This is a genomic window from Sorangium sp. So ce281, assembly GCF_051527395.1.
In the GTDB taxonomy this organism is placed as follows: Bacteria; Myxococcota_A; Polyangia; order Polyangiales; family Polyangiaceae; genus Sorangium; species Sorangium cellulosum_B.
Genome location: NZ_CP150322.1, coordinates 2,877,802 through 2,925,000, shown reverse-complemented (window position 1 = coordinate 2,925,000; position 47,199 = coordinate 2,877,802). Strand labels below are relative to the sequence as shown.

Here is a 47,199-nt window from a genome sequence, read left to right as displayed (position 1 = left end):
ACCGTCGAGCACCGGAGCCCGGTGCGGCCCGAGGCCGGGAGGCGGCGGCCAGCGCTGGTGTGCGCGTTCCCGCGGCCCATGGCGTTCGCGCTGCCCGACTCCGGGACCGTCATCGGCCGCGCCTGGCTCGCCGAGCGCGGCCTCGCCGACGAGGAGGTGTCAGGCAAGCACCTGCGGATCGATCGCGCCGGCGGCGCGCTGCGCGTCGCGGACGTCGGGTCGCGCAACGGCACGTGGGTGAACGGGTCGAGGCTCGCGCCGCGCGACCTCACGCCGCTCGATGACGGGGCGGTGCTGAGGCTAGGGCGGGTGCTGTTCGTCTTCCGCGAGGAGCTCCTCGGCCCGCTCGATCCGGCGCCGCCCGTGGGCGGGCTCGTCGGGCCGTACGGCCTGCGCACCGTGGCGCAGCCCCTCGAGGGCCTGCCGCGGAGCCGCCCCGGCAACGTGCTCATCGAAGGAGAGACGGGCGTGGGCAAGGAGCTCGTCGCGCGCGCCACGGCGGCGGCGCTCGGGCGCGCGGCGCCGTTCGCGGCGGTGAACGTGGCCGGCGTCGCCCGCGGCGTGTTCGAGTCCCAGATGTTCGGTCACGTGGCGGGGGCGTTCTCGGACGCGCGCAGCGCCGCGCCCGGGATCGTCGTGGCCCACGACGGCGGGACGCTGTTCCTCGACGAGATCGGCGAGCTCGATCCCGATCTCCAGGCAAAGCTGCTGCGGCTCCTGGAGAACCGCGAGGTGCTGCCGGTCGGGGCGCAGCGGCCGGTCCACGTGAACGTGCTGGTCGTCGCCGCGACCCACAGGGACCTCGAGGAGATGGTGGAGCGCGGGGCGTTCCGGCGCGACCTGTTCGCGCGGCTCGCGATGGCGCGCATCCACGTGCCGGCGCTCCGCGAGCGGCGCGAGGACCTCTTCAGCGTGGCGTGCGAGCTCGCGCGGCGCGCGGGCGTCGCGCTCCCGGTTGAAGCGGTGGAGGTCGAGGCGATGGAGCGGCTGCTGCTCGATCCCTGGCCGAGCAACGTGCGCGGGCTCGACGCGGCCCTCGCGGAGGTGCGCCGCCTCGATCACGAGCCCGGGCTGCGGCTGTGGGCGGTCGAGGAGGTGCTGGGGAAGGCGCCGGACGACCAGAAGACCGCGCTCACGCAGGAGCGCGTCGAGTCCGCCCTTGCGGCCGCCGGGGGCAACGTGACGTCGGCCGCGGAGCGGCTCGGCGTCTCGCGCGGCAAGCTGCTGCGCTTCCGCAAGCGCACGCAGCAAGGGGAGTGAGCGCGCCTGGCTCCGTGCGTCGGAAATCCCGCCAGAAACACCGGTCGATGACGAGCGGCGGCCGGAAACAGTGGCGATTTCCATAGCTTCCGCCTGTCTTGCCGCCGAGGGCGGCTCCGGTGTGGCCCCGACGGGGCGCCCTCCGCCGCCGCCGTCTCTCGTGGTCCACGCGCCCGACCAGGTCGAAGCGCTCGGCGTCGCCGGCATCGGCGAGCAGCTCGTCGGTGACGGCCGCGATCCGCGGCGCGAGCCCCGCCACCACGCGCGGCGTGAACGCCTGACTGACCAGATCGCGGAGCTTTGATACCGCTCACGGTCGGCGTCGAGCGCATTCGTGCGCTTCGCTGCCGGGGCATTCTACGCCGTGGCGCTCCGCTGGGTGGGCGGTCCGAACCAGGTGGTGAGGGCGTCGCGAAGGCCGTGGTCCGTCCCTTCTCCGACCCACGCGACGTGTCCGTCGGGTCGAATCAAGACAGCAGTCGGCGCAGGTACCGCGCCGAGCACCGGGAGCTCCCACACACCAGCGGGGCGAGCTTCGAGCAGCCGAACACGAGCGTCCCAGGGAGTGATGTCGAAGGCCCCCGGCTCGCCGAGGTTGAGCAAGACCGGTCTTGCCTCGTGCAGCAGCGTGAATACTCGCAGCGGTCCGCTCTCGGTGACCAGGTCGAGATCGGGCATGCGACGTCCGAGCAGGGGGTGTCCTTCACCGAGGTCGTAGCGAATGTCGAGACCAGACATCATTGCGGCGTAGCGCTGGCGAGGCTCGTCCATCTTGAGCAGCTCGGTCACGGTCTCGCGCAGGGCCTCCGTTCGATCGTCGCCGCGACCGAGCGCGGTTTGTGCCATGGTCAGGCGCAGTACGCGGGCAGCGATGGGGTGCCGCTCGGCGTGATAGGTATCGAGCAGGCTGTCGGGCGATGTGCCGCTCACCACCTGGGCGAGCTTCCATCCCAGGTTCACGGCGTCCTGGACGCCGATGTTGAGTCCCTGTCCACCTGCCGGCGCGTGCACGTGCGCCGCGTCGCCCGCCAGGAGAACACGCCGGTCTCGGTAGGACGCCGCTTGCCGAGCCATGTCGCTGAATCGGGATAGCCAGGTCGGGTTGCGAACACCGAAGTCGGTGCCGTAGACCGCGACGAGCGCGTCGCGAAGGTCCTGGAGCGTCGGCTTGTCAGCTTTGCCGACGTGCGGCTCCACGAGCACGACGCCAACACGCTTTCCGTCCTCCAGCTTACCCAGCGCATTGACGCCCTTTTCGCCGCGGCGGACGCCCCACGCGGGCTCATCCACCATGTCCACCTCCGCGATCAGGTAGCTCGTCGACGCGTCCCATCCGGCGAAGTCGATGCCCGCCTTCTTGCGGACCAGGCTGCGACCGCCGTCGCACCCGACGAGATACTTCGCTCGTAGCGTCGCGCCGTCAGACAGCTCGACGCCGACGCCCGTGTCGTCCTGCGCAAACCCCGTCACGTCACGCCCGCGATAGAACTTCACCGGCAGCTCGGAGACCCAGTCGGCCAGGATGCGCTCGATCCGGTTTTGGCGGAGCGCGAGCCCGTAGTTGTGGCGAACGGGGAAGTCGCTGATGTCGAGAGGGATGAACGAGAAGCCAGCGACCTGCATCACCTGCCCCTGTGAGAGAAAGCGCTCCGCGACGCCACGCTGATCGAAGACCTCGATCGTGCGTGCGTGCAGACCGCCCGCGCGCGAGCCGGCGAGGTCCTGGTTTTCGCGCCGCTCGACGACGGCGACGTCGATTCGCGCCAGCGCTAGCTCGGCCGCCAACATGAGTCCCGTCGGACCTCCACCCGCGATCACCACGGCGTGCTTCGGCATCTTCATGGTGCAGCATGGTGCGGCATGCCCGGGGGCTTCCGGCAAGCCCCCATATCTGGTATACGCTGGGGCTGGAGGATGGACGGGAGGCGCGCTCGTTTCCTCGCAGCACGCGCGGCACGCGGCGGCGCGCCGAATTTTGCGATCGTCCGACGTTCGTAGGTGATCTCTGAAGACCCCCGGATGGAGGCCGGCCTGCCATGACCCGCAGCGAGGACGAGCGCGCCATCGACGCCGTCGTGCACGCGTTCTTTCAGGCCTCTGGAAACAAGGGTGGAGTCCGACCGGACCTCGACGCGTTGCGCGCGCTCTTCCTCGCGGAGGGCGTGATCATCAAGACCTGCGGAGAACCACCGACGATCTACGACCTGCGCTCGTTCATCGAGCCCAGGGAGAAGCTCTTGCGAAGCCATGCCCTTGCGCCAGCAGACGCCGCCCGGCGGAGACCGGCGCGCCGCCGTCCCCGGCGCGCCCGGTCGGCTCACCTGCCCGAGGTCCCCGTGATCCGGGCCGCTCGCCCCGAGGAGGCTGAGCAGCCGCTCGATCGGCTCACTCTTGCGCCGGATGGCGCCGCGCGCGTCGAGCCCGGGCGAGCGCGGCGCCATCGCAGCGCGCGCAGGGCGGCGACGCAAGAGGCGTCGAACCGCAGGCCGGGATCCTCGTCGGTGATCACAGCCTGCCCGAGCACCGGCAGCGGCCCTGTCCCGCGGCGAGCCTCGCTGTGATTGGCTGGCTACAGATCTCAACGCGCTGGGTCCGATCACTCCTTGAACGGCGCCGCCAGGATAACGTCGTAGAAATTGGGGGCATGGAAGCCCGGGATCAGGCGCTCGGCGATATCGGCCGTGAAGTTGTAGAAGGCAGTCTCAGGCTTGCTGGCGAGCATGTCGGCGATCGCCTGTGGGAATGCGTGCTTGAAATCGAGACGCGGGTACGCCTGGAGCACCTCGTCCACCTCGTCCGCAGAGAGCTCCTTCAAGTCCTTGCCAGTGATGTCCATGACAGTTCCGACGTGGAGCAGCGCCACCTCGGGCCGCTTGTAGAGCGGGACCCCCCTCACGGTGTGCAGCGCGATTGCGTCCCACACGACGCCGATCGCCTCCTCGGGCGCGCCGTGCTGCTTCAGGAACTCGCTCGCCGCGTTTGCGCCTTCGACCTCGTACCGCTCCGAGCCCCGGAACCTCTCGGCCAGGCCGAGGTCATGGAGCGCCGCCCCGAGGTAGAACAGCTCGAGGTCGAGCTCGAGCCCGCGCCGCTTCGCGAGCAACGCGCCGAAGATGTACGTGCGCATGACGTGGTTGAAGAGGAAGGGCGCCGACATTTCCCGCGCGAGCTCGGTCGCTTCCGCGGCCAGGTGGCTGTCAGGGATGCGGATGCCAGCGATCTCGTTCTTCACGGTCCTCTCTCCTTCGTGCGGCGCCGAGCCCGGAGGGAATCGTCGGCCTCGCGCCCGGCCAGGCACAGGACCTGGGCCCCTCGGGCTGATGTTCTTCAGGCCGGCTAGATTCTACCCGTCGGCGAGTCAGGATCGGCGATTCAGCTCCGCGGCATTCGGCCGCCCTTCTTGCCGAAGAACCTGCATGCGACCAGGCGTGACCACCATCAGAAGGATCCGCCAGCTTCGGTCAACTACACACCCGATGTGCTGTTCGCCAGGTCCGCCTGTGCCTTGCCGGGAAGAATGGGAATACAGAGGAGGAAAAGTAAAACAATCCCTCGCCCTGAGCGGGGGTGCTACGGCAGCGTGTCCACGAGGATCGGCGCGTGCTCGAGAGGGCCGCCGCGTCGCGCGTGATCACCGAGCGCGGCGCGACCGGGGAGCGGCGCGCCCCGCCGCGTCGTCGAGCGCGAGGCGACGACGCATCGCCGCGGCGACCCGCTCGCGTGCCCAGCGGTGCGCGGGATCGGCCTGGAAGCGCTCGTGCCACAGCAGCGCGAAGGGGACCGGCGGCAGGGCGATCGGCGCCTCGCGGACGACCAGCCCCAGGACCCCGGCCACCGCGTGCACGAGGGGCATCGGCGCGTTCATCAGGAGATCCGAGCTGGCGACGATGATCAGGCCGGCGAGGAACGACGGCACCTCGACGCTCACCCGGCGGACCAGCCCACGCCCCGCGAGCTCGTCGCTGATGACATTCGGGCGCTCGTTGCCGATCCGCACGACCACGTGGGCGTGCGCCAGCCAGCGCGCGACCGTGAGCGGGCGGTCGAGCGCCGGGTGTCCGCGCCGGGCCGCCACGCCGAAGCGCAGATCGCCGAGCGGGCGGGCGATGGCGCTGTCGTCGACGAACCCCGCCGGGGCGAGCGCGAGCGGCGGATCACCCGCCGCGAGCGCCCGCCCTAGATCGGGTGTGACGCTGGAGATCCGTAGGTCGACGCCGGGTGCGTCGGCGGCGAGATCGGCGAGCAGCCCCGGCACGAGCGGGATGAGCAGGTCCGGCATCGCCAGCGCCAACGTGTGGCGGCTCGTGGCCGGGTCGAAGCACGACGGCGGCGCGACCGCGGCGTGCAGCGCCCGCAGCGCCGCCGCGAGCGGCCCGGCGATCGCCTCGGCGCGCGGCGTGGGCACCAGCCCTTCGTCGCCGCGCACCAGCAGCGGGTCGGAAAGCGCCTCGCGCAGCCGCCGGAGCCGGTGGCTCATCGACGACTGCGTGAGGCCCATGCGCTGAGCGGCCCGGGTCACGTGACGCTCCTCCAGGAGAACGTGCAGCGCGTGCAGATGGCTTGGGTCGAGCCCGTCGAACATCCTATCGAGTACTACCATGACCAAGATGAAAATCATCGATGAGCACCATGACGCCGGCCCGCTAGAGTCGAGTCCATGGCCGAAAACGTTCGCTCTCATCGCCTGCGCCCCGGAGACCACCTCGCCCCGTTGACCCTCGAGACGCTGTGCCACGGGCCGCTCCGGATCCCGTCGGGGGGCCTCCTCCACCTCCAGTTCCGCCGCTTCGCCGGCTGCCCGGTGTGTAACCTCCATCTCCGCTCGTTCGCCCGGGGGCGCGAGCAGCTCGCGGCGGCGGCGGTGCAGACCGTCGCCTTCTTTCACTCCTCCGCGGAGACGATGCGGCCCTACCACGCCGATCTGCCGTTCCCCGTCGTCCCCGATCCGGAGCGCCGCTGGTACCGGCAATTTGGCGTCGAGCGCTCCGCGCTGGCGGCGGCGCATCCGAAGGTCGCGTGGTCGGCGATCCGCGGCTTGGTGAGCGCGCGGTCCAACCCGTTCCACGGGGAAGGGGGCAAGGATGGGCTGCCCGCCGACTTCCTCGTCGGCCCCGACGGCGCGCTCCTCGACGTGCACTACGGAGCGCACGCCGCCGATCACTGGGAGCTCGAGCAGGTGATCGCCCTCGCGCGCTGAAGTTGCGGAACCGCCCGTTCAGCGCGCCGAGCGAGGGTGAGCTCACAGGAGCTCTTTGGGGAGCTCGCTCCCGCTCATCACCTGCCGCACCTCGATGGCCATGTTGAGCGGCTCGCCGCCGAGCCCGGGCGCGGCGGACGCCCGCGCGGCGAGCTCGTAGGCGCGCTCGGGGCTCACGACGTCCACCACCCAGAAGCCGGCGAGGAACTCCTTGGCCTCGGGGAACACGCCGTCGGTGACGGGCTTGCCGTCCTCGCCGGCGCGCACGAGCCTGGCCTGGTCGGGCGCGGTCAGCGCTTCGATCCCCACGAGCTCGCCCGACTCGCGGAGCTCCTGGTTGAAGCGGGTCAGGAACGCGAGGTGCGCCTGCAGGTCCTTCGGCGGCCAGCTCATCAACTTGTAGGGCTCTCGGGTCGGCACGTGCATCATCAGGAGGTATTTCATCGTCAGCTCCCTTTCAGCGCGCGCGCCCCGCGTCGGGCGCGCGTTCACAGAGCAGTCGGAGCCCAGGCGGCGTTCTCGACATCGCGGAGGACGATACTCGAAGAATTTCTTGGCGGCCGGTAGACGACGTATGGGGAAGAGGAAGGCCTGCCCCCACATGAGAACAGCCCTCCACGCCGAAGGCTCCGTAGCGTGCTCATCGTGTCGCTCCACGGCGCACCTCGAGCGGCGAGCCGGCCAGCTGCGGGCTCCCGCTCCGCCCAGGCGGAGCGCTCACGCCGCCGCGCGGACCGGCGGCAGGCCGAACGCGGCCCCCTCGGAGCGGCTGCGCCGGCGGAACGCGCCCGGCGCCTCGCCCGTGTGCCGCTTGAACGCGCGGCTGAACGCGAACTCCGAGTCGTACCCGACCTCGGCCGCCACGGCGGCCAGCGAGCCGTCGCCCTCGGCGAGCAGCTCGGCCGCCCGCTGCATGCGCAGCTCGGCGAGGTAGCGGAGCGGCGGGACCCCCAGCTCGGCGAGAAACCGCCGCGCCAGCGCGGCCCGGGAGAGGCCCGCCGCCTTCGCGAGCGCCTCGACGCTCCAGCGCTCGGCCGGCTTCTCCTGCATGAGCCGCAGCACGCGCGCGACGCGACGGTCGAAGGCGCGCGCGCCGCGCCGGTCGAGCGCGCGCGACGCGCGCCCTTCGCGCGCATGCTCGTGGCAGTGCAGCGCGTAGGCGAGCAGCGGCTCGAGGAGCGAGCGCGCCAGCTGCGCCTGCCCCGGGGAAGCCTCCGCGAGCGCGGCGCGCAGCAGGCCCACGACCGCAGAGAGCCCCGGCGCGCGCCGCACCTCGCCGGCAGGCAGGTGGACCACGGGCGCGAGCGAGGCGAGCGCCTCGCCGGGCGCGGCGTCGTAGGTCGCCGAGATCAGCTCCGGCTCGGCGGGAGCGCGCCCGGGCGGCGGCGCGACGCAGCGGAGGCTCTGCTCGCGGGGCCCCGCGCCGCGCGGGCCGAACCCGAGGAGCACGACGTCGCCGGCGTCGAGCTCCAGGGCGCACACGCCGTCCTGCGAGAGGCGAAAGGCGCCCTGCACGACGACGTGGAGGCTCGGCGGATCGCCCGCGCCCGCGCGCCAGGGCGCGCCGGGATGGCCGTGGTGCCGGGAGACCACCACGCCGCGGGGAAGCAGCCGCTCCATCTTGTCCGCCATGCCCCATGGTTGCCCGCGCCGAGGCCGCTCGTCCAGCGCTCGCTCGCGGATCGAGACGCGCGAGCATGACTCCGCGCCTCGCGGTCATGGCGCGCGGGCGAGGGCCGCCGGAAGCTCGGGGCCATGACACGCCTCGATTCCACGCCGGATTCCACGCCGAACGAAGAGCCGCACCCCCGCGCGCTGTCCGAGAGGGTCCAGAGCAGCCTGCTGAGGAGCCGGACCGTCCTGATCTTCGGGGAGATCACCAGCGAGCTGGCGCAGGTGACCACCGCGCAGCTCCTCGCCCTCGCGAGCGATGATGGCGAAAGGCCGATCCGGATCCTGATCCACTCGCCGGGCGGGCACGTGGAGTCGGGGGACACGATCCACGACGTGATTCGCTTCATCCGGCCCGAGGTCAAGGTGATCGGCACCGGCTGGGTCGCCAGCGCGGGCGCGCTGATCTTCGTCGCCGCGCGGCGGGAGAACCGGTTCGCGCTCCCGAACACGCGCTTCCTCCTGCACCAGCCGCTCGGCGGCGTGCGCGGCCCCGCGTCGGACATCGAGATCGAGGCGGCCCAGATCATGGCCGCGCGCGAGCGGCTCAACCGCATCTTCGCGGAGGCGACGGGGCAGGCGCCCGCGAAGATCGCGCAGGAGACCGAGCGCAACCTGTGGATGACGGCGCGCGAGGCCAAGGAGTACGGCCTCGTTCATCGCATCGTCGAGAGCGCGCTGGAGGTCTGAGCGCGCCGCGGCGGCCCGCGCCGGCGCGGTGACGCCGGGGCGCGCGACGTCGCCTACAGAGGGGCGAGCGTGCACGCACCGCCGGCGCAGACGGGCCTGGACGCGAGGCACGCAGGCGTGCCGTAGGGGCAACCCATCCTCCGATGCTCGCGACATACGGTCGCGTCGAGGTGGACGATGAGGCGCCTCATCTGCTGGACGCCCGCCCGGTTGACCACCTCACCACAGGTGCCGCCGCAGTCGGTGCTCGTATCGACGATGGCGCAATCGTTGTCGGTACGGCATGCCTGGTAAGCGGCCCGGACACGCTCCACCTGGCCGGAGGCGCGGGCATGCAGCTGCTGACAGGCCCTCCAGTCCACCTCTCTCTCGTCCTCCGTGTGTTCCATGGTGTCGGTGAAGCCCGCGATCGCGAGCCCGAATGAAGCCATGGCAAAGAGCGCAGATATCCCCAGACGAGTCCGGTTCGTTTTCATGCTGCCTCCATCGCGCGCGTGCTCGTGGTCGCCGGCGACGCGGGCGCATCGCGCGGCGACTCGCCTGTCATGAGGCTCCCCCCGCGGGAACGGAAGGCGCTCGACGGCGTGTGCCCCGGCGCAACCTGGGCGGGCAGGAAGTCCAAGCGCTTTTGTGGATGTCAGGAAACGTCCGTCTTTCCAGCCCACGAGCTCGTACTCGTCGATCCATCCCAGCTCCGCCGAGGCGAGCCAGCAGCGGCGCTCGGTGGGCGTCGGCGTCCGGCGGATCACACGAGGCCGGAGAGGGGGCCTGAATCGCGCTTGCGGTTCCCGATGCTGCTCGTCTCGAGGCCCATGAGCTGGGCGATCGAGACCAGGAGCCTGGCGTGGTCCTCGCCGTCGTGATCGAGGTAACGCCCTGTCTTCAATGCCCCGCGGGCGCCTCCCGCCATCACGAAAGGAACACGCTCCATCCGGTGCGCCGTGCTGCCGAGCTCCCTGCCCACCACGACGAGCGTGTTGTCGAGCAGCGTGCCGTCGCCCTCGCTCACGGAGTCGAGCCTCCCGAGCAGGTACGCGATCTGCTCGGAGTACCAGGCGTCGATCTGCTGGAGCTCCTGGCGTCGATCCCGCCCGTCGTGGGACATGGTGTGGTGATCGCTGGTGTGTCCGAGCCACGAGTGCAGGATATGGCTGAAGGCGTAGCTGAGCTGGAGGCTCATGACGCGCGTGACGTCGCAGGAGAACGCGGCCACCGCGATGTCCATCATGCTCCTGATCTCCGCCGGATAGTCCGAGCCGCGGCCGCCGGTCTCCGCCGGCGCCTCCGGGACCTTGCAGCTCAGCGCCGGGTCGGCAGGCCCCGCCGACTGGTTCAGCCTGCGCTCCATGGCCAGCAGCCCCTCGAGGTGCGCGTCGAGCTTGTGGTAGTCCTCCTTGCCCACCCGCCTGCGGATCCTTGTGAGATCGTTCTTGAGCAGGTCGACGATCGCCCTGCGCTCCGTCCGCTCCTGCTCCGCCCCCTGATCGATCGCGGGCGCCTCGCCGCTCGACGTCACCCCGGCGAACAGCCGATTGAACGCGGCCCTCGGCTTCGTCTCGGGGTGAATCGGAGAGTTCTCACCCGCGTAGATCATCCGGTTCAGGCTGTTCGGATTCAGGCACTGGACACCGAGCTCGACGGTGCGGTACGGCGTCTCCTGCATGGGGTCGTCCGGAGCGCGCTCGTACGGCATGCCGCTGCCGTGGGCGCCGGCGATGATCTGGTCGATGGACGCGCCGCTCCCCCAGCCCGTGCGGTTGCCGTTGCCGCCGTCGAAGTTCGCTCCGGAGGACGGAGCGTTCAGCGTCGATGCCGTCCAGAGCCCCGCCATGCCATAGGCGTGCGCCTCGCCGGCCCCGCCGGCCGTCATCGTGAGCCCCCACGGGATCACAAGCTTCGACTTCCACGGTTCGAGCGGCGCGTGAATGGCGTGCAGCGAGAAGCTGCTCTCCGAACCCTGCGGCCTCCAGTCGATCACGCTGTTCCAGTCCCGCGCCGGCGCGCCGTCGGGCTGGAAGATGAGCAGGAGACGCTTGGGGCGCACCTTCTCCTGCCCGGAGGCGTTCATCAGCGGAAGCAGCGATCCCATCGCCGCCGCCCCGGCGCCGAGGCCGAGGGCCTGAAGCATGCTGCGGCGTGACGTTCCGAGTTGCGTTCGACGATTCATCACTGTCGCTCCTCGCTGGCGGTGAGCCGCACGTGGCGGAAGGCGTCGCTCAGCGCCACCTGAGACAACAGGGTCCGAATGTTCCCGCCCGACGCCTTGAATGCGTCGTGGAGGGTCTGGATCGAGCAAGCGTCGTCCAGGCTCTCGATCCGGCCGAGGGCGAAGCGGAACCACTGGTTCGCGACGCATTCGGCCACCTCCGAGCTCCCCGCGAGCTTCTTCGCGAGCTCCACGCCGCCGTAGTACGGACCCGCGAGGTCCTCGCGCGCGCCCGTGATCTCGCCCGCCGCGTTCACCTCGCCGAGGCCGTCCGTGGCGCGGTAGTTGCCGATGGCGTCGTAATGCTCGAAGCCGAGGCCGATCGGATCGATGAACCGGTGGCAGCCCGCGCAGCCGGGGTCCGCCACGTGCTGGGCGAAGCGCTCGCGGGTGGAGGTCACGTCGTCCACCGGCGGGGGGACGTTGGCGACGTTCGCCGGCGGCGGGCTGAGCGGCTGGCACATGAGATTCTCACGGACGACGATGCCGCGGTGGATGGGGGAGGTCTGGTCATGGTGAGACCAGCGCGCGAGGAACGCCGCCTGCGTCAGGATCCCGGCGCGGCGGCTCGGATCGAGCGACACCTGGTCTCCCGGCGTGAACCCGTCCGGCGGCTCGACATCGTACACGTCGAACAGCGGGCCCTCCGGGAACGTGTAGTCCGCGGTGAGCAGCGTGCTGAGCAGGCCGTCGCCCTGCCGCACGACGTGATCCGTGAAGCGGGCGGTCTCGTTCAGCATGGCGTTCGCCATCTCCTCGTCGAACGCCGGGAACAACGCGTGATCCTTCTGCGCCTTGGGCAGCTCCGAGAGCCCGAGCCACTGGCTGTGGAACAGCGCGATCGTGGCGCCCGCCCTCGGGTCCTGCAGCATGCGGCCGACCTGACCGGCGAGCACGTCGCGCTCGATCAGGCTGCTGTCGGCGGCGAGATCGACGAGCTCGGTGTCGGGGATCGAGTTCCACAAGAAGAACGAGAGCCGCGAGGCGAGGCCATAGCCATCCATCGGCTCGGGGGTCGCGGAGGGGACGCCGGACTCGCCGACATCGGCGTGGTACAGGAACGACGGCGACTGCAGCATCCCCTCGAGCACCAGGCGAAAGCCGCGCGACGCCCCGCCCGAGTGCCGGCCGAGCTCGTACAGCGAAACGAGCCCCTGGATCTCGTTCGCTTCCAGCGGGCGGCGGTACGCGCGCTGCCCGAGCCGCTCGACGAGCTCGGTCGCGCACGTGGTCCCCTCGTCGTCCGGGAGGCTGCACGGCGCGATCTGGTCCATGCGCCCCTCGGCCTCCGAGGCCACCCGCGCCGCGAGCTCCGCCGCCTGCTGGACGAGGAGCTCCGTGACCGGAGCGATGGCGTTGCTGTGAAACGGCCCCATGCGCTCGTCCGGCGCGAGCGCATCGGCGGGGCGCCCCTCGACGCCGACCAGATCGCGAACGGCGTTGTTCAGCTGGTCGCGCGTGAGGCGGCGAAGCCTGGTCACGCCCACGTGAAGAACACCGTCGTTCGTCTCGCAGGCCTCGGCGATCGCTGTGGGGTCGTTCGGGAGCGGCCGGACATGGGACTCCTGGCCGAGGTCCCAGCCACCGATGCGTCCCTCACACCCAGGAAGCAGCATGGCACCGCATAGGCTCGCGATCTCGGCCCATGGTCTCTGTCTCGGTCGGGTTATCTCCAAGCTCATATGGACTCCTTGTGCGGCATAAGACATTGACGCAAAGCGCAAGCCCGCGCTGTCCATCACGACGTGCGGGCGGAGGCGACGTCGGGATGGCTGCGGTTTGCCGCGCGACCGCTGCAAACAAGAGCTTAAATGAACCGGTTCAGTTGATCAACCAAATTGGGACACCAGTCCAGCAATACAAATACATAAACAACGAAATAGAAGCCACCATATGTTAGATTGAATAGAATTAACCGGTTCAGTTAGTTAGACGTCTTTAATATCAGGCAATGGTATAAATACAGGAACAGTACACTCGGGCTCCCGAGGCTCGCCAGGTCACAAAGTTGCACTCCTGCGGCTCTTCCGGGATGCGCCACAAAAAAATCGAAGGGACGCCTCGGAGTGGTGACGGAAAGCCTGCACCTCATCCCACATACCCGTCGAGTTCTGGAAACGGTGATCTCGGACGTTCCGTGGCGGCGGCTCAGCGGCCGCTCGGTCGCGGGGTGATCCGCGACCAGCTCACGCGCGCCACGTCGGGCAGCGCCGGCGTCGGCGTTCGGCTTATTTTCCATTGGCTTGAAAGGCGAGCACTACAATGAGAGCCATTGCGTATGGGACCATGGCCCTGGTCGTGGCGGGAGCCCTGGGTGCGTGCGGCGGGTCCGAGTCGAGCGATGACGGCTCTGGCGGCGCTCCGAATGCAGGCACCGCGTCGGGGCAGACTTCCAGCGGCGCTTCCGGGCAGACTTCCAGCGGCGCTTCCGGGCAGACTTCCAGCGGCGCTTCCGGGCAGACTTCCAGCGGCGCTTCGGGCGGTGGAGCTGCCGGCACGGGCGGCAGCGACAATCCAGGCGAGTCGATCTGCGGAGTGACGCCGGCCGCCGCGACTGGTCACGTCACGCTCGAGAACCTGTGCCGCGGCGTGGTGGCCGTGCGCTCGGGCGAAGGCAACTTCATCAGCTGGCGGTTGATGGGCTACGAGGATCCCGAGATCGGGTTCAACGTCTACCGCGACGGCGCCAAGGTGAACGACACCCCCATCACCGACTCGACCAACTACTTCGACCCGGGGGCCCCCGGAGACGCGAAGTACACCGTCCGCGCCGTGATCGATGGCGCCGAGCAGGGCGACTCGGCCAACACGCGCGAAGGGGACGCGGGCACACCCACGTGGGAGCGAAACTACCTGACCATCCCGCTCAAAACGCCCAACGATTACGAAGCCGGTGACGCCTCTCCCGGCGATCTCGACGGCGACGGCGACTACGAGCTCGTGGTCAAAGAGCAGAACAGCCCGCGCGATCCGTCGCAAGACGGCCGCACCGGCCAGCCCAAGCTCGCGGCCTACGACACCGACGGCACCTTCTTGTGGCGCATCGACCTGGGCATCAACATCCGCGAGAGCGAGCACACGACGCCCTTCGTCGTGTACGACCTCGACGGCGATGGCCGCGCTGAGATCGCCGTCAAGACCGCGCCCGGCACACGCGATGGGAAGGGAGCGTTCCTGCACACCGGTCCCGCCGCCGACGATGACGACTCCCGAGACTACCGCAACGGCGCGGGCAAGATCTTGAGCGGACCGGAATATCTCACGATCTTCAGCGGCGTCGACGGCTCGGAGCTCGCGACCATCGCGTACCACGCCCCCATCACGAGCGGCAGCTTCGGCGACAACAACGGCAACCGCTCGGATCGCTACAACGCCACGCTGGCGTTCCTCGACGACTCCGGCCAGCCGAGCGTCGTCATGCAGCGGGGCTACTACGCCCGAACGACGTTCGGAGCGTACAACTACCGCGACGGCAAGCTGAGCCTGATGTGGAGCTTCGATTCGTCCGCGAACGGCAACGGTGCCTACGCCAGCAAGGGCACTCACAGCGTCATGGCAGCGGATACGGACGGCGACTTGAGACAGGAGATCATCCCTGGTGGCGCGACGATCGGCCCAGACGGCAAGGGCAAGTGCGCCGTCAACTTCGGCGCGCACGGCGACGCGCTTCACATCACCGACCTGGTCCCCTCGCGCCCCGGGCTCGAGGTGTTCCAGCCGACCGAATCGAACGGCGTGCCCTCCTACTTCCTCCGAGATGCGGAGACCTGCGAGATCCTGTGGCGCGGCCCCAACAGCGACGGCGAGGGACCGGGCCGCGGCGCCGCCGACGACATCTCTCCCGACAACCCCGGAGGTGAGGCCTGGACCAACACCGCCGGCCTGTTCAACGCGGCCGACGGTCGCAATATCGGCTCCCGTCCCCGCCAGGTGAATTTCCTGATCTGGTGGGACGGCGACGAGAGCCGCGAGCTGCTCGACGGCAACACCGTCACGAACTTCGACGGCGAAGGTCGGGGCTTCACCGCGAACGGTTGCACCTCGATCAACGGCACCAAATCGGTGCCGACGCTCAGCGCGGATCTGTTCGGCGACTGGCGCGAGGAGGTCGTGTTCCTGTGTGGCGACAGCCTGCGCATCTACACCACCGATCAGATCACCGGACGCCGCATCTACACGCTGATGCACGATCCGCAGTACCGCGCGAACGTGTCGGCGCAAAACGCGACCTACAACCAGCCGCCGCACACCAGCTTCCACATCGGCGACGGCATGAGGGAGCCCCCCAGACCCGACATCACGGTGCGGTGATGCCAGAGCGCCGTCGTGCGGCCGGAGCGCTGCCGTCCGCGGCGTCGCTCCGCCGCATGGACGGGCTGAGGCTGCGATGCGCGGCGGTAGAGGGGCTATACCGTCCTCGCGGCGAGACACCGCGCGCCCCGTAGCCGCCGGGTCCACCACCAGAGATCCGGAGAGAGATTTCAACGCAAAGTCGCGAAGGCGCAAAGTCGCAAGAAAGAACAGAGTCGTGCCGTGACGCGTGGGAGCTTCAGCGCCGGGAAGGCTATGCTGCCTCCGCGGGTTGAGCCGCCGGAAACCACAGCCGGAAGGTCGAGCCCTGGCCCGGCGGGCTCTCCACGGCGATGCTGCCGCCGTGCGCCTCCATCAGCCCCTTGACGATGTAGAGGCCCAGGCCGAGCCCCGTGTTCTTCTCCCGCGCCCGCGGGGCCTGGAAGAAGCGATCGAACAGCCTGCCCAGATCCGCCGCCGCGATCCCCGGGCCGCGATCCTCGACCGTCAGCGCCGCGCCTCCCGACTCCGGACGGAGGGTCACGCGGATCGGCGAGCCGGCGCCGGAGTACTTGGCGGCGTTGTCGAGCAGGTTCGTGAGGATCTGCGACAGCCGGGCCGGATCGACGAAGACCTCCGGCACACGCCCCTCCACGTCGAGGGTCACCGGGTGCTGCCCGAGGGTCGGCTCGATCTCGGTGAGCAGCGCGCGCGTCGCCTCCTCCAGCGACACGGACTGGCGCTCGAGCGAGAGCCGCCCGAGCTCGATGCGAGAGACGTCGAGAAGGTCCTGGCTCATGCGCGAGATCCGGCTGCCTATCCGGCGCAAACATTGGAGTTGCTGGACCGACACGAGGACCGAACCGTCCTCGCGTTTCGCGAGCAGCGCGTCCAGGAGCAGCGTCATGGCCGCGACGGGGTTGCGGAGATCGTGAGCGATCACGGCCGCGAACTCGCTTCGCAGGCGGTCCGTCTCGCGATGGGCCTCCTGCGTGCGCTCGACTTGCTGGGCGTAGGCGATGGCCAGCGCCGACTGCGCGGCGAAGAGCCGGACCAACCGCTCGTCCTCCTCCGCGAACTCGGCGCCACCGTCCTTGTCGCACAGATAGAAATTTCCGAACACCTTCTGCCCGATGAGCAGCGGGACGCCGAGGAAGGACGTCATCGCGGGGTGATGCGCGGGGAAGCCGCCCGACCGCGGATCGGCGTGGATATTCGCCACCCGGCAGGGCCGCGGGTCGTGGATGAGCGCGCCCAGGAGCCCCCGGCCCTCGGGTAAGCGGCCGATGTCGCCGGCGACCTTCTCGGCGACACCCACATAGATGAAGTCGGAGAGCCCGGTTCCCTCGGCGTCGAGCACCCCCAGGGCGCCGTAACGGGCGCGGGTCAGCTCGCAGGCCTGCTCCACCAGGCGGCGCAGCAGCGCGTGCAGGGGCATGGCGGCCTCGATGTCCATGGCCACGTCGCGGAGCAATCGCAGCCGGCGGGCCTCGCGGCGCTCGGCGTCGCGCAGCCGCGCTTGCCGCAGCCCGAGCGCGCAGGCGCCCGCCACGCCCCGGAGCAAGCGGCGCTCGATCCGGCTGAGTTTCCCCGGCTTGCGCCGCGCGAGCCCCAGCACCCCGACACGCTCGCCCCCCGCGCTCAGGGGGAACGCAAACACCGCGCGGAGCCCGAGGTCGAGCAGGCGCAGGGTGCCGCGGAAGGCGCCCTCCGGCAGATCCTCGATGCGCGCGACCTCCTGGATGTCGCCGGTCTCGACGGCCAGCGCCATGACGCTGGCAGCCAGGTTCAGGTTGCAATCTCGTGCGAATGCCTCGGGAAGGCCGACCGAGGCGACCAGCCTGAGGCGTTCGCATCCCTCGGTGACGACGAGAAACACGGCGTCGGCGCGAACGGCGACGGCCACCTCGTCGAGCAGCCCATGGGCCAGGGCCGAGGGCTCGTCCGCGCTGGGCAGCGCTGTGCCGACGCTGGCCACGAGATCGGCGAGCCGGATCGCGAAGGGCTGATCGGCGACGTTCTCGAACGCGAGCAGCGCCTCGCCGGCCGACGCGCGGCAGCGCACGAGCAACAGCAGGCTGCGGCCGGTCGGTCGATCGTACCAGACCTCCTCGTCGTTGAAGGACTCGCCGCGGAGCGCGCGCCGCCACGGCAACTCTCTCTCGGCGAGGACCGCCTGGCTCCCGAGCCGTGATAACTCGAATCGCTCCGACAGGCGTTCCGGGGTCGGTGACTCCATCTCCAGGAGCTCGCTCAAGGACGCGCTCGCCTGGACTCCACCCGTGCTGGTCAGCCTCATCACTGGCCAGGGGAGCAACGACTCCACGATCATACGGGAGCTCTTGGTGCGCCCGCAGGCGACCGTCGAGGTCACGCCGGCCGCGAGCGCTGGGCGCATCGAGATCGAGGACGTGAGGTCGAGCGGCGGCTCGCCAGGTCGCGCTCGGCAGGAGCTCCGACCCGCGGACCTACGGTGCCTTGGCGCAGCGGAAGCCGATGCTCCAGCCGCGCGCCGTGGAGGCGCTCGGGCGGCGGTGCGCGGAGCGCACATACTGGCTCTCGACCGTATCCCACCCGCCGCCGCGGAGCACACGGCGGGAGTCGTCGCAATCGTCCCTGTCGTAGGGGCAATAATGGCTCTCGGTCCACTCCCAGACGTTGCCGGCCAGGTCCAGGGCGCCGACGGGCGATTTCCCGGCCGGCGATCGTCCGACGGGGGCGGTCGCCGGGGCCGCGTCGCCGTCGTTGTACATGCGAGGCCACGGCCCCTTCCCCACCTTCTCGAGCCGCTCCGTCAGCATCCGGCTGCACTCGGGCCCGCAGGCGTTGAGGCGCTCGCCCGAGGGAGGCGCGTGGCCCCAGGGGTAGGTCCATGCGTCCTTGCCGCGCGCCGCGAGCTCCCACTCCGCCTCGGTGGGCAGCCGCTTGCCGGAGGCGGCGCAATACGCCTTCGCCTGGTACCAGTCGACGCAGTTGACGGGGTGGTCCGGCGCCTCGGGGCCGTTGCAGAACTGGCTCCAGAAGGAGCGGCCGCTGGGCGTCAGCCCCTCCGACTCGACGGTTCGCTGCGGGCGATCGCAGGCCTTGCAGTCCGAGTAGGCCTTCACCGTCACCTCGGTGACGTCGAGGCAAAACCGACTCACGGTCACGCCATGTCGCGGCGTCTCGTCGCTGGGCGTCTCCGCGTCCGCGTCGGAGCCCATCTGGAACTCGGTGCCTTCGACGAGCACCATGCCGGCCGGGCAGCTGCCCGATCCGGCCGACGGCGCGCGCAGGAAGAGGTACACCCCCGCGCCCGCGGCGCACGCGGCGGCGGCGAGCGGCGCGGCGCGGCGGAGGCGCCTTTCGCGCGCGCGCTCGCCGCCCCCGCGGCCCCGCGCCGCGGGCCGCTCCGCGGCGCGCTGGTGGAGCACGGTATGGCCGGCCGCGGTGTCGGGGACAGGGGCTGCCGTCACAGGGCCGCCCGCGAGCGTGCCTGAGCTCGCGAGCGCGCCTGATGGGACAGCCTCTCTCGCGCGCTCGTCGGCGCCGTGGGGCGCGCCCAGAAGGGCGACCGGCGCGGCCACGGTCGTGGCGAACGCGGCCGGGTGATGGCGGCCCGCGGGCGCGTCGACCTCCGTCCGGGCCTCCAGGCTCAGAAAGGCATCGACCATCTCGCGCGCCGACTGGAATCGGCAGGTCGGATCGACGGAGAGCGCCTTGGAGAACCAGTCGTCGATCGACGCTGGCAGTCCTTTCCTCTGCTCGCTGGCGGGGCGGAACCTCCCCTTCAGGACCGCCGCGCCGACGGCGACGAACGAGCTGCCCTGGAACGGCAGCGCGCCGGTCAACGCCTCGTAGAGGATCACGCCGAGCGACCAGAGATCGGAGCGGAGATCGACGTCCTTGCTCCCCTCGAGCTGCTCGGGGCTCATGTACGGCGCCGATCCGATCACCATCCCGGTCTCGGTGAGCGCGGGGTTCGCCGCCGGCACCGCCGCGTCGCCCGCCACCTTCGCGACGCCGAAGTCGAGCACCTTGACGAAGAGCGGGTATCCCTGGCCCCCCTCCGTGATGAAGACGTTGTGGGGCTTGATGTCGCGGTGCACGATGCCGAGCTCGTGGGCGCTCTCGAGCGCGCTCCCCACCTGCCGTACGAGCGACCTCGCGGTGGCGAAGCTGAGGCGGCCGCCGCGCTCGAGGAGCTCCGCCAGCGAGAACCCGCGCAGGAGCTCCATCACGAGGTACGGCACGGCGCCGTCGACGACGCCGTAGTCCATGACCTGCACCACGTGGGGGTGCGCGATCCGCGCCGTGGCCCTCGCCTCGCGCTGGAAACGCGCGACGAGGGCAGGACGCTCCGCCGCCCGCTCGGGGCGGATGAACTTCACCGCGACGTCGGTGTCGAGGGCGAGGTGCCGCGCCGCCCACACGACGCCCATCCCGCCCTGCCCGAGAGGCCTCAGCAGGTGCAGCTTGTCCGCGATGACGGCGTCGGGTCGAAGCTCCACGAGGACCGGGCGATGGTACCACCAGCGCGCCGGCGGCTGCACCGCGGCCGGCGGGAGCCTGCCGTCAGGTGGTGGGGGAGCGCCCCCACCCTGCGGGAAGGATGAAACCGCCAAGACGCCACAAGACGCCAAGATTTTTGTATTTCACTTGGCGTCCTTGGCGCGCTTGGCGGTTCAGACGACCCCGCCTTCGGCCAGCGCGGCTACAGCTTCGCCTTCTCGTCGAGGAAGCCGGTCACCCACGCGAACGGCGCGTTCCAGTTGATCGTGATCTCGTTCACGCTCCAGGCCTCGATGTGGTCCACGAAGCACCGCTGCGCGAGGCACCCCTTGAGGCCGGCGCTCTGGGCGTGAGGATCCTGGAGCGAGGAGTTCGGGCCGCCGGAGACGGCGCCGGGCGGCGCCTTCGGGTACTTGCTGTTCGCCTGGTGCGACCAGAACCGGTGGTGCGGGTTCTCGAGCGGCTTGTCGCCGTAGCCGGTCACGTACGACTGCCCGAGCGGGTTGCGCCCGAGGAGGTAGTCCATGCCCAGCACCACGCCGTCGAGGTACTTCGGCTGCTTGGTGAAGTCGTGGGCGAGCGCCACCACGACCATGTTGTTCAGCACGCCCGAGTTCGAGCCCCAGTCGTACTTGCCTTCAGCCGTCCGAGCGATGAGCGTCCGGTACCCCTCCTTGTCGGCGATGGCGAGGTACTGGTCCGCCGCCTTCGCGATGCGGCCGCGGATCTCCTTCTGCCACGCCGCGTCCACGTGGCCGGGCACGATCGCCATCGAGATCTGGCCGAGCCCGTCGGTGACCCGCCAGTTCATCGACGCCGCGCCCCCCTCGATCTCCGTCGGGAAACGCGCGTTGAGCGGCGAGGCCTGCAGGAACTTCTTGTACTCCGGCTTCCCCGTCGTGACGAAGAGCTCCGCCGCGGCCCAGTAGAACTCGTCCTTGGCGTCCGTGTCGTCGTAGGGCCCGCCGCCCTTGTCGCCGCCGGGCGGCGCGTAGAGGGCCGGGTTCTGCTTCGCCGCCGCCCAGGCGCGCTCGGCGGCCTTCAGGCACTTGGCCGAGAACGCCGCGTCCACCGTCTTCCAGATGCGCGCGCACTGCGCCCCCGTGGCCGCGACGTTGAGCGTCGCCGCGGTGCTCGGCTTGTGGAGGAAGCGCGCGACCTTGTCCTCGTGCGGCGCGAGGCCGAGGCCCGTCCACGACTCGTCGTGCATCTTGTGGTGGACCATGCCGGCGAGCGGCTTGCCTTCCGGCACCTGCATGCCCATCAGGAACTCGAGCTCCCAGCGCGCCTCGTCGAGGATGTCGGGCACGCCGTTCTTTCCCTCGGGGATGTTGAGCTTGCCGTCCGCGAAGTCGGCGCTCGAGGCGCCGAGGTGCTTCGTGCGCTCGTACCAGTTGAGCAGGGTCCACACCGAGATGCCGCCGTTGACGACGTACTTGCCGTGGTCGCCGGCGTCGTACCAGCCGCGGGACGCGTCGAGCGCATAGTCGCAGCCGCTGTCCTTCAGGCAGCGCGTGCTCTTGTCGTGGAGGTGCCCCGCCGGGCGCGCCAGCTCGGGCTTGCCGGCGAACGGCATCTTGATCTCGATGCCGCTCCGGTTGTGGTAGAAATACGCGAGCGCGTCGTACTTGAGCTTCTGGTAAAGGCCCGTTCCAATGTCGAACGGGAAGCTCTTCTCCTCCCCCACCTTGAGCACGTAGCCCTGGCCCGGCGCCTTGACGGCCGTGAAGTCGACGAGGTGGACGTGATCGCCGGAGGCGCCGTCCTTTCCGAAGACCTTGGTCTGGCCGTGGGCGACCGCCTTGCCGGAGGCGTCGAGCAGCTCCCACGCGACCGGCGCGGTCGCCGCGCTGTTCACGCTGGCGATCTTGATGGCGCCGGGCAGATACCCGACCTGGTTCACGGCGACCTTCGGCGCCGCGGCCTCGGTCACGGGCGCGGCGGCCTTGAACTGCGGGTCGTCCAGGCGGATGTCGTCGATGCAGACCTCGAACGGCTCCTTGGCCGACGCCATGGCGCCGCCGATGTGGAACGCGAGCTCCGCCGTGGCGTCATCGGCCTTCCCCATCGTGAACTTGCCGGAGAAGGTCTTGGGCTCTGTCCCGAGGATCACGGTGTCGGACCAGTACTCCTCGTAAGGCGGCCCCGACATGCCGACCTTCGGGCGCGCCTTCGTGGGCGAGGACGCCCAGGCCTTGTACTGAAGGGTGTAGCTGTGCCCCTTCTGGATCACCATCTCCCGGTGGCGGAACTGGGCGTCCCAGTTGTTTGACCCCTTGTTCGTCACCGTGACGCAATAGGCCCCCTTCTTCACCTCGGCGCTGCCCGCGCCAGGCGCGGTGAACGAGGTGGTCCAGGGCAGGCTCTTGTTGTCGTCGAAGTCGGACGCCTTGAGCAGGTTGGTCTGCGCGGGCCCTTCGCCCCCCGCGGCGCTCGCGTCAGCGCCCGCGCCGACAGGGGGGGCCACCCCCGCGCCGGGGCCCTGCGTGACCACGCATCCGGCGGTCAGCCCGAGCGCGAGCGCGAGCGCGGACACCCGCCCCGCTCGGGGGCGGATCGACTGCTTGAGAAAAAGGTCCTTCATAAGTCCTCGGTTCACGGCTGGGAGCAATCGGCGCATAGAAAGCGGCGATTCTGCCCGTCTTGTCAAGCGCAATCCGTACGGACGCGCGGGTTCGAGGCGTCGCGGCGGCCGTCCCGTCAGCGTTCGCCAGCCGGCGACGCGCGGCCTGCCATCACCCGCCATCCCGCGCGGCCCCGCGGCGCGCATCCGCCATCCATCCCGCGCGATCTGCGGCGCGCGGAAGGCCCAGCAAGTTCGCGCTGGTACCCGTGGCGAGGCCGCACTAACCTCCGCCGCACCTCGCGCCGTACCAGGACGGCGATCGAGCACCCCAGGAGACGACATGGCAAAGCACAGCTTCTCAGTCCCCTTCAGCGGTTCCTCTCAAGACATCGTCTCGAAGGCCAAGGCGGCGATCGAGAAGGCCGGCGGCAAGTTCACGGGCAACGAGGGCAAGGGCGACTTCTCGGTGCCGACGCCGGCGGGGACCGTGAAGGGGACGTATGCCGTCTCGGCTCAGAGCTTCTCCGTGGACATCACGGACAAGCCCTTCATCGTGCCCGGCAGCGCGATCGAGTCCCAGGTGCGCAAGTTCCTCGAGACGGCCTGAGCCCTCTCGGGGCGCACGCCGGCGAGCGCGCCCGCCCCGGAGCGGGCGCGCGGCGGCTCGGAGCTGGAGCGCGGTGACATCGAGTCGCGACGGTCTGGTCACGGTGACGCTCGACGCGGCCGTGGACCAGACGCTGCTGAGCCATCCCTCTCCGGCTCGCTCAATCCCTGTCTTTTTCGCGCCTTTGCGTTGAAATCCGCTCCGTGACCGCCGCGTTCAAGGCGACGGCGCCTCGCCCGCTAGACGCCGTCGCCGGCGAGGTGGACCTTGAGCACGCTCTCTTCCGCCGGCACGCCGAGCCGAAGGGGAAACCCGTAGTGTCCTGTCCCGCGGTGCACGTAGAGCCGATCGGGGCCGCGGGCCCACAGGCCATGATCGGGCATCTTCACGAAGAGCTGGAGGGCGGTCCAGGAGCCTCCGAGGCTGACCAGGCCGAGCTGCCCGCCGTGGGTGTGGCCCGAGAGCACGAGATCACCCTCCCCCTCGCCGAGGTGGCGGAACGCGCCCGGATCGTGGAGCAGGACGAGCCGGAGCGCGCTTTTCATGCGCGGGTGACGGGCGCAGACCGCCGCCATGCGCTCGGCGCGATCGCGGTAATGGAAGTCCATCCCGAGGACCTGGACCGGCCCGGCGGCGGTCTCGACGAGCGCCGCGTCGTCCACGAGCAGGCGCGCCCCCGCGCGCTCCAGCGCGGTCGCGACGTGGCGGGGCGACTCGTGATCATGGTTGCCGTGGCACGCGAACACGCGCCCCTCCAGGGCGCGGAGCGGGGACAGGGCCTCGGCGAGGTGATCCGCGGTGTCCTGCGATTCCATCGTCAGGTAATCGCCGGTGAGCACGACGAGATCGGGATCGCGCTCCACCGCGCGCTCGCAGATGCCGCGGAGCCGAGCGACCGACATGAACGGACCGAGGTGCGGATCGGTGATCTGGACGATGCGGAGGGGCCGGCGCGCGCCGGGCGCCCCCTCGCGCGGGAGCGGGTGGCGGCGCAGCCCGTCGACGGGGGCGCGATCGACGACGAGCTCGATCTCCTCGCGGCGGGCGGTGAGCGACTGGAGGATACCGACGGCGGCGAGCGCGAAGGGCACCCAGAGGCCGTATGGCGTGGCCCCGAGCCCGCTCGCGATGGCCCACGGGAACGACAGGAAGATCGCCGCCACGAAGTAGGACGCGGGGATGCTCACGAGCGCCCGGTAGGCGAGCGGCCGCATCCGGGGGCGCGAGAGCAGGAAGAAATGCAGGTACACCGCGCCCTGGAGATACGCGAACCCCGGCGCGAGCGGGCCGACGTGGCCGAAGAGCGCGCACGAGATCAAGGTGTGGATGCCGAGCAGCACGCCGACGAACCGCGCGTAGAGCCCGCCCCGGCGGCGCCTCGCCGCTGCCACGACGACGAGCCAGGCCAGGGCGGAGGCCGCCCAGAACAGGACGATGGGGGACACGAACTTCAATCGGCGGCTCCAGGCGATCCAGGCGCACAGCACCACCGCGGTCTGCTCTGCCTGGACGGACACGGAGTGTCCCGCGTCCAGCGCGTCCGCGCCAGGCGCCGCCGGAGGCCGACCGCCTGGCGTGTGACGCGCGTGCGCCCGCGCCGCCCGGCGACGTTGCGGCACAGGCACCTCGCTGGTAGGGAGGCGCGATGCTCCGCTTCGTGAGCCACGCGCTGCGCGCGCAGGATCCCGGCGATCAGGGCGGCGATCCTGACAGGGCCACACGAGGATCGGCACGTTCGATGAGAGGCTGAGGCCTCTTCACGTCCATGGCTCCTTCCGGTGCTCCCGGAGGGCATCGCCACGAGGGTCGCCCCGATGATCCCCTACACCAGGCGCGCTTGGCTGCCGATGCTCGTCTCGCCGCGGGGCTCCCTGTCGCCGGGCGTGATGCGTCGCGTGCTCGCCTTCGGGGTCATCGCCGCCGCGCTCTGGCTCGCGCACAGGTTCGTCCCCCGCGTGTCGCTCTCGATCGGCATTCACGAGGTCGCCGGCGCGGTGATCGCGCTCATCCTCGCGTTCCGGACGAACACGGCCTATAACCGCTTCTGGGAGGGTCGCACCCTCTGGGGCTCGATCGTGAACGCGAGCCGCAACATCACGCGCATCGTGAACGCTCACGCCGCGGTGGACCCGGGCGCGGCGCGCGAGGTCGCCGTCTGGGTGGTGGTGTTCGTCCACGCCGCGCGGCGCTCGCTGCGCGGGCAGGCCGAGCGCCCGGAGATCGACCGGCTGCTCCCGGCGGAGCAGATCGAGGCCCTCTCGGCGCACCCTCACCCGCCGCTCCGCGCGGCGCAGCAGGTCTCCGAGCGCCTCGCGGCCTTCGTCCGGGCCGGGAGCCTCGAGCGCAACATGGCGGTGTGCGCCGAGGAGCAGCTGAGCGTCCTCGTCAACTGCCTCGGGGGCTGCGAGCGAATCCTCAAGACCCCCACACCGCTCGGCTACATCCTGCTGCTCCAGCGGGGCGTGGCGCTCTACCTGGCCACGCTGCCCCTCGCCCTCGTCGAGGCGCTCGGGGTGCTGACGCCCGTCGTGACGATGCTGGTGGCGTATCCCGTCCTGATGATCGAGGCGCTCGGCGGGGAGCTCGACGACCCGTTCGGCCACGAGCCGAACGACCTGCCCCTCACCCGCATCTGCGACACCATCGAGCGCGACCTCCTGGGGTCGTCGCCGCTCAATCTGGTGATGGCGTCGAAGGCCGAGAGCTACCAGGACTGATCGCGGCGCGGCGACGGCGGCGCCTTTGGATCCGCGGAGGCGCCGCGCGCTCTTGGCAATTCGCTGGACACTATCGTAGATCTGCGGCGCTCGCGGGCGTGGCCCCGCGTCGCTCAGGCCTGGACGCACCCATGACCGACCGCTACGCCATCATCGGCAATCCCATCTCCCAGACCAAGTCGCCGGCGCTGCAGACCGCCTTTGCCAGGCAGTGCGGGCAGGACATGGTGTACGGCGCGATCCTCGGCGAGCTGGATGGCTTCGCCGCCGCCGTGCGCGAGTTCCAGAAGAGCGGCGGCAAGGGCATGAACATCACCATGCCCTTCAAGCTCGAGGCGTTTGCGCTGGCCGACGAGCTGACGCCGCGCGGCCGAGCCGCTGGAGCGATCAACATGTTCACCTTGCGCGCGGACGGCACCCTCCTCGGCGACAACACCGACGGCTTCGGCATCCTGCGCGACATCACCCACAACCTCGGCCGCGAGCTCAAGGGCGCGCGCGTGCTGCTCCTCGGCGCGGGCGGCGCGGTGCGCGGCACGTTGTTGCCGCTCTTCGATGAGCAGCCGGCCGAGATCTTCATCGCCAACCGCACCGCCAGCAAGGCCGTGGCGCTCGCAGCCGAGCTCGGCCCGCATGCCGGCGCCATCCAGCTCGCCGGCGGCGGCTTCGCCGACATCGCCGGGCGCTTCGACGTGATCATCAACGGCTCCGCCTCGTCCATGACCGACGAGGTGCCGCCCCTTCCCGCCGGCGTATGGGACAAGGGCTCACTGGCCTACGACATGGCCTACAAGAAGGAGCCGACCGCCTTCGTGCAGGCCGCGCGCGCGGCCGGCGTGGGTCAGACAGCCGACGGTCTCGGCATGGTGGTCGAGCAAGGCGCCGAGTGCTTCACCCTGTGGCGCGGCATGCGGCCCGACACCGCGCCCGTGATCGCCGCGCTGCGGGGAGCCTGAGAGGCGCGCCCGAGCCGTCAGGGTCGCGGACGCACCCCACCACGGCGAGCTCACGTCAGGCAGCGAGGTGCTCGCGTCTTGATAGGAGAACGGCGCCTGCGTCGACACGACCGTGTTGTGAAGCACGCGCGCGCCGCACGCCTGCTCGACCGCGATCCCCGAGTCGAAGCCCGACTCCGACGCGAACAGCGCCGCGCTGCCCGCAAAGACCGTGTTGTTCAGGACGATCCCTCCGACATGCCTCCGACATGGCCAATGGTCGAGGCGCCGGGGCACGGGTCGTCCGCGTACGTCCCCCCCTCGGTCGTCTCGCCGAGGCCGAGGCCCACTCCCCGCGCGCAATCCCGGATCGCGTTCCGTTCGACGATGAACGGCGGACATACGCAGAGCGTATGTCCCACATCATCGGACCAAAATGCTCCCGTTCGTTCATTTCGCAGCATTGAATGCGCGGCGCAGGCGTCGAGTAGACGCACCGCATTGCATTGAAGGAGGGGAGATGTCCAGCACGACAGCCACCGAGGAGCCGTTCCGTCGATTTTCTGCGCGCTCGAGCACGCTCACGGCAGGTCCGGCGAAGAGCGACCGCTTGCGCGAGGACGTGGCCCGAGCGAACACGGTGCTCGCCACCGCAGCCCCCTCCAGAACCCCCCTGCCGCACAGGGCGATGGTCAAGGCCGGCGGCGTGCGCGCGGCCGCTCGCACGCTGGATGACCACGCGACAACCGCGGCGGCCGCCCCGTCGCCCTCGCAGCGATCGCAGGCGAGGCCGCCGCTTTCGGCGGGCACCCGCATCGGCCATTACGAGCTCCTGCGCGAGCTCGGCCGGGGCGGAATGGGCGTGGTGTTCCTCGCGCGCGACACGCGGCTCGCCCGCCTCGTCGCGATCAAGCTCCTCACCCGCCTGAGCAGCCCCGGGGTCCAGCGCTTCCTGGTCGAGGCGCAGGCCACCGCGCGCTGCAAGCACGAGCACATCGTGACGATCCATGAGGTGGACGAGCACAACGGTTACCCGTACATGGTGCTCGAGTTCATCGACGGCCAGAGCCTCCGCGGCTGGATGGAGCGGCGCAGGCCCGCGGAGGCAGGCGTGGAGGTGTCGACTACGCCGCTGCCGCCCGGCCTGGCAGTCGACATGATGGCCCCCGTCGTGCGCGCGCTCGCGAGCGCGCACGCGTCCGGCATCGTCCATCGCGACCTCAAGCCCGAGAACATCATGCTGGACGCGTCGGGCGCGATCAAGGTGGTCGATTTCGGCATCGCCAAGCTGCGCGACGAAGAGGCGAGCCTCGCAGCCGATTTCCCTTCCGCCGGGGACATGCACCTCACCGCCGACGGAGGGATCATCGGCACGCTGGCGTACATGTCCCCCGAGCAGTGGTGGGGAACGGAGATCGACGCGTCCAGCGATATCTGGGCGGTGGGCATCATGCTGCACGAGCTCGTGCTCGGCACGCACCCGCTCGCGCCGTACAGCAGGGCGGCTCTCCTCAGAGTGCCGGTCCTCGACGAGCCGCTCCCCGAGGTCAGCGCGCGCCACCCGGAGGTCGGCGTGCTCGGCGCGATCATCGATCGCTGCCTGCGCAAGCGAAGAGCCGAGCGGTACGCCTCCGCCGAGGAGCTCCTGGCGGATCTCTTGCCCCTCCTGCCCGGGCGCCGGGAGCTCCACCTCGGCGCTTACGAGAACCCGTTCGCCGGCCTCTCCTCCTTCCAGGAGGCCGACGCCGACCGCTTCTTCGGCCGCGCGCAGGATGTCGCGGGTATGGTCGCGCGCCTCCGGAGCCAGCCGCTGCTCGCGATCGCTGGCGCGTCGGGCGTGGGGAAGTCGTCGCTCGTGCGGGCCGGGGTGATCCCGGCGCTCAAGCGATCCGGCGAGGGCTGGGAGGCGCTCATCGTGCGGCCGGGGCGCGAGCCGATGGCGGCGCTCGCGGAGCTCTTCACCAACCCGGGCGTGGCCCTGAGCACCGAGCTCCAGGCGCTCGCCCCGGATGGCGCCGCGGCGGCGCGGGCGGCGCTGGTCCCGCGGCTGCGCGCCGAGCCGGGCCTGCTCGGCGCCGCGCTCCGCGGGTGGGCGGTCCGCGCGCAGAAGCGCCTCGTGGTGTTTCTCGATCAATTCGAGGAGCTGTTCACGCTCGGCGCCCCTGCCGACGAGCGCGCGGCGTTCCTCGCGTGCCTCGAGGGCATCGCCGACGACGCGTCGTCGCCGCTGCGGCTCGTCCTGTCGGTGCGGTCGGATTTCATCGAGCGGCTGGCCGGGCACGAGCGCTTCATGGCGGCGATGCTCCGCGGCCTCGTGTTCCTCCGGCCGATGGTGCGCGAGGACCTGCGCGAGGCGCTGGTAAGGCCGATCGAGGCGGCGCGGCACGAGATCGAGGATCCGGCGATGGTCGAGGGTATCCTCGACGCGCTGGAGAGGACGCACGGCGCGCTGCCGCTGCTCCAGTTCACGGCAGCCAGGCTGTGGGAGATGCGCGATCGCAAGCGCCGGCTGCTCACGCGGGCGAGCTACGAGGCGCTCGGCGGCGTGGCGGGCGCGCTGGCCAGCCACGCCGACACGTTGTTGGCCGGGATGAGCTGGCGCCAGGCGAAGCTGGCGCGAGCGGTCCTGAAGCGCCTGGTGACGCCCGAGCGGACGTGCGCCGTCGCCAGCCTGAGCGAGCTCTGCGAGCTGCCCGGGGATCCAGGCGCGATCGAGCGGGTGGTGGGCCTGCTCGCCGACGGGCGGCTCCTGGCGATCGAGAGGGGGAGCGACCGCGCGGGCAGCACGGTGGAGATGGTGCACGAGTCGCTGATCGAGCGGTGGCCGACGCTCAAGCGCTGGCTCGACGAGAGCCAGGAGGACGCGGTGTTCCTGGAGCGGTTGCGCGCGGCCGCGAGGCTGTGGGATTCGAGCGACCGGGCCGTGGACATGCTCTGGCGCGGCGAGATGGCCGAGGAGGCGCGCGGCCTTCGCAAGCGCTACCGGGGGGAGCTGCCGGAGCGAGAACGGCTCTTCCTGGAGGAGGTGCTCCGGCTGGCCGATCACAGGCGGCGTCGGCGGCGCCGGCTCATCACCGGGGTCATCGCAGCCCTGTCGCTGCTGGTGGTCTCGGGGATGGGCCTCGTGAAGGTGACCCGCGAGAACTTGGCGATCATGGTGCAGCACGAGCAATCGTGGCTGAAGGCCGCGAGCGAGGCCTGGGCGAGGAGCGTGGCGGAGAAGGCGCTGCGGGACAGCGAGGAGCAGCTCAGGTTGGCCGAGCGGAAGCTCCGCGACACCGAGGAGGCTAAGGAGCAGGCCGAGACCGAGCTGGAGCTCGCCCGCATAGAGGCCGACAAGGCGCGGGAGAAAGAGGCCAAGGCGAAGAAGCGGGTGGAGGACGTGCGGCAGAGCAAAATGCCAAAGCAGAATGGGCCGAGCCTCGCGATCGAGAGTTCACGATAGAGCGCCCCGGGCACGTCGTGCCGGTATGCCGCAGATCGCGCCCCAAGCTCGCCACCGCCGCCCCACGCACGTTGTAGAGCGCTAGCACCTGCCCCGTCGATCCGGGGCAGGTGCCGCGGTCGGCGGCTTGGGGATGTCGGCGTCAGTCCGCTTGACTATCAATTCCGTCTCCTCCTCCACGGGCGCATGTTTCCTCATTCAGAGGATGGGGTCGGCCTGGAAGCATGTGACTCGCTCGCCGCCCCCTTCGGCATACCAGGACATCAAGAACCACCGCGACGTCATCAACGAGCACCGGCCGTTCGACGTCGTCATCAAGGACGGCGACACCCGGCGCAGATCCCGCAGTTGTGGCTTGACGCCCTCGAAACATTTGGGTTTCCTGCGCCCCGTGAACATGGGTGCGCCGCGATGACGGTGAAGGGCAGTGGCTTCGAGGTCGTCTTCGGCCGTCCGGCGAAGGTCCTGGCCGAGGCGCCGGGGCGCGTGAACCTGATCGGCGAACACACCGATTACAGCGGCGGCTACGTGCTGCCGACGGCGATCCCGCAGAAGACGCGCGTCGAGATCGCGCCCCGGGAAGACAGGCTCATCCAGGTCGCGACGGCGAACGTGGACGGCGGCGCCCTGCTCTCGTTCCGCGCCGGCGAGGAGGCGCGCCGCGGACTGTGGCTCGACTACGTGCAGGGCATCACCGCGGTCCTCCGCAGCCGGGGCGCATCGATCCCCGGCTTCGACGCGAGGATCGCGTCGACAGTGCCGCTCGGAAGCGGCCTGTCGTCGAGCGCCTCGCTGCTCGTGGCGCTCGCCCGCGCCCTGCGGTCGATGCTCGGCCTGTCCATCGACGACGTGGAGATCGCCCGGATCGCGCACGCCGCGGAGCACGACTTCGTGGGCGCGCCGGTCGGGACGATGGATCAGATGGCCGCGAGCCTCGCCGACGAGAGCACGGCGCTCTTCATCGACACGAGGACGCTCGCGTTCGAGCGCATCCCGCTGCCCCCGGAGGCCGAGCTGCTCGTGATCGACTCCGGGGTGGCTCACCAGCACGCGAGCGGCGACTACAAGACGCGGCGCGCGGAGTGCGAGCGCGCGGCCGCGGCGCTCGGCGTCCCGGAGCTCCGGGACGTCGACGCGACGCGCGCGTCGATCGAGCCGCGCATCGCGTCGCTGCCGGCGCCGCTCGACCGGCGCGCGCGCCACGTCGTGACCGAGAACGCCCGGGTGCTCGCCGCCGTGGCGGCGCTCCGCGCCGGGGATCTGGGGCGCCTCGGCGAGCTCTTCGACGCGTCCCACCGGTCGATGCGCGACGATTTCGAGGTGTCCGTGCCGGCGGTCGACGATCTGGTGAAGAGCGCGCGGGCGCAGCCGGACGTCTTCGGCGCCCGGCTGACCGGCGGCGGCTTCGGCGGCGCGATCGTGGCCCTGGTGAAGCGCGGGCGCGCGGCGAGCGTGGGGCAGGCCGTCGTGGAGGCCTACGCGCGCACGCCGGGCCGCCGGGCGACGGTGCTTGTAGGCGGGCCCGTCCCCTAGCGGCGAAGCTCGGCGTCGGCGTGATCGCCAGGCTCGTCCACCACGGGAAGGGGCCGCCGCGGGGCGGCAGGGCCCATCAACCGGGGTACCACGTGACGCGCGGGTCATCGGGCGCGCGCACGTAGTCGAAGGCGGCGTCCGTGAGCCGCGCCAGGTCGTACTGCGGCCGCCAGCCGAGCAGAAACTTCGCCTTCGCGTTGTCCAGCCAAGTCGAATGGAACGACGTCTTCACCCTCACGCTCGGCAGGCCCCGCGTCGCCTCCAGGTAACGCGCCAGCTCCCCGTAGTCCACCGGCTCGTCCATGCAGATGTTGAAGGTCTGCTGGCGAGCCTTCTCATGATTGATGGCCTTCTGGATCGCGGCGACCAGATCCTCCACATGCACGAAGTTACGCTTCACCGGCTCGCCGCGGCGGTCGAGCATCACCGGCACGGCGCCCGAGCGGACGTACCCCTCTGCCGCCTCGGTGCCGACAAGATCGCGCCACCTCGGCCCTCCGAACACGTCGTCACCGAAGGATAGCTGCGCCTTGAAGTCGTCTTTCTCCATGATCCACGGCGCGCGCAGGCAGCATCCGTTGAGCTCATATTGAATGTAATACTGCTCGAGCATGACCTCCTCGAGCACCTTGGACAGCGCGTAACAGCCCGGGTAGGCGCTGTGCCGCTGCGCCTCCGTGACGGGGACGGGGTGCGGATAATAGAAGTGGCCCATCCCGGCGTCGCCCCCGACCAGGATGAATTGCTCGAACGCAGGGCTGACGCGGCAGGCCTCCAGCAGCCAGAACATGCCTTTGACGGCCACGTCCATGATGCTCTCCGGGGTCTCCTTGCTGGTCGCCAGGTGCAGCACGTGGCTCACCCCCTCGGTCGCCTCGTTGACGACGGCCCTGTCCTCGATGGCCCCACGCAGCACCTCCACGCGCTCCGACCGCTCCAGCATGCGGTTATGGCACAGGGCACGGACCTTCCACCCCTCGAACGCGGGGTTCGACAGGAACCTGCGGATGAACGTCTGACCGACCTTGCCCGCCGCCCCGGTGACCAGAATTCGCTTGGCCTCGATCATTCTCTCGCTCCTCACTCTCCAGCATCATCGATGACGACCGTACTCCCCCCTTGCTGCGTGGGCCGAGCGGATCAGGACCTGCTGCATGACGATGAAGACGAGCAGCAGCAGCCCGATGCTGATGTGGTGCCGGGGCGACTGCAGCCGTCCATCCAGGTTGATCACCGCCCGCACCACGCCCGTGATCATCACGCACCATCACGGTGCCAGCGACGACCGAGCGAACGGAGTTGGTGCAAAAATCAATCAGACGGCGAATGCCTCGGTACGCATGGCGATCCGAGCAAGGCGCAACAACAAGGATACCCTCGGCGAGAATGTGAACGATCACATGGGCACCGTCAATTCCAATCGACCGGCCCGTAAGGTTCCCGAGCCCGAGGGAGCACGAGGCTGGCGGGGCTCCTCCGGAGCGCCGCGGCAAGGGGGGCGGGCGCTTTCTCCGGCGTCTACCGCGGGCCGGAGCCGTCCGAGATCCTCCGCACCGGCGGCGATCCACCGGACGGCGCGTGCCAGCTCGCGTCCGGCGGCGAGGTGCTCGTGGTTTGATCCGGCCGCCGCTCGTCGCCCCGGCTGGTGGAGCGCATGGCGGGCGGGGAGCAGCGCGCCGTCGCGCCCTCGGCGTCGGTCGTCGCGCTGAGAGCCGGCAAAGCGGGCGCCGTGGACCGCCACGCGATCGATGGCGCGCTCGGACACCCCGGAGCCGCCGCGGTCGATGCCAGCGCCGGATAGGCCAGCAACGTGCCAACGGAGGATGCCGCGTCCGGACAGCATTTTCGCCGCCGCGACGCCGCGACGTTGCTGCCCGGAAAGCAGCAGATCAACAACTCAGCTGCTCAAGGCGCAGGACGGTCATGGAGTGACCGGTCGCCTGCGCCGAGCGCGGGTCGCTGGATACCGAGCCCGTGGCGAGGTGGCGCCGTCGCCGCCAGCACGAGGCAAGTGTGCTTGCCAAGACGAGAGGACGAGAGTAAGAGTCGACTGCATGACGAGCCCTTCGACCTCGCAGGCGCGCTTCGTCGCACGCTGGGAGCCTGGCGAGCTCGATTGCGGATCCGGACGCGACAGGGACGCTCTGCTCCGAGAGGGCCGCACCCGCTGACGCGCATCAATCCTCCAAGCGTGCGACCCCTGCGCCGCTCGACACCCTCGCCGATGCTTCACAGCCCACCGCGGCGCGCTGAGCGCGGCCGGTGCGCCCCTCCGATGATCCATCCACACGTCCAACGCTGAGCAAGAGGAACAGATGTCACGAGCTACAGTCACGTTGAAGACCCGGGATGGCCAGACCGACGCGTCCGTCTTCCGCCCCGACTCTGGCAAAGGTCCCTGGCCCGCGGTGCTTGTGTACCAGGACGGCCTCGGCATACGGCCCGCTCTCTTCGAGCTGGGGGAGCGCATCGCGCAGGGCGGCTATCTCGTCCTGTTGCCAGACCTCTTTTACCGCGGCGGTCCTTACCAGGCGCCGGACGCCGAGACATTCAGCCGAGATCCGGAGTTCCGCAAGCAGTGGTATCAGAAGTACATCGCCACGGCCACCAAGGCCAACGTGCGCTCGGACACGGAGGCGTTCCTCGCCTTCCTGGCAGCCGAGCCCGATGTCCGCTCCCTGTCGATCGGCACGACTGGCTATTGCATGGGAGGTGGGTTGTCGCTGGCCGCGGCCGGCTATTTTCCGGACCGCGTGATCGCGGCGGCGTCTTACCACGGCGGCAAGCTGGCGACCGATGATCCAGACAGCCCGCACCTCCTGGCGCCGCGGATCCGCGCGCGCGTGTACGTGGCGGGCGCGGTCGAGGACGCCTCGTTCCCCGACCAGCAGAAACAGCGCTTGATCGACGCCCTCCAGCAGGCGGGCGTGCAGCACGCGGTCGAGACGTATGAAGGCGCGAAGCACGGCTGGGTCCCCTCCGATTCAGCGGTGTACAACCAGGCCGCCTCCGAGCGCCACTACCAGACATTGCTCGCGCTGTTCGACGCGACGCTCAAGTCGGCACCTCCGAAGAACTGAAGGCTGAACCCCGAAGGTCGACGACGAGCGTGGCGTTCTCCAGGCGATCCCAGGGGCGCGCGCCTGCTGCTCCTCGGCACGCTCCGGCGCGCCCTGGCACAGAACGCACCCCGTTCAGTCACATAAGTACCTGAAATCACTCAACCATGCCCCGGCACGCGACGTGCCTCGCGGCATCCCCGGCCGCGTCCGACGTCGGCACGCGACGATCCTGGCGGCCAAGGAGATCCCGATGCACACCCGTTTCCGCTTCGCTTTCATGGTGGGAGGCCTCCTCGCGCTGGGAGCATGCTCGGGCGGCTCGAGCTCAGCAGAGGGCGGCGACGGGGAGATCCCGGGGAGGGGCGCCGGCGCTGACTCCGGCGCTGTTCCCGATGGGAGCTTCGGCTCAGGCCCTGCGGTCGGCTCCGCCGCTTCGGGAGGTGTGTCGGATGGAAGCGATCCTTCGACCGAAGGCTCCCCCGGCGGCAGCCTGGGCACAGGAGGCGGGGGAGGCGCTGGCGGCGGAGGCGCTGGCGGCGGAGGCGCTGGCGGCGGAGCCAGCATCGATCCTGGCACGCTCACCGCGGGCGTCTGGGACGACAATCGCAACTTCGACTTCTTCCTGTCGTACCGGAGCACGCTCTATTCGCAGCCGCTCCCGGGCGTCTTGCCCTTCACCGAGGCCGATCACCAGGCCGCGCACAGCCTCTTCGCGGCGCCTCAAGGGAAAAAGGAGACGCTCGACGTCTCGCTCGTCATCGACACGACCGGCAGCATGAGCGACGAGATCACGTATCTCCAGACGGAGTTCATCGCGCTCTCCGACTCCATCTTCGCCAAGTACCCGAACGCCCAGCAGCGCTGGTCGCTCGTCCTGTACAAGGACACCGAGGACGACTACGTCGTCCGGTGGTTCGACTTCCGCTCCGATCCCGACGAGTTCCAGGAGAAGCTCGCCGCGCAGGCAGCCGGCGGCGGCGGCGACTTCCCGGAGGCGCCGGACATGGCGCTCTCCAAGGCGGCCGATCTCTCCTGGCGCACGGGCGGCGACACCGCGCGCCTCGCCTTCTGGGTCGCGGACGCGCCCCACCACGAGGAGAACGCCGCGGCGATGGCGAGCGGGATACGAGCCCTGAAGGATCTCGGGGTGGCTGTCTATCCCGTGGCGTCGAGCGGCGTGGATGAGCTCACCGAGCTCAGCATGCGCTCTGCCGCGCAGGTCACGGGCGGCCGATACCTCTTCCTGACGGACGACTCCGGGGTTGGCGGGGCGCACAAGGAGCCGACGATCCCCTGCTATTTCGTCACCAAGCTCGATCGCGCGATCCTGCGCATGGTCGACGTCGCGCTCTCCGGCGTCTACCGCGAGCCGGAGCCGTCCGAGATCCTCCGCACCGGCGGTGATCCCCAGGACGGCGCGTGCCAGCTCGCGTCAGGCGGCGAGGTGCTCGTGTTCTGATCGGACCGCCGCTCGTCGCCCCCGCATAGGAGAGCCCATGACGGGCGGCGAGCGGCGCGCCGACGCGCCTCGGGTGTCGATCGTCGCGCTGCTCGCCGCGCTCACTCCGCGCAGCGCGTCACGTCGCTCGTGTCGGCCTGGAAGCAGGTGACTTTCTCGCCGCCCCCTTCTTCACCGCAGTCCTTGAAGTAATCCGCCACGTAGCCGTAGCGGTCATCGAAGAGAACGCTGTCGAGCTCGCAGCCATCGCTCTCGCGCGCGGCTCGGTCGAACAGGGCTTCTACCGGATCCGCTTGTTCGGGCGCCTCATCGAACGTCCAATCGCCGCGCGGAGTGTCGATCCCGCTGTGGGCGGTGGCGACGACGGTATCGCCGGAGACCGCGGCGAGCGTACACCCACCGTCGACGCCGGTGCCGCAGATCGAGATGACATACTCCGCCGGGCGGTCGGAACGCCACTTCTCGCGGTTTGCGTCGAAGTCAGGACCGCTGCAGCCAGCGAGCAGCCAACACCCCACCGCCATCATACCCCATGTTTTCATGCAGGCGAAGCTCAGCAACTCACATGCCAGCTCACCTGCCAGCGCGAAATGCGAGTGGGAGTGGCCGGCGACGAGGGCGCCATGCATGACACTCCGGTCATGGCCGCTGACCACCGTGCAAGGCCTGCTGTCCCGGAGGTTGGGTGTCCTTCTCCCTCGAGCGATGATCAGATCGACGGCCCCTGGCCGCTCCTCTCACGCCTGCAGCACGCGCAGCGACCCCCGCACCACCCCGTAGCTCCCCTCGGCCCGCAGCCCGCGCGCGACCTCGGCCGGCGCCATCTCCCCAGCGAGCAGCCGCCGGTACGCCTCCACCACCCGCCGCGCCCCCTCGGCGTCCTCCCGCACCAGCTCGATCCGGAACCGCCGCACACCGCAGCTCGCGAGCCTCGGCACAAGGTGCGCCGCGCTCTGGGGCGCCGCGTGGAACACCGTGTTCCGACACCCCACGTCCGCCTCGAGCGGGTGATCCATGCCCGCCCGGTCCCGCAGCGACAGCGCGTGCTGCTCGCACGGGCGGCCGCAGGTGCGGTGATCCTTGCCCTCGGACAGCGTCGCCGCGATCACGCAGTGCTCCATGTGGAAGAGCGGCATCGGGTGGTGCACCACCACCTCGGCGAACGGCCCGAACGGCGAGTCCAGCAGCGACTCGAGCTGGGCGGCGTCGAGGTCGAACGACGGCGTGAACGCGGCGAGCCCCCGCGAGAGCACCTCGCGCGCGGCCAGCTTGTTCGTGACGTTCAGCGAGAAATCGCCGATCCGGGGCACGCCCGGCGTCTCGTCGAGCAGCGCGCCGAGGCTGCGGACCAGGATCGCGGCCGGCCCGAGCGAGAGCAGGTACCGGTCGATCTTCTCCTCGCCCGGCTTGCGGATGCGCGGCGGCGCCACCCCGACGGAGGCCCCGGCCGCCATCAGCTCGCGCGCCGCGGCGCCGAGGCCGACCATCTCCAGGAAATCGAGGTAGACGCCGCTCGCGCCGGCGTCGAGCGCCGCCCGCGCCTGCGCCACGTTGCGGCACAGCACGAAGAGGCCCGGCGCCGGCGGCGGCGCGTCCGGCGGAGCGACCCCGGCGACGAGCGCCTCGGCCGAGAGCGGCGCCGACGGATGGGGCCGGTGCGACGCCTCGATCAGCGCCGCGACGAGCGCCCGGCGCGCGCGGTTGAGCGCCGACGGCGGCACGAGCGCGGGCCCGTCGAGCGACAGCCCGACGCCGCGCAGGGCGAACGGCGTGTCGCCCAGCCGATCCAGCTGCTTGCGCAGCGTGGCCTCGTCGAGCGGCGATCGATCGGCGCGGCCGAGCGGGGCGTCGACCTCGACCGAGGCCGACGCCCCGCCCTCCGCCGCCGCCGAGAGCCGCGGGCGCTCGCCGAGACGGCCCTCGAGGCGGACGTCGATCGCCACCCGGCGCGGGGCGCGGTCGAGGGCCTCGCGGACCGCGCGCGTGGCGACGGGGTCGCTCGTGCGGAAGACCCGGCGCCCGCGCAGCCCCCGCGCGCCGCTCAGCACGTCGTCGGGCAGCCGCCGGTCCGGGCCGAGCCAGACCTCGACGTCGCCCCCCGCCGGCGCGCGCTCGACCTCGCGGCCAGCGGCCCACAGGCCCCAGATGCGGCCGCCGATCTCGCCCTCGCCGGCGAACCCGCCCTCCACGAGGATCCCCTCGCCGCGCGCGAGCGGACGGGCGGCGCGGACGACCACGACCTCGTGGCCGCGCCGGCGCGCGGCGCCGCGCGCCTCGCCGACCTCGATGCCGCGGTGATCGCAGGAGCGGCCGTCGACCAGGCGCTGATGGTCGACGCCGCGCAGGAAGCCGGGGCCCGAGCCCCGCGAGAACGCCTGGAGCGCCGCCTCCCGGTCCGTGGCCCCGGGGCCCGCCCCCTCGCCCAGCGCCGCCTCGATCGCGGCGCGGTAGAGCCGCGCGGTGGCGCCGACGTACTCGGGGCCCTTGAGGCGCCCCTCGATCTTCACCGAGGCGACGCCCAGCGCGACGAGGTCGGGGATGACGTCGGTGGCGTCGAGGTCCTCCGGCGACAGGAGGTACGCCGCGTCGCCGAGGTCCCGCAGCGCGCCGTCGACGACGAGGCGGTACGGCAGGCGGCAGGCCTGGGCGCAGGCGCCGCGGTTGGCGCTGCGGCCGCCGATGGCCTCGCTCGTCAGGCACTGCCCCGAGTAGGCGATGCAGAGCGCGCCGTGGACGAAGACCTCGAGCTCGACGTCGGTCGCCCGGCGGATGGCGGCGATGTCGTCGAGCGAGAGCTCCCGGGCGAGGATGACGCGCGCGGCGCCGAGCGATCGCGCGAGCTCGACGCCGGCCGCGTCGGTGCAGGTCATCTGCGTGGAGGCGTGGATCGGGAGCCCGGGCGCGAGCGCCCGCGCGAGGCGCATCACCCCGAGGTCCTGGACGATGACCGCGTCGACGCCGGCCGCGGCGCACGCCTCGATCGCGCCGCGGACCGCCGGGAGCTCGTCGTCGAACACCAGCGTGTTCAGGGTGACGTAGCCCTTCACGCCGTGGGCGTGGAGGAAGCGCACCGCCTCCTCGAGATCCGCCGCGTCGAAGTTCGCGGCCCGCGCGCGGGCGTTGAAGGGCGACGCCGCGCCGCCGCCCGCGGCGCCCCCCCGGAGGCCGAAGTAGACGGCATCGGCCCCGCCGCGCACGGCGGCTTCCATCGCGGCGCGATCACCGGCGGGAGCGAGGACTTCAGGGCGCGCGGGCCGCGACATGCGGGCGGTTCTAGCAAGGGGTGGCGCGGTTGTCGCTCTCTACCTGGCGCGGGCCAGCCCTCCCGAAGAGCCTGCCGGACGGCGCGCCTTGACCTCGCTTCACGACGTGAGGCACGATCGTGAAGCGGCCCACCCGGCCGAGGTGCCGTCGGGTCGCCGGCCGGCGCAGCGAGGCCTCGATGGCAGGGTCGGATGAGCGGAGCGGCCACGTCAGCCATTAACGACCAGCGCGGAGCCCGGGAGCCGAACGTCGGAGAGGCGCTCGCGTCCTCCGCCGGCTCGCGCGCGTCGACGGCGCGTGCCGCAGGGGGATGTCGATGAACAGACACGGATTTCGCTTCGGGCGCGCGCTCTCGATGGCCGCGCTCTGGCTGCCTGCCGCGCTCCTCTCGGCGGCGTCCGCGTGCGACGGCGACGACGCCCCGGCGCCGCGCTGCGAGGCCCCCTACTCGGTCTGCGGCGGGGCCTGCGTGGCGCTGCACGCCGATCCGGAGCACTGCGGGGCGTGCGGCCAGCAATGTGCGGCCGGGGAGGCGTGCGTGAAGGGCGCCTGCGAGCCGCTGGGGACCGGCGGCGAGGGCGGCGACGGCGGCGGCGGCAACGGCGGCGGCGGCAACGGCGGCGGGCCATCCGAGTGCCGCGAGGGCCGCTACGTGAAGCGCTGCGGCGACGCGTGCGTCGACACGCGCACCGACCCGGACCATTGCGGCAAGTGCGGCGCGCCGTGCCCGCCGGGCCGCGCGTGCGCCGGATCCGTCTGCCGGCAGACCTGCCTCCCGGGCCTCACCGACTGCGCCGGCAGCTGCGTGGACCTCGCCGCAGATCCGCAGCACTGCGGTCGGTGCGATCGCGCCTGCGACCCCGGGCGCCCCTGCGAGGGCGGCACCTGCGCGTGCAGCGCGGAGCCGTCCCAGGACATCGGCTCCGCCGTCCCGCAGCGGGTGAGCGGCACGACGATCGGCGCCGACGACGGCCGCTGGCTGACCTGCTCGGGGCCCGGCGCGGCCGATCAGGCGTTCCTGTTCACGGCGCCCCACGCGGGGACGTACCTGTTCGACACCTTCGAGGCCTCGTACGACACCGCGCTCGGCGCGCTGCGGGCGGACACGTGCGAGGAGCTGGCCTGCAACGACGACGCGGGGAGCGTCCAGTCGCAGATCTCCGTCGATCTCGCCGAGGGCGAGCGCATCCTCGTGGTGGTGAGCGGCGCGCGCGGCGCGCAGGGCGACTTCACGCTCCGCGTGGCCGAGCCCGGGCCGGTCCAGTGCGCGCCGACCGCCCTCGATCCCGTCGTCCCGCAGACGGTGACGGGCACGACCGTCTCGCGCGAGGACACGGTGTTCGCCGAGTGCGACATCAGCGCGACCCCGGACGCCACGTACACGTTCACGGCCCCGTCGGACGGCACGTACGTGTTCAGCGCGCGCGCCCCGTCGGACCTGATCGTCGAGGTCCGCGAGGGCGGCACGTGCACGGGCCGCTCGCTCCACTGCCGCTACGGCACCGCCGAGTCGAACGCGTTCGCGACGCTCGAGGCCGGTGATACGGTGCTCGTCGCGGTGGCGGATCCGGCCGGCCCGCTGGCGAGCTTCACGCTGGAGATCGTCGAGGCCCCTCCGTGCCCGGGCGTCCAGATCGGCGCGCCCCTGCCGCAGACGGTGACCGGGAACAACGAGCACCTCCGCAACCTGATCTCGGCCTGCGCGACCTTCTCGACCGGGGGCGAGGCGACCTACGGCTTCACCGCGCCGCGCGAGGGCCTCTACACGTTCGACGCGACCGGCTCGAGCTTCCCCGTCCTCATGGAGGCGCGCAACGGCTCGTGCGGCGGCGACCTCATCGCGTGCGCCGACGGCCTGTTCGAGCCGGCGTTCATCACGCTCTCGCTCGCGGCCGGCGAGACCGTCATCCTCGTCGTGGACACCGCGGGCCCGACGGGCGACTACCGTCTCGTGGTCGACGAGGTGCCGTGCCCGTTGGTCGATCTCGGCTCGACGGTGCCGCAGACGGTCACGGGCACGACCGCGGATCTCGCGGATCACCTCGCGCCCGACTGCGCCTCTCGCGGGGCCCCCGAGGCGACGTATCGCTTCACCGCGCCGGCCGACGCGCTCTACATCTTCGACACGGAGGGCTCGGCGCTCGATACGGTCCTGGACGTGCTGAAGGGCTCGTGCTCCGGCCCCTCGCTCAGGTGCAATGACAACGTGGACCCCGCGGGGGTCGTCACCCACTCGCGGGCGAGCCTGTTCCTCTCCGCCGGCCAGACGGTGATCGTCTCCGTGGACAGCGCGTCGGCGAGCGGGGATTACACGCTCAACATCACCCAGCGGGAGGCGCCGCCGTGCCCTCTCTTCGCGCTCGGCGCGGTGGTCCCGCAGTCGGTCACGGGCAGCACCGAGGGCTATCCCGATCTCCTGGCGCCCTCCTGCGCCACGGTGCCCGGCGGCGAGGCGACGTACAGCTTCACCGCGCCTACAGATGGCTTCTACCGCATGAACACCGTGGGTTCCACGATCGATACGGTCCTGTCGGTGCGCGACGGCGGGTGCGAAGGCGACGAGATGGCCTGCGTCAACGATAGCAGGGACTCGAGCAAGCTCGTGTGGCTCGACGCCGGCCAGACCGCCCTGATCAGCGTCGACAGCCACGGCGCGGAGGGCGACTACATGCTCAACGTGGACCTGTTCGACGGCACCGGCACGTGCGATAAGCCCATCGAGCTCACGCCCCTCGCCTCCCAGACCGCGACGGGGACGACCAAGGGGAGCCTCGCCAAGGTGGACGCGAGCTGCGGCGGCATCGAGGCGCCTGAGGTGGTCTATCTGTTCACCGCGCCGGAGGCGGGGACGTACACGATCGATACGGTCGGCTCCGACTACGACACCGTGCTCGCCGTCTTCGACGGGGACTGTTATGGCGAGGAGATCGCGTGCAGCGACGACGTGCTCGGGGAGGACTTGCACCTGTTCACGTCGGAGGTCACGGTGTCGCTCGACGCAGGGCAGACCATCGTCATCGTGGTCGACGGCGCGTTCGAGGAATCCGGCGTTTACGAGCTCAACATCCACCCCTGAGCGCGCGCCGCGCGCCGCCGTCGAGCAGCGTCGCGCGTCTCCTCGAGAGAGGGAGGCTCCGCCGGACGAGCTGCTGATCGGGAGCAACGTCCCGCAGGAGCGCTACGGGCTCCGGCTTCCCTTGAGCCCCGCCGGCGGCTGGAGCCGGTAAACGGATGGGGCGATGCATCGCACGCGGGGGTCCGCCCCGTGGAGGCCCTCGGCGTGCCCGAGGAACAGGCACCCTCCGGGCGCGAGGCTGGCGATGAGCTTCGCCACGATCTCCGCCTTCGTCGCGGCGTCGAAGTAGATGAAGACGTTCCGGCAGAAGATCAGATCGAACAGGCCGAACCGCTCGGGCGCCGCGTCGAGCAGGTTGAAGCGCCGGAAGGTGACGATCTGGCGCAGCTCCGGCCCGGCCCTCATCAGGCCCGCGCTCGCGCCCGTCCCGCGGAGCATGTAGGCGCGCAGGCGCCCGTCCGGGATCTCCGAGGCCCGCTCGGGCGGCGGACGCGCGCGCGGGGCGCTCCGCGATCCGGCGAGCCGTGGCCCGCGCTCTTCTCCCACGCCGGGAGGATCTCGCGCTCGGAGGAGCTCGAACTGCTCGCGTTCCCGGAAGAAATGGGTCTCGTTGGTGCAGATGCAGTCGAGCATGTGCACGAGCTCGCCCTCGGCGCCCGCCGCGGTCACCCGGCGGTAGTACTCGCCGAAGCTGCGGAGGCCGAGCGCGCGGAGCCGGGGCCCGAGTCGGCAGAGCAGGAGCGGCTTCTTCTGCGGGCCCAGGGAGATGCCCGAGAGGCGCTTGACGAGCCTCTGGAACAGGACGAACTCGTCGTCGCTGAGGGTCCGTGTGCCGGGCTCGGCGACCGCGATCATGGCCTGTCCCCTTCCCCGGCCGGCGCGCCATCGAGCCGTTGATCCATGCGCGTTTGCGTGCCGAAGGCCGTCGCGGGCTCGATCACAGATTCACCACCACCCACCCCCTGACAACATCACCTTACCACGGGAGTCTGTGGCAGCTCCATGCGGAACCGCGCAGCACGACCACGCGCGCTCCCTGGTCCACTGTCGTGACCCCGGTCGGTCTCGGCGCCTTCCCGACGCGCGCGGAGCGCCTGGTATCTTCGGTGCAGCTCAACTACCTTGGGGCCATGATCAGCGGCGTGGTGGAGCCGGTCCGGCTCGGGCAAACAGCGCTTCCAGACGGCCGGCGGCTGGGCTGGGCGGAGTGGGGACCGGAGGACGGCATCCCCGTGCTGCTCTGCCCCGGCGGCGCCACGAGCCGGTCGATGGGGTTCGGGGGCGACGTCGTCGACGGGCTCGGCGTGCGGCTGATCTCCGTGGATCGCCCGGGGCTCGGGGCGTCGGACCAGGCCCCGGGCCGCACGCTCGGCGGCTGGGCGCAGGACATCCGGCGCTTCCTCGAGGCGCGTCAGCTGTCCGGCGTCGCGGCCGTCGGGTTCTCGGCGGGCGCGCCGTTCGCCCTGGCCTGCGCGGCGGCCAGCGTCGTGGCTGGCGTGGCCGTGGTCGCGGGGACCGATGAGCTGGCGAATCCGGTGTTCGCCGATGCGCTGGCGCCGGACGTGCGGCGGCTCGTGGAGCTGGTGGCGACCGACGCTGGGCGCGCGGAGGCGTTCTTCGGCGGGTTCAGCGCCGAGGCGATGTGGAGCTTCGTCCTCTCGACGCTCGGGGACGTCGACCGCGCGGTGTACACCGCCCCGGTGTTCGAGCGCGCTTACCGGCGCGCGATGGATGAGGCGTTCTCGCAGGGGCCGGCCGGCTACGCGCGCGACACGGTGCTGACGATGAGCCCGTGGCCGTTCGATCCGGGGAGCATCCGCGCGCCGGTCGACCTGTGGTACGGCGCGCGGGACACGAGCACGGTGCACTCGCCGGACTTCGGGGCGTCGCTCGCCGGGCGGCTGAGCGCGGCAGAGAGGCGCGTGCTCCCGGAGGCGGGAGGGTCGCTGCTGTGGACGCATGCGGAGGAGATCCTGCGCTCGCTGCTCGGGCGCACGCGCGGGCGGTGAGCCCCACGCGGGATGCCCTTGGGGAGGAGCGCTACTTTGGCCGATGGGTGAAGCGGGGACGACCCCGCGCTGCCTGAACGCGGCCACGGGGAACATCCTGCGCGGCGCCGCTGTCCCGCCGGTCCATGCCTCGTCCGGTGGCCCGGTTCTTCCTCCTCGCCTACGCCATCACATGGCTCTGCCAGCTGCCCCTGCTTCTCCAGCAGTGGGGCGCTGGCATCCCTCCCGGCGTCGCCATGGCGCCGCTCGTGCTCGGCGCCGTCGGCCCCTCGCTCGCGGCCGTGGTGTGCGCCTGGAAGGAGGGCGGTCGAGCGGGGCTCTCGGGGCTCCTCTCGCCCCACCCCGCCCCGGCGGGCTGGGGCTACGCGCCGCTCGCCCTGTGCATGCCGGCGGCGCTGCACCTCCTCGGCCTCGCGCTGCTGGCGCTCGCCGGCGGGAGCCTGCCGGCGACGCTCCTGGTTACGCCCCTCACGCCGGAACACCGCGGCATCGCCGTCCTCGCCCCGCTGGGTGAGGAGCTGGGATGGCGCGGCTACGCCCTCCGGCGGCTCCTTCCGGCGCAGGGACCCGTGCGCGCCAGCCTCGTCCTCGGCTTCGCGTGGACCTTCTGGCACCTGCCCACCATGTGCCTGCCGGGCGTCCCGTGGTGGTCGTCGGCGCTCAGCCTCCTGTTCATCACGTCGCTCAGCGTGCTGATGACGGCGCTGCACCTCCGATCCGGCGGCAGCGTGCTCGTCGCGTGGGCGGCGCACCTCGGCATCCACCTCGACAACGTCTCTCGCGCGCACATGTCCGGCGACGGCGCCGCGCCGCTCCTGGTCACGACGATCGTCGCGCTCGTGGCCGCGGTCATCACCGCTCGGTGGATGCAGATGCAGACACGGGGCGCCGCCGCGGCGCAGCCCGCGCCCCGCCCGGGGTGACACGTCCGGGCGCCGGGCCCGGGCTCGCCCGCTCGGCATCTAGCTCATGCGCCCGATTCGCCGGCGCACGCCGCGTCGGCGACGTCGACCAGGAGATTGCAGTCGTTGTCGATCCCGTCGTCGCAGATCTCGGCGGCGTCCGGGTGCACCTCGGCGTTCGCGTCGTTGCAGTCATCCGACGCCTCGAAGCCATCGCCGTCTCGATCCGGGCCCGCGTCGCACGCCGTGACAAGCGCGCAGCCGAGGACGACCACGAGCCCTCGGAGAGCGTCAGTTGCCGCTGAAATCACTGTAAAAATCTCCTAGAGGGGCGTCCGCCTTCATGAGGTCCAGGAGCGCGGGCCAGAACGCCGCCTCCGCGTCGATGCCGGCGTCGCCTATCGCCGCCGCGTCGCCCGCGAAGCGCGCGAGCGCGGGCTCCAGGGTGGCAATCGCCGCGGCGCGGTCCGAGCTGTACGCTTGCGCCGCGTCGTGCATCGCTTGCACGAGGAGCGCGAGCGCCACCGTCTTGTCGACGCTCGCCTGCGGCATCACCACGCCGCGCTCGTCGAGCGCCTCGCCGTCATAGCGCACCGAGAGGGAGCTCGAGACCGGCTCTCCCGAGCGGTCGACGTAATCGAGCGCGATCTCCACCTCCGACCCGGTGATCTCCTCTGGCGACGCCGGCGTGAGGGAAAGGAGCAGCGCCCCCTTGCGCTTGCTGAGAAACACGCTCGCGACGTCGAGCGAGGCGATCGACGTCGCGCCGGCCTCCCCTGTGGGGAAGCCATACGCGTGAGAGAGAGAGAGGCCCGGCGAGGAGGTCGCGACGAGGCTGAGATCATGGGCGATCGGCGTCGCCATCCACGGCCAGTTGTCTTGCATGAAGAGGCCTACGTCGTCGGCGTTCATCAGGCCGAAGGCGTTGGCTCCGCGCAGGTGCGACATCCGGTTCATGACCTCGGCGCCGAGCCCCAGGCCCAGGCCGAAGACGGTGATCCCGATGCCGTCGTCCGCGCCCTCCGCGACCAGGCGCTCGAACTCGCTGCCGCCCGTGGCTCCCACGTTCGGCTGAACGTCGGTGAAGAGCATGACGCGGACCTCGTCGGCCGTGCCCTTCGCCTCGCGCGCGAGCGTGTACGCCCGGATCAGGCCCGCCTCCATGTTGGTGGAGCCGTCCGCCGAGAGCTCGCCTATGGCCTCCTTGATCTCGGGGTCGTTCCCTTGCGTCCAGTCGAGCGGCGTGTCGACCGACGAGCCATACGTGACGAGCGCGAAGCGATCGTCCGCGTCGAGGTGGCTCGCCACGTTCCAGAGGAGTGAGTGGGCGATCGCCGCGGGCATCCCGCCTTCGCCGTCGCCGTAACCCCACGACATCGAGCCGGATACGTCGACCGTCGCCACGATCGCCATCGACGGTCGCTTGAACGTCTCGGGATCGATCGTCGACGACAGGCCGACCTGCACCCACGCGGCGCTCTCGCCCTGCCCGTCCGGGGCGATCCCCATCGCGGCGCGCACGCAGAGGAGCGTCGCGCACGGCGCGCCCTCGAGCGGCAGATCGTGCTCCGAGAACATCGCCTCGACGACGAACGCCTCGGCCGGCGGCACCCTGCCGTTCTCGACGAGGCCCCTTGCGAAGCCCATATCCTTCACGCCCCCCGGCGTCGCGCCGAACTCGCCGGAGCCGCCGAAGGAGCCCATGTCGCTCGCGCCGCTCTCTGCGCAGCCGACCATCACGATGCCCGACGCGACCGTCATGATGAAGCCAAAGAATCGGTTCATGCCATCACTCCTTCGAACGCCGGGCGGACAGGCT

At 71.0% G+C, this 47,199-nt stretch carries 34 protein-coding genes and 1 pseudogene (1 of these 35 only partly in view); 15 read left to right on the top strand and 20 right to left on the bottom strand.

From position 1 onward, the window contains the following. A protein-coding gene (locus WMF27_RS11225; RefSeq protein ID WP_437944144.1) for a sigma 54-interacting transcriptional regulator crosses the window boundary here: on the top strand, window positions 1-1,260 show its 3' portion. It extends 21 nt beyond the left edge of the window; the window shows 1,260 of its 1,281 coding nt (coding positions 22-1,281); the start codon falls outside the window, past its left edge; it ends in the stop codon at window positions 1,258-1,260. A gap of 175 nt (window positions 1,261-1,435) precedes the next feature. Here the strand turns inward: WMF27_RS11225 and WMF27_RS11220 are convergent. Together WMF27_RS11220 and WMF27_RS11215 are read right to left on the bottom strand one after the other, a co-directional pair. Then, window positions 1,436-1,561 (bottom strand): annotated as a pseudogene (locus WMF27_RS11220) (cytochrome P450); the annotation flags it as partial. A gap of 56 nt (window positions 1,562-1,617) precedes the next feature. Beyond that, entirely contained in the window at window positions 1,618-3,096 is a 1,479-nt protein-coding gene (locus WMF27_RS11215; RefSeq protein WP_437944527.1) for an FAD-dependent monooxygenase, read from the bottom strand. A 200-nt stretch (window positions 3,097-3,296) separates the two neighbouring features. Between WMF27_RS11215 and WMF27_RS11210 the strand changes: the two genes are divergently transcribed. Next, window positions 3,297-3,821 (top strand): hypothetical protein, encoded by a 525-nt coding sequence (locus WMF27_RS11210; RefSeq protein ID WP_437944143.1) that lies wholly within the window; start codon window positions 3,297-3,299, stop codon window positions 3,819-3,821. 35 nt (window positions 3,822-3,856) lie between these two features. Here WMF27_RS11210 and WMF27_RS11205 read toward each other — a convergent pair whose 3' ends face one another. Next, complete coding sequence (locus tag WMF27_RS11205) at window positions 3,857-4,492, bottom strand: HD domain-containing protein (protein WP_437944142.1); 636 nt, start codon at window positions 4,490-4,492, stop codon at window positions 3,857-3,859. A gap of 399 nt (window positions 4,493-4,891) precedes the next feature. Continuing rightward, window positions 4,892-5,878: a LysR family transcriptional regulator gene (locus WMF27_RS11200; protein WP_437944141.1), complete on the bottom strand. Its 987-nt coding sequence runs from the start codon at window positions 5,876-5,878 to the stop codon at window positions 4,892-4,894. Window positions 5,879-5,917: 39 nt separating this feature from the next. Here WMF27_RS11200 and WMF27_RS11195 point away from each other — a divergent pair, with 39 nt between their 5' ends. Continuing rightward, the gene (locus WMF27_RS11195) at window positions 5,918-6,457 is read left to right on the top strand and encodes a peroxiredoxin-like family protein (RefSeq protein WP_437944140.1); all 540 of its coding nucleotides are present in this window, start codon (window positions 5,918-5,920) and stop codon (window positions 6,455-6,457) included. Window positions 6,458-6,499: 42 nt separating this feature from the next. On the opposite strand, the gene WMF27_RS11190 is transcribed toward WMF27_RS11195, so the two are convergent. Then, window positions 6,500-6,901, bottom strand: a complete 402-nt coding sequence (locus WMF27_RS11190; RefSeq protein WP_437944139.1) for a YciI family protein — start codon at window positions 6,899-6,901, stop codon at window positions 6,500-6,502. Between the two features lie 273 nt (window positions 6,902-7,174). Further along, window positions 7,175-8,089 carry a helix-turn-helix domain-containing protein gene (locus WMF27_RS11185; protein WP_437944138.1) on the bottom strand — a complete coding sequence of 305 codons (915 nt, stop codon included), beginning with the start codon at window positions 8,087-8,089 and terminating at the stop codon, window positions 7,175-7,177. Window positions 8,090-8,212: 123 nt separating this feature from the next. Here WMF27_RS11185 and WMF27_RS11180 point away from each other — a divergent pair, with 123 nt between their 5' ends. Further along, window positions 8,213-8,818 carry an ATP-dependent Clp protease proteolytic subunit gene (locus WMF27_RS11180; protein ID WP_437944137.1) on the top strand — a complete coding sequence of 202 codons (606 nt, stop codon included), beginning with the start codon at window positions 8,213-8,215 and terminating at the stop codon, window positions 8,816-8,818. Between the two features lie 53 nt (window positions 8,819-8,871). Here WMF27_RS11180 and WMF27_RS11175 read toward each other — a convergent pair whose 3' ends face one another. The 3 genes from WMF27_RS11175 to WMF27_RS11165 all read right to left on the bottom strand — a co-directional run bounded on the left by WMF27_RS11175 (window position 8,872) and on the right by WMF27_RS11165 (window position 12,640). After that, entirely contained in the window at window positions 8,872-9,249 is a 378-nt protein-coding gene (locus WMF27_RS11175) for a hypothetical protein (protein ID WP_437944136.1), read from the bottom strand. A gap of 314 nt (window positions 9,250-9,563) precedes the next feature. After that, on the bottom strand, window positions 9,564-10,946 hold the full coding sequence (locus tag WMF27_RS11170) for a DUF1552 domain-containing protein (protein WP_437944135.1): 1,383 nt from the start codon (window positions 10,944-10,946) through the stop codon (window positions 9,564-9,566). A gap of 38 nt (window positions 10,947-10,984) precedes the next feature. Beyond that, window positions 10,985-12,640: a DUF1592 domain-containing protein gene (locus WMF27_RS11165; RefSeq protein ID WP_437944134.1), complete on the bottom strand. Its 1,656-nt coding sequence runs from the start codon at window positions 12,638-12,640 to the stop codon at window positions 10,985-10,987. A 670-nt stretch (window positions 12,641-13,310) separates the two neighbouring features. On the opposite strand from WMF27_RS11165, the gene WMF27_RS11160 reads away from it, so the two are divergent. Then, entirely contained in the window at window positions 13,311-15,335 is a 2,025-nt protein-coding gene (locus tag WMF27_RS11160) for a rhamnogalacturonan lyase (RefSeq protein ID WP_437768875.1), read from the top strand. Between the two features lie 253 nt (window positions 15,336-15,588). Here WMF27_RS11160 and WMF27_RS11155 read toward each other — a convergent pair whose 3' ends face one another. The 3 genes from WMF27_RS11155 to WMF27_RS11145 all read right to left on the bottom strand — a co-directional run bounded on the left by WMF27_RS11155 (window position 15,589) and on the right by WMF27_RS11145 (window position 22,389). Beyond that, window positions 15,589-17,613, bottom strand: coding sequence for a GAF domain-containing protein (locus WMF27_RS11155; protein ID WP_437944133.1), 2,025 nt, complete (start codon window positions 17,611-17,613; stop codon window positions 15,589-15,591). Between the two features lie 169 nt (window positions 17,614-17,782). Further along, window positions 17,783-19,804, bottom strand: a complete 2,022-nt coding sequence (locus WMF27_RS11150; protein ID WP_437768877.1) for a bifunctional serine/threonine-protein kinase/formylglycine-generating enzyme family protein — start codon at window positions 19,802-19,804, stop codon at window positions 17,783-17,785. A gap of 203 nt (window positions 19,805-20,007) precedes the next feature. Next, on the bottom strand, window positions 20,008-22,389 hold the full coding sequence (locus WMF27_RS11145) for a glycoside hydrolase family 9 protein (RefSeq protein ID WP_437768878.1): 2,382 nt from the start codon (window positions 22,387-22,389) through the stop codon (window positions 20,008-20,010). Window positions 22,390-22,711: 322 nt separating this feature from the next. On the opposite strand from WMF27_RS11145, the gene WMF27_RS11140 reads away from it, so the two are divergent. Next, window positions 22,712-22,978, top strand: coding sequence for a hypothetical protein (locus WMF27_RS11140; RefSeq protein ID WP_437768879.1), 267 nt, complete (start codon window positions 22,712-22,714; stop codon window positions 22,976-22,978). Between the two features lie 239 nt (window positions 22,979-23,217). On the opposite strand, the gene WMF27_RS11135 is transcribed toward WMF27_RS11140, so the two are convergent. Then, window positions 23,218-24,495: a metallophosphoesterase gene (locus tag WMF27_RS11135; protein ID WP_437768880.1), complete on the bottom strand. Its 1,278-nt coding sequence runs from the start codon at window positions 24,493-24,495 to the stop codon at window positions 23,218-23,220. A gap of 297 nt (window positions 24,496-24,792) precedes the next feature. Between WMF27_RS11135 and WMF27_RS11130 the strand changes: the two genes are divergently transcribed. From WMF27_RS11130 to galK, 4 genes are all read left to right on the top strand, one after another. Continuing rightward, window positions 24,793-25,695: a bestrophin family protein gene (locus tag WMF27_RS11130; RefSeq protein ID WP_437768881.1), complete on the top strand. Its 903-nt coding sequence runs from the start codon at window positions 24,793-24,795 to the stop codon at window positions 25,693-25,695. 131 nt (window positions 25,696-25,826) lie between these two features. After that, the gene (gene aroE / locus WMF27_RS11125) at window positions 25,827-26,651 is read left to right on the top strand and encodes a shikimate dehydrogenase (protein ID WP_437768882.1); all 825 of its coding nucleotides are present in this window, start codon (window positions 25,827-25,829) and stop codon (window positions 26,649-26,651) included. A gap of 499 nt (window positions 26,652-27,150) precedes the next feature. Beyond that, window positions 27,151-30,075 (top strand): nSTAND1 domain-containing NTPase, encoded by a 2,925-nt coding sequence (locus WMF27_RS11120; protein ID WP_437768883.1) that lies wholly within the window; start codon window positions 27,151-27,153, stop codon window positions 30,073-30,075. 411 nt (window positions 30,076-30,486) lie between these two features. After that, complete coding sequence (galK, locus tag WMF27_RS11115; RefSeq protein ID WP_437768884.1) at window positions 30,487-31,608, top strand: galactokinase; 1,122 nt, start codon at window positions 30,487-30,489, stop codon at window positions 31,606-31,608. Between the two features lie 76 nt (window positions 31,609-31,684). On the opposite strand, the gene WMF27_RS11110 is transcribed toward galK, so the two are convergent. Both WMF27_RS11110 and WMF27_RS11105 read right to left on the bottom strand, forming a co-directional pair. After that, window positions 31,685-32,677 carry an NAD-dependent epimerase/dehydratase family protein gene (locus tag WMF27_RS11110; RefSeq protein ID WP_437768885.1) on the bottom strand — a complete coding sequence of 331 codons (993 nt, stop codon included), beginning with the start codon at window positions 32,675-32,677 and terminating at the stop codon, window positions 31,685-31,687. 24 nt (window positions 32,678-32,701) lie between these two features. Next, complete coding sequence (locus WMF27_RS11105) at window positions 32,702-32,866, bottom strand: hypothetical protein (protein ID WP_437768886.1); 165 nt, start codon at window positions 32,864-32,866, stop codon at window positions 32,702-32,704. Window positions 32,867-33,923: 1,057 nt separating this feature from the next. Between WMF27_RS11105 and WMF27_RS11100 the strand changes: the two genes are divergently transcribed. Further along, complete coding sequence (locus WMF27_RS11100; protein ID WP_437768888.1) at window positions 33,924-34,688, top strand: dienelactone hydrolase family protein; 765 nt, start codon at window positions 33,924-33,926, stop codon at window positions 34,686-34,688. 232 nt (window positions 34,689-34,920) lie between these two features. Further along, window positions 34,921-36,129: a vWA domain-containing protein gene (locus WMF27_RS11095; RefSeq protein ID WP_437768889.1), complete on the top strand. Its 1,209-nt coding sequence runs from the start codon at window positions 34,921-34,923 to the stop codon at window positions 36,127-36,129. A 101-nt stretch (window positions 36,130-36,230) separates the two neighbouring features. On the opposite strand, the gene WMF27_RS11090 is transcribed toward WMF27_RS11095, so the two are convergent. Beyond that, the gene (locus WMF27_RS11090) at window positions 36,231-36,758 is read right to left on the bottom strand and encodes a hypothetical protein (RefSeq protein ID WP_437768890.1); all 528 of its coding nucleotides are present in this window, start codon (window positions 36,756-36,758) and stop codon (window positions 36,231-36,233) included. 108 nt (window positions 36,759-36,866) lie between these two features. After that, complete coding sequence (locus tag WMF27_RS11085) at window positions 36,867-39,392, bottom strand: DUF3656 domain-containing U32 family peptidase (protein ID WP_437768891.1); 2,526 nt, start codon at window positions 39,390-39,392, stop codon at window positions 36,867-36,869. A gap of 317 nt (window positions 39,393-39,709) precedes the next feature. On the opposite strand from WMF27_RS11085, the gene WMF27_RS11080 reads away from it, so the two are divergent. Beyond that, on the top strand, window positions 39,710-42,469 hold the full coding sequence (locus WMF27_RS11080; protein ID WP_437768892.1) for an MXAN_6577-like cysteine-rich protein: 2,760 nt from the start codon (window positions 39,710-39,712) through the stop codon (window positions 42,467-42,469). A gap of 102 nt (window positions 42,470-42,571) precedes the next feature. Here the strand turns inward: WMF27_RS11080 and WMF27_RS11075 are convergent, their stop codons facing one another. After that, window positions 42,572-43,324 (bottom strand): CheR family methyltransferase, encoded by a 753-nt coding sequence (locus WMF27_RS11075; protein WP_437768893.1) that lies wholly within the window; start codon window positions 43,322-43,324, stop codon window positions 42,572-42,574. A gap of 275 nt (window positions 43,325-43,599) precedes the next feature. Between WMF27_RS11075 and WMF27_RS11070 the strand changes: the two genes are divergently transcribed. Both WMF27_RS11070 and WMF27_RS11065 read left to right on the top strand, forming a co-directional pair. Further along, complete coding sequence (locus WMF27_RS11070; RefSeq protein WP_437769865.1) at window positions 43,600-44,478, top strand: alpha/beta fold hydrolase; 879 nt, start codon at window positions 43,600-43,602, stop codon at window positions 44,476-44,478. A 137-nt stretch (window positions 44,479-44,615) separates the two neighbouring features. Further along, on the top strand, window positions 44,616-45,401 hold the full coding sequence (locus tag WMF27_RS11065; RefSeq protein WP_437944132.1) for a CPBP family intramembrane glutamic endopeptidase: 786 nt from the start codon (window positions 44,616-44,618) through the stop codon (window positions 45,399-45,401). 44 nt (window positions 45,402-45,445) lie between these two features. On the opposite strand, the gene WMF27_RS11060 is transcribed toward WMF27_RS11065, so the two are convergent. Both WMF27_RS11060 and WMF27_RS11055 read right to left on the bottom strand, forming a co-directional pair. Further along, the gene (locus WMF27_RS11060) at window positions 45,446-45,655 is read right to left on the bottom strand and encodes a putative metal-binding motif-containing protein (RefSeq protein ID WP_437768895.1); all 210 of its coding nucleotides are present in this window, start codon (window positions 45,653-45,655) and stop codon (window positions 45,446-45,448) included. Window positions 45,656-45,671: 16 nt separating this feature from the next. Then, a complete protein-coding gene (locus WMF27_RS11055; protein WP_437768896.1) occupies window positions 45,672-47,165 on the bottom strand; it encodes a vWA domain-containing protein in 1,494 nt (497 codons plus the stop codon). Window positions 47,166-47,199 lie beyond the last annotated feature (34 nt).

Excerpts from the sequence above, each read along its gene's own strand:
- WMF27_RS11215 (WP_437944527.1), bottom strand. The coding sequence starts at position 3,096 with ATGCCGAAGCACGCCGTGGTGATCGCGGGTGGAGGTCCGACGGGACTC.
- WMF27_RS11210 (WP_437944143.1), top strand. The coding sequence starts at position 3,297 with ATGACCCGCAGCGAGGACGAGCGCGCCATCGACGCCGTCGTGCACGCG.
- WMF27_RS11200 (WP_437944141.1), bottom strand. The coding sequence starts at position 5,878 with ATGATTTTCATCTTGGTCATGGTAGTACTCGATAGGATGTTCGACGGG.
- WMF27_RS11195 (WP_437944140.1), top strand. The coding sequence starts at position 5,918 with ATGGCCGAAAACGTTCGCTCTCATCGCCTGCGCCCCGGAGACCACCTC.
- WMF27_RS11190 (WP_437944139.1), bottom strand. The coding sequence starts at position 6,901 with ATGAAATACCTCCTGATGATGCACGTGCCGACCCGAGAGCCCTACAAG.
- WMF27_RS11185 (WP_437944138.1), bottom strand. The coding sequence starts at position 8,089 with ATGGCGGACAAGATGGAGCGGCTGCTTCCCCGCGGCGTGGTGGTCTCC.
- WMF27_RS11180 (WP_437944137.1), top strand. The coding sequence starts at position 8,213 with ATGACACGCCTCGATTCCACGCCGGATTCCACGCCGAACGAAGAGCCG.
- WMF27_RS11175 (WP_437944136.1), bottom strand. The coding sequence starts at position 9,249 with ATGGCTTCATTCGGGCTCGCGATCGCGGGCTTCACCGACACCATGGAA.
- WMF27_RS11170 (WP_437944135.1), bottom strand. The coding sequence starts at position 10,946 with ATGCTTCAGGCCCTCGGCCTCGGCGCCGGGGCGGCGGCGATGGGATCG.
- WMF27_RS11165 (WP_437944134.1), bottom strand. The coding sequence starts at position 12,640 with ATGCTGCTTCCTGGGTGTGAGGGACGCATCGGTGGCTGGGACCTCGGC.
- WMF27_RS11160 (WP_437768875.1), top strand. The coding sequence starts at position 13,311 with ATGGCCCTGGTCGTGGCGGGAGCCCTGGGTGCGTGCGGCGGGTCCGAG.
- WMF27_RS11155 (WP_437944133.1), bottom strand. The coding sequence starts at position 17,613 with ATGAGGCTGACCAGCACGGGTGGAGTCCAGGCGAGCGCGTCCTTGAGC.
- WMF27_RS11145 (WP_437768878.1), bottom strand. The coding sequence starts at position 22,389 with ATGAAGGACCTTTTTCTCAAGCAGTCGATCCGCCCCCGAGCGGGGCGG.
- WMF27_RS11140 (WP_437768879.1), top strand. The coding sequence starts at position 22,712 with ATGGCAAAGCACAGCTTCTCAGTCCCCTTCAGCGGTTCCTCTCAAGAC.
- WMF27_RS11130 (WP_437768881.1), top strand. The coding sequence starts at position 24,793 with ATGATCCCCTACACCAGGCGCGCTTGGCTGCCGATGCTCGTCTCGCCG.
- aroE (WP_437768882.1), top strand. The coding sequence starts at position 25,827 with ATGACCGACCGCTACGCCATCATCGGCAATCCCATCTCCCAGACCAAG.
- WMF27_RS11120 (WP_437768883.1), top strand. The coding sequence starts at position 27,151 with ATGTCCAGCACGACAGCCACCGAGGAGCCGTTCCGTCGATTTTCTGCG.
- galK (WP_437768884.1), top strand. The coding sequence starts at position 30,487 with ATGACGGTGAAGGGCAGTGGCTTCGAGGTCGTCTTCGGCCGTCCGGCG.
- WMF27_RS11110 (WP_437768885.1), bottom strand. The coding sequence starts at position 32,677 with ATGATCGAGGCCAAGCGAATTCTGGTCACCGGGGCGGCGGGCAAGGTC.
- WMF27_RS11105 (WP_437768886.1), bottom strand. The coding sequence starts at position 32,866 with ATGATCACGGGCGTGGTGCGGGCGGTGATCAACCTGGATGGACGGCTG.
- WMF27_RS11100 (WP_437768888.1), top strand. The coding sequence starts at position 33,924 with ATGTCACGAGCTACAGTCACGTTGAAGACCCGGGATGGCCAGACCGAC.
- WMF27_RS11095 (WP_437768889.1), top strand. The coding sequence starts at position 34,921 with ATGCACACCCGTTTCCGCTTCGCTTTCATGGTGGGAGGCCTCCTCGCG.
- WMF27_RS11090 (WP_437768890.1), bottom strand. The coding sequence starts at position 36,758 with ATGCATGGCGCCCTCGTCGCCGGCCACTCCCACTCGCATTTCGCGCTG.
- WMF27_RS11085 (WP_437768891.1), bottom strand. The coding sequence starts at position 39,392 with ATGTCGCGGCCCGCGCGCCCTGAAGTCCTCGCTCCCGCCGGTGATCGC.
- WMF27_RS11080 (WP_437768892.1), top strand. The coding sequence starts at position 39,710 with ATGAACAGACACGGATTTCGCTTCGGGCGCGCGCTCTCGATGGCCGCG.
- WMF27_RS11075 (WP_437768893.1), bottom strand. The coding sequence starts at position 43,324 with ATGATCGCGGTCGCCGAGCCCGGCACACGGACCCTCAGCGACGACGAG.
- WMF27_RS11070 (WP_437769865.1), top strand. The coding sequence starts at position 43,600 with ATGATCAGCGGCGTGGTGGAGCCGGTCCGGCTCGGGCAAACAGCGCTT.
- WMF27_RS11055 (WP_437768896.1), bottom strand. The coding sequence starts at position 47,165 with ATGAACCGATTCTTTGGCTTCATCATGACGGTCGCGTCGGGCATCGTG.